Source organism: Mesoflavibacter sp. CH_XMU1422-2, from assembly GCF_037029245.1.
In the GTDB taxonomy this organism is placed as follows: domain Bacteria; phylum Bacteroidota; class Bacteroidia; order Flavobacteriales; family Flavobacteriaceae; genus Mesoflavibacter; species Mesoflavibacter zeaxanthinifaciens.
This window is the reverse complement of record NZ_JAYMEE010000034.1, coordinates 1,726-59,396: the sequence shown is the minus strand read 5'-3', so window position 1 is coordinate 59,396 and position 57,671 is coordinate 1,726. Positions and strand designations below refer to the sequence as shown.

Sequence of the window (57,671 nt, the reverse complement as noted above, 5' to 3'; positions counted from 1 at the left end):
CATTACAAAATAGATATAAACCTTAATGGCATTAATCATATTAATCAAGCAGTAATAGGTAAAGTTAATGTGCTTAACTGCTGGAAAGAAAATGTTAACATATCCTTTGGTAAAGAAGATAAAACCATAGGAGAATATGCTATAAAATCTTTACAAAAAGCTACTAAAGCTTTAAAAAGTGACGAAATAGATGTGCTTGTAACAGCACCAATAAATAAAAGTAGTATACAATCAGATACTTTTAAATTTCCTGGACATACAGACTATCTTAATCAAGAGTTAGAAGGTAAAAGTCTTATGTTTATGGTCAATGGAGGATTAAGAGTAGGATTGTTAACAGATCATGTACCTGTAAAGGATGTATCTAAGCATATAACAACAAAACTAATTGAAGAAAAAATAAATACAGTACACGATTCTTTAATTAAGGATTTTAAAATTAATAAACCAAAAATTGCCGTATTAGGTATAAATCCACATACAGGAGATAATGGAGTTATAGGTAATGAAGATGATAAAATTTTACGACCAGCATTAAAGAAAATTAAAGAAAAAGGTAAATTAGTCTTTGGACCATATGCTGCAGATAGCTTTTTTGGTTCCAATAATTACCAAAATTTTGATGCAATAATAGCATCATATCATGATCAAGGTTTGATACCATTTAAAACACTCTCGTTTGGTCAAGGTGTTAATTACACAGCAGGATTAAACAAGGTAAGGACATCTCCAGATCATGGAACTGCTTTTGAAATAGCAGAAAAAGGACAAGCAGATATAGGGTCTTTTAAAGAAGCTATTTTTACGGCAATAAAAATTTTTAATAACAGAAATGAGTACGCAGAAATAAGTAAAAATCCTCTACCTTTCTCTAAAAAAAAGATATAAACAAAAAAATGTTTATAAGTCTTTATAAATAAGAAGATTTTTGTATATTTGCAGGCTCAAAATAGATGTGAGAATGAAGCAATTAAAAGAATTTACAATACAGTTTGTAGGTTTAAAAGAAGGAAAACATCATTTTGATTATAAAATAGACCAAACGTTCTTTGATCATTTTGACTATGATGAGTTTAACTCTAGTAATATAAATGTAGATGTTACTTTAAATAAAAAATCTACTTTATTAGAATTTCATTTTGAAGTTTCAGGAGATGTAAACGTTAACTGTGATGTTACTAACGAACCTTATGACCAACAAATATCAAACACATTTGATTTAGTTGTAAAGTTTGGAGAAGAATATAACGATGAAAACATTGATATATTAATAGTACCACATGGTGAGTATGAAGTAAACATACAACAATACATTTACGAAACTATTGTGCTAGCAATACCAAGTAAACTAGTACATCCAGGAGTAGAAGACGGAACATTAGACTCAGAAATACTCAAAAAGTTAGAAGAATTAAGTCCAAAATTAAAAGATAAAAAAGAAAAAGAAGACGAGATTGATCCTCGTTGGAATACATTAAAAAAACTATTAACGGATAAATAATAATATAAAATGGCACATCCTAAGAGAAAAATCTCGAAAACTAGAAGAGATAAGAGAAGAACGCATTACAAAGCAACTGCGCCACAAATTGCAACTTGCCCAACAACAGGTGAAGCTCACTTATATCACAGAGCTCACTGGAGTGAAGGAAAATTATATTACAGAGGTCAAGTATTAATAGACAACTCAGTAGAAGAAAACGTAGCATAATTTATTATGCACGCATATAAGAAACGCTCACTTGTGAGCGTTTTTTTTATGAAACGCTTTTCTTTACGTTAAAAACGTTTACTTTGTGTCAAATTAGTTCAAAAATGACTAATTTAGCTTAATTTATGTCATTTTTGTCCCGTTTTGGGTCTTTTAATGACCAAATTATATAAAAATATGAGCAAGATTACTGCTGCAATAACTGCTGTTGGTGCTTATGTACCAGAGTTTGTATTATCAAACAAAGTCTTAGAGACTATGGTAGATACAAACGACGAATGGATTACCACAAGAACAGGAATTAAAGAACGTAGAATTCTTAAAAAAGAAGGCGAAGGTACCTCTTACCTTGCAATAAAAGCTGCACAAGACTTACTAGAAAAAAGAAATTTAGACCCAAAAGAAATAGATTTAGTTATCGTAGCAACAGCTACACCAGATATGCCAGTTGCATCTACAGCAGTATATACTGCCACACAAATAGGCGCAACAAATGCTTTTGCATACGATTTGCAAGCAGCATGCTCTAGTTTTCTTTATGGTTTATCTACAGCAACAAGTTACATAGAGTCAGGACGATATAAAAAAGTATTATTAATAGGAGCAGATAAAATGTCTTCTATAATAGATTATACAGATCGTGCTACATGTATCATTTTTGGAGATGGAGCAGGAGCTGTTCTATTAGAACCAAACGAAGAAGGTCTAGGGTTTCAAGATGAATACCTTAGAAGTGATGGTACAGGTAGAGAATTTTTAAAAATTGAAGCAGGAGGATCTATATTACCTACCTCTCAAGAAACAGTAGATAACAAACAACATTTTGTACACCAAGAAGGACGTACAGTATTTAAATTTGCTGTAGCAAATATGGCAGACGTTTGCGAAAAAATTATGCAGCGTAATAACCTATCTCATGAAGATGTCTCATGGTTAGTACCACATCAAGCTAACTTACGTATTATTGATGCAACAGCAAATAGAATGAATCTTGATGAAAGCAAAGTGCTAAAAAACATCTACAGATACGGTAACACTACATCAGCAACATTACCATTATTACTATACGACTTTGAAAAAAAGTTAAAAAAAGGAGATAACTTAATTTTTGCTGCTTTTGGAGGCGGATTTACATGGGGCTCAATTTATTTAAAATGGGCTTATAACTCTTAAACTAACTAAAACTTAAATTAATAACTTAATAATTATGGATTTAAAAGACATTCAAAACTTAATTAAATTTGTAGCAAAATCTGGCGCAAGTGAGGTTAAATTAGAAACAGATGATGTTAAAATAACAATCAAAACTGGATCAGATACAGAAACTACAATTGTACAACAAGTGCCAATGCAAGCACAAATGCCTGTACAGCCAATGCAACCAGCACCAGCTGCAGCACCTGCACCAGTTGCTACAGAAGCACCAGCTGCACCAGCCGAAGACTCAAAATATATCACAATAAAATCTCCTATTATAGGAACATTCTACAGAAAACCATCTCCAGACAAACCATTATTTGTTGAGGTAGGTCAATCTATCGCAGAAGGAGATGTGTTATGTATCATTGAAGCAATGAAATTATTTAACGAGATAGAATCTGAAGTATCAGGTAAAATCGTTAAAGTATTAGTTGATGATGCTTCTCCAGTAGAATTTGATCAGCCACTTTTCTTAGTAGACCCATCTTAATTTAGATTATTAGATCTGTCCGAATTTTATCTTAAAAATTCGAACTATCAATAATCCTATTGTCTAATTATCTAATTCAATAAAGATGTTTAAAAAAATATTAGTTGCCAATAGAGGTGAAATAGCACTACGTGTTATTAGAACCTGTAAAGAAATGGGCATAAAAACTGTTGCTGTATATTCTAAAGCAGATGAAGATAGCTTACATGTTAAGTTTGCTGACGAAGCTGTTTGTATAGGACCAGCACCAAGTAGTGAGTCTTATCTTAAAATGTCAAATATTATAGCTGCTGCAGAAATTACAAATGCAGACGCTATACATCCAGGATACGGTTTCCTATCAGAAAACGCAAAATTTTCTAAAATTTGTGAAGAACACGATATTAAATTTATTGGTGCTTCTGAAGAAATGATTAATAAAATGGGAGACAAAGCTTCTGCAAAAGCGACAATGAAAGCAGCAGGAGTACCTTGTGTACCAGGAAGTGATGGTATCATCGAAAGCTTTGAAGAATGTAAAAAAATAGCAAAAGAAACAGGTTACCCTGTTATGCTAAAAGCTTCTGCAGGTGGAGGAGGAAAAGGTATGCGTGCCGTTTGGAAAGAAGAAAACCTAAAAGATGCTTGGGACTCAGCAAGACAAGAATCTAAAGCTGCATTTGGAAATGACGATATGTATATAGAAAAGCTTATCGAAGAGCCAAGACATATTGAGATACAAGTTGTAGGAGATAGCACAGGTAAAGCGTGTCACTTATCAGAAAGAGATTGCTCTGTACAGCGTCGTCACCAAAAGTTAACAGAAGAAGTACCTTCTCCTTTTATGACAGACGCTTTACGTAAAAAAATGGGTGATGCAGCAGTAAAAGCAGCAGAATATATTAAATATGAAGGCGCAGGAACAGTAGAGTTTCTTGTAGACAAGCACAGAAACTTCTACTTTATGGAGATGAATACGCGTATACAAGTAGAACACCCAATTACAGAACAAGTAATAGATTTTGACTTAATACGTGAGCAAATATTAGTCGCAGCAGGAGTGCCAATTTCTGGTAAAAACTATACACCTAATTTACATTCTATTGAGTGTCGTATTAATGCAGAAGATCCTTATAATGATTTTAGACCTTCACCGGGAAAAATCACTACACTTCATGCACCAGGAGGACATGGTGTACGTTTAGACACACATGTATATGCTGGTTATAGTATTCCGCCAAATTACGACTCTATGATAGCAAAGTTAATTACTACTGCACAAACACGTGAAGAGGCAATTAATAAAATGAAACGTGCATTAGATGAGTTTGTAATAGAAGGAATTAAAACAACTATACCATTCCATAGACAATTAATGGATCACCCAGATTATTTATCGGGTAATTATACCACTAAATTTATGGAAGACTTCAAAATGGAAAAACCAAAAGAAGATTAAAAAAAAAGCGACTTATTTAAGTCGCTTTTTTTATAAGTTAAAAGTTTCACTAAAAAACGTTATTACTTGTGGGACTTCGTTTATTTTAAAACTAAAATCAATTTTATAAGTGTTTTTTGAAACCTTTTTAATACTTAAATTTCCTTCTTGAATAGGGAAGTAACCAGAACTTCCTCTGCAAAAACACAATCGTCCAAAAACTGCATTTACGGTTAATAATTCTTTGTTTTTTAGAGAGATATTTTTTTCAATATCTTTTATTTCAATAAAAACAACTTCTTCGTAGTTACTATCAGCTGTATCCTCAATAGGATGTTTTTTATAGCTAAATTTTAATAAATTTGTTTTAGAACTTTCCTCTAAGTCTATATAAGATTTACCAAACTCATCCTTTTTTAATTTTATTAGTTTGTTGTTTAAAATCTCAACAGAACATATCCCTTCTTTAGGGCATTCAAAAAAGTCTTTTTTATCTGATTGATTATTTTCTAAAGTAGTATTATTTACTTTACAAGAAAATACAAATAAAAAAATTAAAAAAAATTTATACATTTTGAAATCATAATATTTAACGTTCTTTTCTTGGATTAAAAGAAAGATACTCATAATTTTAACAAATTAATAAATTAACTAAAAAAAATATGAGAAAAAACTACTTTAAAAACATCTTAATTGCTGTTTTAATGATATTTACATTAAATATCTTTGCTCAAGAAGGTCGTTCCTTTTGGACTGAGTCCTCTAAAGAAAATGCTTCTCGTAAGCAATTAAACTTTAGAAAAACAGAACCAACCAAAGCTCAATTTTATAATTTAAATTTAGAGGCTTTAAAAACATATTTAGCAGACGCACCAAATAGAAAGAGTGGTGTTTTTGGTATATCAGAAAAATTAGTTTCTTTTCCTACTTCAGATAATACATTCGAAACTTACAGCGTAATGGAGGCTTCTGTAATGGAAGAAACACTTCAGCAAAAATATTCTAATATTAGAACATATGTAGGTAAAAGTATAGATAACCCTACTAACACAATGAGGTTTAGTATAACACCTCAAGGACTTCATACGATGTCATTTGTGTCTGGTAAAGGTTTAGAGTTTATAGACCCGTATACTAAAGATGCAGGTCAATATATAGTTTATTCTAAAAAAGATTTACCAAGATTAGATACTACTTGGACTTGTGATTTTGAAGATGATGAAGTTAGTATTGAGGCAAAAAACACTTCTGTTAATACTACGTTCAATGCTAACGATGGTATTATGAGAGAGTTTAGATTAGCTTTAGCTTGTACAATTGAATATGCTCAATTTCATTGGTCGGCAGCAGGTTTGACGGCAGGAGATAGTGTTGCTGCAAGAAAAGCAGCTGTATTAGCAGCTATGGTTGTTACTATTAATCGTAATAATTTTATTTATGAAAGAGACTTATCTGTGACAATGACTCTGGTTGCTAATAATGAGAATATTATTTTTATAAATTCAGATAGCTTTTCTAATGATAATGCAGGTGCATTAATTAATGAAAGTCAAACAGTAATAGATTTGAATATTGGTTTTTCTAATTATGATATTGGTCATACATTTTCTACAGGTGGTGGAGGTTTAGCGCAATTAAATTCTCCATGTACTAATAATAAAGCTAGAGGTATTACTGGTTCAGCTGCACCAATAGGAGATCCTTATGATGTAGATTATGTTGCTCACGAAATGGGACATCAATATGGAGCAACTCATACTTTTAATGGTAGTACAGGTAATTGTTCTGGATCAAACCGAACAGCATCAAGTGCATATGAGCCTGGAAGCGGAACAACAATTATGGCATATGCGGGTATTTGTGCTCCTCAAAATGTACAATCAAATAGTGATGCATATTTTCATCAAAAAAGCTTAGAAATGATGTGGGCAAATATCACTACAGGAAATAGTACCTGTGCATCACAAACAGCAACAGGTAATTCTGCTCCTACAGCAAACGCAGGAGCAAATTATACAATTCCTGCATTAACACCTTATAAACTTACAGGTAGTTCAACGGATATTGATGGAACAAGTTCACATACGTATACTTGGGAGCAATATGATTTAGGAGCAGCAGGACTTCCTGAAGAAAATAACTTTTCAGGTCCATTAGTTAGATCTTTTGAAGGAACAAACAATCCAACAAGGTACATCCCAAGACTAGAAGAAGTAGTTGCTTTTGGAGGTGTATCTACTACTTGGGAAAAATTATCTTCAATTAATCGTAATATTAACTTTAGATTAACGGTTAGAGACAATGATCCAAACGGAGGTCAAACTGCAGTAGATGCAATGACGGCAACTGTAAATGCATCTGCAGGTCCTTTTGTTGTAACATCACAAAACACGCAAGGTGTAACTTGGTTAACAGGAGAAACTCAAACAATTACTTGGGATGTTGCAGGAACAACAGCTAATGGCATTAATACAGCAAATGTTAATATTTTATTATCTACTGATGGCGGACAAAACTTTGATACCGTTTTAGCTTCAAATGTTCCTAATGATGGTTCTCATGATATTATAGTACCAAATGTTTTCGGTCCGTACTCAAGAGTAATGGTTGAAGGTGCTGGAAATATATTTTTTAATATAAACTCTGAGGACTTTCAAGTCAATGCTTCGATAAATACAACATGTGTAACTTATAGTTCTGGAAACGTTAACATACCTATTCCTGATGGTCCCGCAGCAAACACTCAAGGAACTCCTATTTTCAATACAATTAATATTCCTGACCCAGGCAATGTAGATGAAATTTTAGTGTCTGTTGATGTAACACACTCATGGGTTGGAGACTTATTAATTCAGGTTTCAGATCCAAACGGAACGGAATTTACTAATGTTTGGGCTAGATCTTGTAATGATGCCCAGTATGGTAATATTGATGTTACCTTTGATGATAATGCTAACCCTATAAACTGTGCAACACCAACACAAGGAACATACGCTCCTGCAGCACCACTGAGTGTTTTTAATGGTCTTGATCAATTAGGAGATTGGCAAATTGCTATGGCTGATTTTTACAATGGTGATACAGGTACTCTTAATAGTTGGTCGATAGATTTATGTTCAACTACAATAACAAACTTAAGCACTGAAGAATTTAGTCTTTCAGGATTAAGTATTTTCCCTAACCCTAATAATGGACAATTTACTGTCAAATTTAACAATGCAAAAGATGTTAAGTTAGAAGTTTATGATGTTAGAGGAAGAGCTGTTTTAAGTCAAGACTACAATGTTTCTGGACAATTTAATGAGACAATTAACTTAGGAAGTGTACAATCAGGAATGTACTTGTTAAAAGTTAATAACGGAGGTAAAACAATCACTAAAAAAATTATTGTTGAATAAATAATAATTTTCAAATAATAACAAAACTCCGAAAGCAATTTCGGAGTTTTTCTTTTATATTAGTTTTTAAATGAACTTTAGCTATTGGGAAATAAAATCATGGTTAACCAACGTAGATTTCACTATTGTTGGCAGTGGTATTGTTGGCTTAAATTGCGCTTTGTATTTAAAAGAAATCTATCCAAACGCTAATATTCTAATTTTAGAAAAAGGACTGTTGCCTCAAGGAGCGAGTACTAAAAACGCAGGATTTGCATGCTTTGGTAGCTTAAGCGAAATTTTAGACGATTTAAATACACATACTGAAGCAGAAGTTTTACAATTAATAAACAAACGCATAAAAGGCTTAAAATTATTACGACAAACCTTAGGAGATCAAACCATAAATTATCAAGCTTTTGGTGGTTACGAGCTATTTACAGAAAATGACAATCTATTTGAAAATTGCCTATCAAAAAAAGATTATATCAATAAGCTGCTAAAGCCAATATTTAATGCAGAAGTGTTTAGCTTAAAAGACAATATATTCAATTTTAAGAACATAAAAAAGCAGTATATTTTTAATGCTTTTGAAGGTCAAATAGACACCGGAAAAATGATGTCTGCTTTACTACAAAAAGTACAATCTAAAGACATAAAAATTTTAAATAATATAACAGTTCAAAGCTTTTCAGAAAATCAAGATTCAGTTAAAGTAAAGACCAATCAATTCGAGTTTTTAACCTCAAAATTATTGATAGCTACCAACGGTTTTGCATCGCAATTAAATATTCAAAATGTAAAACCAGCACGAGCGCAAGTCCTTATTACAAAACCGATAAAAGATTTACACATAAAAGGCACATTTCATTTAGATCAAGGCTATTATTATTTTAGAAATATTGATAATCGCATCCTTTTTGGAGGTGGAAGAAATCTTGATTTTAAAACAGAAGAAACCACCGAATTTGCTCAAACCAAGCTCATTCAAAATAAATTAGAAACACTTTTAAAAACCACGATTTTACCCGAAACTAACTTTGAAATTGATCACCGTTGGTCTGGTATTATGGGTATTGGTAAACAAAAAAATACTATAGTAAAACAGGTTTCTAATAATGTGTTTTGTGGTGTTAGACTTGGCGGAATGGGCATAGCAATTGGAAGTTTAATAGGAAAAGAATTAGCAGATTTAACTCAAAATTAAGCAATGAAAAGAGTCTTTCGGTTTTTACTAAAATGTTGTGTTTGGTTTGTGATTTTAACTGTGTTATGGGTTGTAATTTATCGTTACGTACCAGTATATTACACGCCATTAATGGCAATTCGTTCTTTTGAAAATACCGAGAAAAATTCAACAGTTAAACATGATTGGGTTAATATTGAAGATATTTCTATTCACCTTCAAAAAGCTGTGATTTGCAGTGAAGATCAAAAGTTTTTAATCCATAATGGTTTTGATATTGAAGCGATTGAAAAAGCTTACGAAAACAATAAAAAATCAAAACGTATTAAAGGCGCAAGTACCATAAGTCAACAAACCGCAAAAAATGTATTTTTATGGCCAAACAGAAGTTGGTTACGCAAAGGTCTAGAAACTTATTTTACGTTTTTAATAGAAAAACTATGGTCTAAAGAGCGCATTTTGGAAGTGTATCTTAACAGCATCGAAATGGGTAATGGCGTTTACGGTGCTGAAGCAGCATCACAACATTGGTTTGGGACTTCGGCAAAAAGATTAAACATTAATCAATCGGCTGCAATAGCTGCAATTTTGCCAAACCCAAGACGTTATAAAGCACAACCTGCAACTAGTTATATTTCGGCAAGAAAACAATGGATTATAAAACAAATGGGTTTTTACGGACCATTAACATTTCCTAAGAAAGACGATGAAAACTCAAAACATTAAAACCCAATTATTACAGCTTTGTACTACAAGTTTGGACACGCGTTTACAAAGTGTTTTGGCGGTTATTGAAGATATAAAACAAAGTCTGCAAAGCGAAACCAAAAGTAGTGCAGGAGATAAGCACGAAACAGGACGTGCCATGTTGCAATTAGAACGCGAAAAAGCAGGACACCAATTAGCTGAAATTGAAAAAACGAAACAAATTCTGTCTAAAATTAATACCGAATCAACCTATAAAAATATTGGTTTAGGCAGTGTCGTTTATACTACAACATCCAATTATTTTATTAGTATAAGCGCTGGTGAACTTAAAGTTGAAGATGATACGTTTTACGCTATTTCTGCAAACACACCAATAGGTCAATTACTTCTTGGAAAATCGGTTGGTGATGTTATTAATTTTAGAAATCTAGAGTTTAAAATCACTAAGGTTTTGTAATTGATAAATAAAGATTAGAGTTTTTTTCTATCAAAGTTTTATATTCAAAAAACACTTTATCACCATTTAAATTGGCTTCAATTAAATAATGATTGCCTTTAAAATAACTGGTAATTATAGTTGCTTTTAGATTAGATTTTTTAACGACTTTTAATTGATTTGCGTAAACAATTCTGTCATCAATCACATTAAATTCGCCAAAAAAAGAAGCAATTAATGGTGTTTTAGGATTGTTATATAATTGTTCTGGTTTACCCTGTTCTAAGATTTTTTTATCCTCCAAAACAATCATATTATCGGCAAACCCTAATACATCTTCTTTGTCATGTGTTGCTACTATACAAGTAATATTTTTATCTTTTAAATACTTAAACACATTACGTCTTAAACTTTGTTTTTTAAAATTATCAATGTGGCTAAAAGGTTCATCCAATAAGATAATTTCTGGTTGCTTTGCTAAAGCTCTTGCTAGTGCCACACGTTGTTTTTGCCCGCCAGATAGTGTTTTTACTTTTACATTAGCAAATGCTTTAAGTTCTACAACGTTTAGTAGTTCTCCGGTACGCTCTTCTCGTTCTTCTGGATAAAATCTTGACAGATGTTTTGCAATATTTTCGGCAACGGTTATGTATGGCATTAAATCGAATTCTTGATGCACATATTTCATAAACTCATAACCAACCACTAAGTTGTATTTTGGACCTAAAATTTCGGTGTCTTTCCAAAAAATGTGTCCTTGATTTAAATCAAATTCGCCATAAATAAGATTTAATAACGTACTTTTTCCTGAGCCACTTTCGCCAATAATAGCAAGGTTTTCACCAGTTTCAACTTTAAAAGAAATATCTTTTAAAACAGGTGTATTTTTATATGAAAATGTTAGGTTTTGTACGTTTAGCATAGTTGCAAAAATAGTGTAAAAAAAACCGCTCAAAATAATTTTTAAGCGGTTTGATGTATTTTTATCTTTATTCTTAATTTTTAAAATCTTCAATTTTTTCTGGTAGTACATCAAAACCCATATTGAATAATGTAAACCCGTAAATATCTGCATATTGTTCTATGGTTTTACTTACCGGTGTACCAGCACCGTGACCAGCATCGGTTTCTATTCTAATTAATACTGGATTGTCTCCTTTTTGTTTTGCTTGTAGTTCTGCCGCAAATTTAAAGCTATGTGCAGGTACAACTCTATCATCATGATCACCAGTTGTAACCATTGTTGCAGGATATTGTACACCTTCTTTTACATTGTGTACAGGCGAGTATCCTTTTAAGTATTCAAACATTTCCTTGTTATCTTCAGCCGTACCGTAATCGTATGCCCAACCAGCACCAGCAGTAAATGTATGGTAGCGTAACATATCTAAAACACCAACAGCAGGTAAAGCAACCTTCATTAAATCTGGACGTTGCGTCATGGTTGCTCCAACTAATAATCCTCCGTTTGATCCACCTCTAATAGCTAAGTAGTCTGATGAAGTATATTTGTTTTCTATAAGGTATTCTGCTGCAGTAATAAAATCGTCAAAAACGTTTTGCTTTTTTTGTTGTGTTCCTGCATCATGCCAAGCTTTTCCGTATTCTCCACCACCACGTAAATTTGGTACAGCATAAATACCTCCTTGCTCCATCCAAACCGCATTTGCTATACTAAAACTTGGTGTTAAGCTAATATTGAAACCTCCATATCCGTAAAGAATTGTTGGGTTTTTTCCGTTAAGTTCGATACCTTTTTTATGTGTAATTATCATAGGTACTTTGGTGCCGTCTTTTGAGGTATAAAATACTTGTTTACTTTCGTAATTTTCAGGATTAAAATCGATATCTGGTTTACGGTATAATTCTGAAGTTCCGTTTTCGATATCGTACTTATAGATGCTTCCTGGTGTTACATAGTTTGTAAACGAGTAGTAAAGCTCTTTTTCTTCTTTTTTAGCACCAAATCCGCCAGCACTTCCAACACCAGGTAATTCTACCTCGCGCACTAGTTTACCAGAATAATCATATTGTAACACTTTTGATACAGCATCTACCATATATTCTGCAAAAAAGTATCCACCAGCTTTTGATGCGCTTAGTACATTTTTAGTTTCAGGAATGATATCTTTCCAGTTTTCTGGAGCTGGATTTGAGGCATTAACAGTTACTAATCTTTGGTTAGGTGCATTAAGATTTGTTACTATAAATAGCTGATCGCCTTCGTTTTCTAAAATGTATGTGTCACTATCTGTGTGATCTAAAATGGTTACAAAATCACTATTTGGCTTTGTTAAATCTTTAATTAATAATTTATTTCCTGAGGTTGATACACGAGGAGAAAGAATTAAAAATCTATCGTCTCTAGTAACATTTCCATTGATATAACGGTGTTTTTCGGCTTCTGTACCACCATAAATTAACTGGTCTTCGCTTTGTGATGTTCCTAATTTATGATAGTAGACTTTGTGTTGGTCTGTTTTTGCAGATAACTCGCTTCCTTTAGGCTTATCATAGCTTGAGTAATAAAAACCTTCGTTTTTGTACCAAGACATCCCACTAAATTTAATATCGACTAAAGTATCTTCTATAATTTCTTTAGTTTCTACATCCATAATTAAAATTTTACGCCAATCGCTTCCTCCTTCAGAAATGGCATAGGCTAAAATCTTTCCGTTTTTAGAAAAACTAGTTCCTCCAAGAGAGATTGTTCCGTCTTCTTTAAATGTATTTGGATCTAAAAAAACTTCGGCTGTTTTTGGGTCTTCACCTGTTTTGTAACGATAAATGACGTATTGGTTTTGTAGACCATCATTTTTATAGAAATAAGTATAGTCACCTTCTTTAAAAGGAGATCCTATTTTTTCGTAATTCCATAATTTAGATAGACGTTCTTTTAATTGCTCTCTGTAAGGTATGTTTGCTAAGTAACCTTGTGTTACTTTATTTTCTGCTTTAACCCAAGCTTCAGTTTCTTCACTTCTATCGTCTTCTAACCATCTGTAAGGGTCTTTTACTGTTTCACCAAAATAAGTATCTACAGTATCTACTTGTTTTGTTTCTGGGTAGGTAAGTTTAATTGTTTCTTTTTGCTTCATTTCTTCTTTACAAGACATTATGGTGATTAGGGAAAAAAGACCAATAGCTAATTTTTTCATTTTTAAGTGAATTTGTATTTAATAGCTTTAAAAATACGCAAAAAAGCGTTTGTAAACTTGTTACAAACGCTTTTTTAAGATTTTTTTAAATAGATAAAAAACTTATATAAGTTTGTTTTCTATTAGGTATTCTGCAATTTGAACAGTATTTGTTGCTGCTCCTTTACGTAAATTATCTGCAACAATCCACATATTTAATGTGTTTGGTTGGGTTTCGTCACGTCTTATGCGTCCAACAAAAACGTCGTCTTTATCATGCGCATAAATTGGCATTGGATAAGTGTTTGTATCTGTATTGTCTTGCACAGTAACACCAGGTGTTTGACTTAATAAAGACCTAACCTCGTCAAGGTTAAAGTCGTTTTCAAACTCTACATTTACAGACTCGCTATGTCCGCCTGCAGTTGGTATTCTTACCGCTGTTGCAGAAACAGAAAACGTACGATCATCAAGTATTTTTTGAGGTTCGCGTGCTAATTTCATTTCTTCTTTAGTGTAACCGTTAGCTTCAAAAACGTCACAATGCGGTAATGCGTTTTTGCCTATTGGATATGGGTAAGCCATTTCGCCTTCAATACCAGCAATTTCATTTTCTAATTGTCTAACTGCTTTTACACCAGTACCAGAAACAGATTGATAGGTAGAAACAACAACACGTTTCATTTTATATTTTTGATGAAGTGGTGCCAAGCACATCACTAACTGTATCGTTGAACAGTTTGGATTAGCTATAATTTTATCTTCTTTAGTCAATTGCGATGCGTTAATTTCAGGAACGACTAACTTTTTAGTCTCGTCCATACGCCACGCAGAAGAGTTATCTACTACTGTTGTGCCAGCATCGGCAAATTTTGGAGCCCATTCTAAAGAAGTAGGTCCTCCAGCAGAAAATAAAGCAATGTCTGGACGCATAGAAACTGCTGTTTCTAAACCAACAACTTTATAATCTTTGTCTTTGTAGGTTATTGTTTTTCCTACAGATCTTTCTGAAGCTACAGGTATTAATTCTGTTATTGGAAAATTACGTTCTGCTAATACTTTTAACATGACTTCGCCAACCATTCCTGTGGCACCAACAATTGCTAATTTCATCATTTTTGATTTAAAAAATTTGCACGTAAAATTAGAGTATTTATAGTATTAGAACGCCAATAATTTCTTAAAAAAAGACCAAAAAAAATCAGGAACTATTAATAATTCCTGATTTAGTATAAAATTTTATCTAGATTACTTCTTTAAAGCGTCTCTAATTTCTTTTAATAAGTCAATCTCTGATGGTCCTGCAGGAGCTGCTGGAGCTTCTTCTTTTGGCTTTTTAGTTTTGTTGTATGCTTTTACAATCATAAATAATACAAATCCTACAGTAATTAAATTAATGATAGCATTAATCCATTTACCATATAAAATTGCATTTTCTGGTGTTGTTACGGTTCCTTCTGCATCTACTACAGCTGGAGATAATACTACTTTAAGGTCTTCAAAGTTCATTCCACCAGCAAAATGACCAACAATTGGCATCATAATGTCAGATACAAATCCATTTACAACCATTCCTACTGCACCAGCAAGAATTACAGCTACTGCTAAATCTATGACATTTCCTGTCATGATAAAATTCTTAAATTCTTTAAGCATAATCTTAAAATTTTACGTTAGTTAATTTTTAATATGAGATTCAAATTACTTAAAATTTTAACACAAACCGATTTTTAGTAGTATTAAAAAAGAGTTTTTATCGATAAAAAACACGTTTTATACGTTGAGAGATAGCTGTGATTAATTCGTAAGAAATAGATTGCACAGTTTCTGCTAAATCTTCTGCAGTGTTATGCGCATCAAAAATTATGACTTCGTCTCCTTCTTTACAGTTTATATTAGTAACGTCTACCATAATCATATCCATACAAACATTACCTAAAATAGGTGCTTTTTGGTTATGTATTACTATATAACCTTTACCTTTACCATACTGTCTTTTTATACCATCTGCATGTCCAATAGGTATTGTTGCAGTTGTTGTATCTTGTTTAGCAATATAACCTCTGTTGTAGCCTAAACTGTCTCCTTTTTTAAGATGGTGAATTTGAGAGATAATACTTTTTAAATTAGCTATTGGCTTTAAATCTTTTTTGTGTTTAGCATCGTTACCAAAGCCATATAGTCCTATACCACTTCTTACCATATCAAAATGTGCTTCGGGATAATTTAATATTCCTGATGTGTTACACATATGTAAGAAAGTTTTGTAACCTAAACCAGAATTAAAAGTTTTTGCAATGTTTTTAAAACTTTCAATTTGATTTAAAGTAAATTCTCTTTCATTTAAATCTTCGCTTGCTGCTAAGTGTGAAAATATAGAACGGACTTTGATACTTTTAGTTGTTTTTAAACAACTTAAAACAGTTTTAATATCATGTTCTGAAAAGCCAATTCGGTTTAATCCTGTATTAAATTTTATATGAACAGGATAATTGGTTTGTTTATGTTTTTCCGCGCAAGCGATAAATGTTTCTAGAATACGTTTAGAGTACATGCTGGGTTCTAAACAGCGTTTGATTATAGTATCAAAATTTACAGGTTGTGGATGCAGTACCAATATGGGTTTTGTAACACCAGCATCGCGTAATGCAACACCTTCGTAGCTATACGCAACAGCAAAATAATCTACGTCTAAGTCTTGTAAATATTTGGCAATTTCTACAGCATCACTACCATATGCAAATGCTTTTACTACTGCTAAAAATTTGGTGTTTGCAGTGGTTTTTGATTTTAAAAACGTAAAATTTTGTTTTAGTGTTTTTAAATCAATTTCAAGAATAGTTTCTTGTGCCTTATCCATTTTTTGCTTCTGGATTAGTATCTAATGGTTTAGCGTCGGTTACTTTTATGTTTTTAATTTTTTCTCGCATGGTTGCCTTGTAATATGCTGCGCGACTTAAAGGTTCATACTCTTCTGTTTCTCCTAAAAGTACTAAGTTGTCGTTTTGAGATTTACGGTAACTGTATTGTGCTAGGTTACCTGTTCTTGTGCATACAGCGTGTACTTTAGTAACATACTCTGCAGTTGCCATTAAAAAAGGCATTGGTCCAAAAGGATTACCTTTAAAGTCCATATCTAAACCAGCAACAATAACTCTAACACCTTTATTTGCTAGGTCATTACATACTTTTACAATTTCGTCATCAAAAAATTGAGCTTCGTCAATACCTACAACATCACAATTATCTGCTAAAATAGGAATATTTGCAGCAGCCGGTACAGGAGTTGATCGAATAGAGTTTGAGTCGTGAGATACAACTTCTTCTTCGTCATATCTTACGTCTATAGCCGGTTTAAAAATTTCGACTTTTTGCTTTGCAAATTGGGCGCGTTTTAGTCTTCTTATTAGCTCTTCGGTTTTACCGGAAAACATTGATCCACAGATGACTTCAATCCATCCAAATTGTTCTTTTTGATTTACTGTATTTTCAAGAAACATTTTGTAATTTTAACACTAGAATAAGAATGGTACTTGTTTTCTATAAAGGTGGCCCAAATTTATTAAAAAACAAAAGGCTATCTTGTATTAAATTTTAAAAATTATAAAAAAGACAAATCATGAAGAAGAAATTAGAGTCAGAATTAATAAGCATTGCGCACAGGATTCTAAAGTTAGGTGGTAAAGAAGATGTTAATAAAATGCATGCAGAAGTTGCTGCGCTTTATGAGAAGTTAACAGTTTTAAAATTTGCTAATGAAAATTTTGAGGACGATAAACCTACTATAGGTGATGATTCTTCTTTTTTTGGGATGCTAGATACAGCATTTAACAATAGAATTAGTGATAATATTGAAGTTGATAATAAAACATATATCAATTTAGATGATACAGAAAATGAAGAAATCACAGAGCCTTTAATGGAAAAAATTAAAGACATGGTAGCGCAAATGCCTGAAGAAACTCAAAAAGTTGATGAGTTATTAGAAGAGGTTATCCCAAAAAAGAACTACCATAAAAATGATTTTGAAGATATTACTGCTGGTTTTGAAGAAATGCCCGTTTTTGAACCTGTGACTAATCAAATCAATCCAGAAAAGAAAAGCCTTAACGATAGATTTAAATCTAGTTTAAACATTGGTTTAAACGACAAGCTGGCTTTTATAAAACATCTTTTTGATGGTAGTGCAGAAGATTATAACCGTGTGCTTTCTCAATTAAATACTACTTCAGACCTTACAGAAGCTACACATCTAATACGCAATGTTGTAAAACCAGACTACAACAATTGGGAAGGGAAAGAAGACTATGAAACTAGATTTATGCAAATTATAGAAGCTAGATTTAATTAATAATTTAAATATACATAGCCAGTAAAAACATTAGATATTCCTTCTATCTTAAAAGTGTAAAAATACGTGCCAACAGGTAACACTTTATTTTGGTTAAGTGGTCCTGTGTTAGGTTTTCCGTCCCATTGATTTATGTAATTGTCTTTATGATAAATTAAGGTACCATAACGGTTATAAATGTCTAAACTGTTAATTGGATAATCTTCTACGCAAGGAATTACGAAAGTATCATTTAAGGTGTCTTCATTTGGCGAAAAACCTTCAGGTATTTGTAAACAGTTATTTACTAATACTTCTGCAAAATCTTCGTTATTAGTCAAATCTCTATCAACTTCGTTTACGTTACTTAAGGCAGCAACATTTAATAAGTTTTGTGCTGAAATTACCTGAACAGTTAATAACAGATTCTCTGATTGGTTAGGAGTAAGGTTAGGCATATTCCATGTAAAAGAACTTTCATCATAAGTTCCAAAACTAGTTAAGGCATTTATAAATAAATATCCTTCTGGTAAATTTTCTATAATTTTGATATTAGTTGCTTCAGTTGTTCCAATATTAGTTGCGGTTATTGTAAAAACAACTTCGGTACCAATTGCTGTTTCTTCAGGGTTTACTGTTTTTAAAACTTCAATGTCGACATTAGTTGTGTCTTCTGTAACTAATAATGTTGCACTTGCCTGAGAACTATCTATATTATTTAAATTACTAAAATTAGAGCTGTTGTTAACATATTCGCCTGGTGTATTTGAAGTTACTATTACAGAAAAGCTACAAGTACCTACACCTTCAGGAAAGGTTAAATCAGTAACCGAAATTGCTGTATCTCCTATTTCACCAGAAAATGTGGCTGTACAATTATTAGCATCTTCCCAAACAATTGGACCAGCTATTGTTAAACCCGTTGGTAAATTGTCTGTAAATGATATGTTGTTTTGAGCAGGATTTCCTGATAAATTTTGAAGTGTAAATAGTAACGTACTAGTTTGACCTTGCATAATTTGATCTGGAGAAAAAACTTTTTCTACCAAAGGAGCAATAACTTGAGCGTTGCTAATTGAAATATTTGTTTCTGGAGTTAACTCTTCATTGTCCTCTCCGTTAGGTATGGCTTCTGCTGTATTTGTAAATGCGCCGCCATAGTTAGGCGCTGTAACGGGTATTATAATTTGAATATTTGCAGCAGGATCCATATTTGATATATTTCCTGTAATAGTATTACCATTTATATTGAAACTTGAAATACAAGTGGCATTTCCTGAAACAACATTACAAGTTGGTGTCCCGTTTATCGTAAACTGAGCACCTAACGTGTCTGTAAAATCAATATTTATGGCATTTGAGCTAGTATTACTATTGGTAATATCTACAATCCAATTGAAGTTATTATTTACACCTACAGAGGTAAATTCTGGATAAGTTTGTACAACTAAATCTACACAAGGAGCAAAATAAATAATAGAAGATGCTGTATTGTTACTTTCGTTATTATCTAAAACACCATCTAAATTTTCGATAGAGACATTATTTGTAGCTCTAACAAAATTAGCATCACAACCAGGAAACCAATCTACAATAACCTCATAAGTTATAGAGCTTTGCGCTGGAAGTATTAAGTTATCTTCGGGTAAAATTTCCCAAAAAACATCTGGTTGTCCATCTTGTGGTAAACCATCGTAGACAATGCCTACATTTTGATTTGTAACATCAAAGCACGTTGCTGTTCCTGTTGTACCAACACAGTTTACAGATATTAAGCTTGCATCTGTATTAGTGTTTTCTCCTAAAGGCATATAGTCTTGTACAGCTACAGTAGCATCTTGATCACTATTATTAGATATAACAATTTCATAGGTTACTGCTCCCCAAGATGTAGTGTTATTAGGAGAGTTTCCTATTGGTAATACTGGATCAATTTGTGTTTTTGTAACACTTAAGTCTACATAGTCTTCTGGCTCACAAACAGGTAAAGGTGGTAATAAAACAAAATCACTTTCTGCATTATTATTAATGTTAGGATCTAAAATAAAAGAGTCTAAGTTGTTTACACCACTTCTTACATGTCCAAGCGTGTTATCTTCTTGTTCAGCAGCACAATCGTCAGATTCTAAAAAGACAACAACAGTAGTTACTTGGATAGTTGTATTAGGTTGTAGTACAAAATTATTACTTTGCCAGTATTGATCTAAATCTGTAAGTGTAAAGTCGCTACAATCTACTGGACCTGTTGTAAAATCGCAAGTTATAGAAATAATATCCCAGTCTACACCTACTGTTAAATTCTGTAAAAAGAAACGCATTAGAGTAGCATCAGGACCACTATTACAAACGGTGGTTTGAAAGGTAACTTGTTCTCCCCAAGCAACATCTTGGGAAGCATCAGGATTTATTTGAGTGGTTTGTACGCATAAATCTGCTTCTGGACATGCTTCTGCAAGTAATAATGGCGTAATAACATTATTTGAGCTATCAGAAGATTCATTTGTATGTTCAACAAGGATTTGTGCGAAGCTAGACACAGACATTTGCTGTATGTCTATACCACATAATGGATCCAAAAATCTTATATTAATTTCAAAAGTTAAAGAAGCGCCTGCAGGAAAATTAATAGTTTGATCAATGGTTAAAATTGTAGATATAGAAGATATAGTTTGAATACTATTATCCTGTACATTTAAAGAGCTAGGACAATTTATACCGTTTGTACCACCAATACAGTTTATAGATTCCAATTCAATTCTTGGTCTACCATTTAATATACTAGAATCAAGATTAAATTTTTGAGAAAAGCTTTCAAGCGGAAACTCGATAGTACTATTATTAGTTATTGTAACTTGATAAGTCACGACCTCATTCCAAGCACTTATACCTGTCCCTAAACTAGGGTTTGTTTGGGTATAATCTACTGTAAAATCTATTGGGATATCAAAAACATCAATTGATATTACAGATTGATTATTGGATGTATTAGTATCTGTGACCGTATCCGGAGCAGATACAGTTGCACTACTAGCAATACCACCAAGGTTTAAAGGAGCTTTTACTAATACCTCTAACGCTACACTTGCATTTGACGGCATATTAGCAATAGTACCAGTTATAACACTACCAGTTATATTTATTGGGTCTATACTACTAGCGCCACCAGTTTGGTTTTGACTTTGAGCGCTTAAAATGATTAAATTAGTATTTAAAGTTTGAGAAAACGAAGCATTATTTACAGCATTTCCTCCATTTAAAATGGTAACTATGTATTTAAATTCTTGATTAATTCCTATTTGAGAAATAGGATTTCCTGATAAATCTTGAGCTTCAACAACAATAGATAAGTCTGTTGTTTGAGCATTTAAAATGTAAGACACAACAGAAAATAAGAAGATAAATAGCGATTTTTTCATTAAAGGTTGGTTTATTAATAGATGACTAAAATAGCAAAAGGTTGCTTCATAATATATTAAAAGATTGTAAATTTGAATAATATTTCAAAGTAAAATGAGTAAACTCTACATTGTACCAACACCAATAGGAAACTTAAAAGACATCACTTTTAGAGCGATTGAAGTTTTAAAAGAAGCTGATATAATTTTAGCTGAAGATACTCGTACATCAGGTAAATTATTAAAGCATTTTGAAATTAGTACACCAATGCAAAGTCACCATATGCATAACGAGCATAAAACGGTTGAAAGTTTAGTGCAAAAATTAAAAGCAGGAACAACTATTGCATTGATTAGTGATGCAGGTACACCAGCAATTTCAGATCCAGGATTTTTACTAACTAGAGCGTGTATTGAAAATAATATTGAAGTAGAATGTTTACCAGGCGCAACAGCATTTGTCCCAGCATTAGTTAATAGTGGTTTACCTAACGACAAGTTTGTTTTTGAAGGGTTTTTACCAGTAAAAAAAGGAAGACAAACCCGACTTTTATTTTTAGCTGAAGAAACCAGAACCATCATATTTTATGAAAGTCCGCATAAACTAATAAAAACATTAACCAATTTTTGCGAGTATTTTGGAGAAGACAGACCAGTTTCAGTTTCTAGAGAACTTACCAAATTGTATGAAGAAACCATACGCGGTACAGCCAAAGAAGTTTTAGAATACTACACCAATAAGCCACCAAAAGGCGAAATTGTAATTTGTGTTGGAGGGAAAAAGTAAAACCTTATTATTATACTTACTGCTTACTGCTTACTGCTACTGAAAACCGTCAACTAGTTAAACATGCTTCCCAACCTCAAAACCATGTTTCCCTAAATGTTGTTTTCCGCTATCAATAGCATCATGTTCTAAGGTTGTTGCCATGCTGTCATTCCAACGGTTTAGATAACCAAATAGGCTAATTACGCCAAGCATTTCTACAATTTCACCTTCATTCCAATATTTGTATAATTCGGTTTTAATAGTCTCATCAACTGCATTTGGTATTTGACTTGCGGCTAAACTAAAATCTAACGCAGCACGTTCGGCAGCACTAAAAGCAGGATGCGTTTTATAATCCCAAATATTATCTAATTGTTCTTGTTCTGCGCCATAACGTTCTGCAGCTCTAATGGCATGAGCTTGACAATATCTACAACCTGTTGCGTTACTGCTAACCCAAGCAATCATTCGTTTTAAAGCAGAAGTCACTTTACCTTCATTAGCCATTACTGCTTTATTCAAATTAATAAACGCTTTACTTATTGCAGGTCTGTGTTGCATAGTTAAAACCGAGTTTGGGCAAAAGCCAAGTGTCTCATTAAAAAAGTCTGCAAGTGCTTTGGTTTCTAAATCGTGATCTGCGTGTAAAGGGTTTACTAAAGGCATGGGTTTTCTAAATTTTATGATGTATTTTTGATACATTCAATAAACAAAAAAATTCTTAAAAATGACACATAAAATCACAACTAGTTGGAAAGGCGGAATGCTATTCGATTCTGATAACCCAAGTAATCATCATGTTTTAATGGATACCGATGTAGAAGGACAGAAGCGTCAAGGTCTATCACCAAAAGCAATGATGCTTTCTTCTTTAGCAGGTTGTTCAGGCTTAGATGTTGTTTCAATTTTAGAAAAAATGAAAGTTGAGGTTGACGATTTTAAAATGGAAGTTGAAGGCGAGCTTACCGAAGAACATCCAAAATACTATAAAACCGTTTGGCTTACTTACCACTTTACAGGTACAGATTTAAACGAAGAAAGAATTAACAGAGCAGTACAACTATCTGTCGAAAAATATTGCGGCGTAATGGAAATGTTTAGGCAATTTGCCGATGTAAAAACAGACATTAAATTTCATAACAAATAATCATTTTCAACTTTAGACACTTTAAATATTTAAGACACTTTTCACTTCCACTATGCGCTGGACATTAAAGCCAAAACCAAACCCAGAAATTGTCAAACAACTGCAACAATCTTTAAATGTAGATGAAGCAATTGCAACGCTTTTAGTACAACGCGGTATAGAAACGTTTGAAGACGCCAAGCACTTTTTAAGACCTAGTTTAGAGCATCTTCACGACCCATATTTAATGAAAGATATGGACAAAGCAGTGACTAGAATTTTGCAAGCAATTAAAGACGACGAAAATATATTGGTATATGGCGATTATGACGTTGACGGAACAACATCAGTAGCGTTAATGTCTTCCTATTTAAAGACCAAAACTGCAAATGTCGCAACTTATATTCCGGATAGGTATGATGAAGGTTATGGCGTCTCTTACAAAGGAATTGATTTTGCAGACGATAATGATTTCAGTTTAATCGTCGCATTAGACTGCGGTATTAAAGCACTAGATAAAATAGACTATGCTAAAGAAAAAGGTATCGATTTTATTATTTGCGATCACCATAGACCAGGTAATCAAGTACCAAATGCTGTAGCGGTTTTAGACCCAAAACAAGAAGATTGTACATATCCTTACAAAGAACTTTGTGGTTGTGGCGTAGGTTTTAAATTAATACAAGCTATAGCTAACAAATTTGACGAAACTTTAAACGATTTAATCCCATATTTAGATTTAGTTGCCACAGCAATTGGTGCAGATATTGTCCCAATTACAGGCGAAAACAGAGTGTTAGCTTACTTTGGTTTACAGGTTATAAATGCGCAACCTCGTGCAGGTTTTAAAGCCATAATTAATCAGATAAAAAAAGATGAGCTAACCATTACCGACGTTGTTTTTATCATCGCGCCACGTATTAATGCTGCCGGAAGGATGAAACATGGGCAATACGCTGTAGATCTTTTAACCGAAAATAATTTACAAACAGCCATACAATATGCTGAAGAAATAGAAGCATTTAACACCGATAGGAGAGAAGCCGACCAAAGTATAACCCAAGAAGCATTAGAGTTAATAAAGTCTGAAAATGAAGAAAACCGTTTAACAACCGTAGTGTATCAAGAACATTGGCACAAAGGTGTGATTGGTATTGTGGCATCTCGGTTAATCGAAACCTATTACAGACCAACCTTAGTATTTACAAAAAGTGGCGATAAGTTAGCTGCTTCTGCTAGATCGGTTTCTGGATTTGATGTGTATAATGCGTTACAAGGTTGCGCCGAACATATCGAGCAATTTGGCGGACATAAATACGCTGCAGGATTAACCCTTAAAGAAGAAAACTACGAAGCGTTTAAACAAGCTTTTGAAGATGAGGTTTCTAAAACCATAGATAAAAATCTACTAATACCAGAAATAAAAGTAGATATGCAAATTGATTTAGCTAAAATTGATGATAAATTTTGGCGAATAATTAAGCAATTTGCACCATTTGGACCAGGAAATATGACACCAATTTTTATGACCGATAACCTAAAAGATACAGGTTATGGTAAATGTGTTGGCGAAGATAAAACGCACTTAAGGTTTACAGCAACGCAATCGGGTAAACAATTTGTATGCATAGGTTTTAATTTAGGTGAAAAACTTAATCTTATTAAAGACAAGCAACCGTTTAGCGCTGTATATTCTGTAGACGAAAACCATTGGCAAGGTAACGTATCGCTTCAACTTAAAATTAGAGATATAAAAGGATAGAATGCAAAAAAACGATCCTTACGCGGCACTTCGTATTAAAGAATTCAACACCTTTTTATTGTTAAGATTTGCCTTAGTTTTTGGTTGGTCTATGCAATTTATTGTGATAGAATGGGAAGTATATTCTTTAACAAAAGATCCGTTATACTTAGGTCTTATCGGACTTATGGAGATTATTCCAGCCTTTACTATGGCATTATTTGCAGGACATATTGTAGATCAAAAAGAAAAACGAAACTTACTAGCTATTTGTATTGCTGCGTTTTCATTGATAAGTTTAGGCTTGTTTTTATTGACTTGGGATAAAGTGGTTGGCGATTGGAAAACCCAAAACATTTTATACTGTATTTATGCTTTGGTGTTTTTTGGCGGATTTTTACGCTCGTTTTTTGGACCAACCATTTTTTCATTAATTGCGCTTATTGTTCCCAAAAAAATCTACCCAAATGCAGCAACTTGGAGTAGCAGTACATGGAAAGCAGCTACCGTAACCGGCGCATTATTTGCAGGATTTTCAATAGATTGGATTGGTGTTGATAAAACACTTTGTATTGTTTTTGCTCTAGTTACCTTTGCATTACTAATTACTTTCAAGATTAAAAAGAAACCTATTTTAAACCCAAATATTGGCGAGTCTGTTGGGAAAAGTTTAAAGGTTGGTTTACAGTTTGTGTTTAGTAATAAAGCCATTTTAGGCGCACTAACATTAGACATGATTGCAGTTTTATTTGGCGGTACAGTAGCACTGTTATCGGTTTTTGCGCAAGATATTTTAGAAGTCGGTTCTAAAGGATTTGGTGTGCTTAACGCATCTATTTCTGTAGGAAGTATTTTAACCATGTTTATTACTACCTATTTACCAGTTAATAAAAATGCAGGTAAAAAATTATTAATTTCAATTTTTGGTTTTGGTATTTGTATTATCGTATTTGGAGCTTCAAAATTATTTTGGTTAAGTGTGTTAGCGCTATTCTTTTCTGGAGTAACAGATGGCGTTTCTATGGTAATTAGACAAACCATTTTGCAGTTAAAAACACCAGATCATATGCGTGGTCGTGTGGCGTCTGTAAATAGTATGTTTGTTGGATCGTCTAACGAGCTTGGTGCTTTTGAAAGCGGTTTGGCTGCAAAAATTTTAGGTCCTTCTGTCGCTGTTATTTTTGGCGGAATAATGACTTTAGTTACTGTTGTTGCTATTGGAGCCAAAAATAAAACACTAAGAGAATTAGATCTTACTGAAGATATTGAAGCACACGATAATGAAGAAGTGTAAATCTTGTATCTTTGAATTTTAAAGTTTAATCTTTTTTTAAATGAAAAAGCTACTCATTGTTTTAATCACGGTCATTGTATTGATTTTTGCCTATAATCAATATAAAGAATATCAACGTTTTCATCCAGATAACTTTAATTATAAATCAAGTGAAAATATTGATTTAGAATATTTTAACCAAGATGTAGTTTATAATTATTTTGAAGCTGTACAAGCTTTAAATGGCTTTGCAGCAATGCAATGGAATGTAAATGAAATTAATGTAAAATCTCCAGAAGATGACGATGAATCTACAACATTTGTAGTTAACGAATATCGAAAAAAGTTAGCTAAAGTTAAGTATTACGAAGCTAAACTAGAAGCTTCAAAACAGCTAAAAGATGAAGGTTTAACTAATGCACAAATTAAAGCAAAACTAGAAGGAAATACAGCGCCTAAAAATTCAGAAGTAGCAGAATTTAACGCTAAAATAAAAGGTATGTTTAATCCTTCATCAAAGATTAGATTAGGAGAAAAAAGTGCTTTTATTTATGAAATTCAGAAGTTGTTAGTTAAAAAAGGCTATGATATTCCTTTAGATGGCGTTTATAAAAACATCACACAAGATGCGATTTATAAATTTGAAGAAAAAAATAATCTATTCCCAGATGGGAATTTAGATGTACTGACCTTAGATGCGTTATTGGATTAGTTTTTTGAGGTTAAGATGAATACAGAAGATAATATTGATATCAGATTTAAAGATCATTATAAGTTAATGATTTCTTTAAAGGATAAGTTATTTTTTGAATCTGAATTATATAAAAATGAAATAAAATATCATGTTGAAAATGAATATTTTGGTGATAAAATAAGATTCTTTTTTCTAGATTCTGACCATAAAAAAGTTGATAATATTATCGTAAAAAATGAAATTGTTGCGACAGTAGAATCAAATCTGGTTTCAGATTTTAATGATCAAAGTAAAAAGGTGAAACTATACTTAATTATAGCTTTTGTTTTTATAGCTATTATAATCCTTACAGCTCAGTTAATTAATACTTTTGTTACTTAAACTCTTTCAATTCAAGCTTTTCTCCATCAAAAACGCCATAAGTATAATATTGTATCCAATCGCCAAGATTGATGTATTTAGAGTTTTGGGTCAGGTCAATATTTAAAGGCAAATGTCTGTGACCAAACACAAAATAATCGCGGTGTTTGTCTTCTAGTTTTCTTTTGCAATATTGTACTAGCCATTCATTGTCTTCACCTAAAAACTTAGCATCATCATCACCAGAAATAAGCTTGTTTTTTACCGATAAATAATTACCTAAACGCATTGCAAAGTCCGGATGCAACAATCTTTTAAACATCCATTTTGAAATAGGATTGGTAAACAACTTTTTCATGCGTTTATACCCTTTATCACCAGGTCCTAATCCGTCGCCATGACCTATAAAAAAGGTACTTCGACTACGCTCAGCAACCATTTCAAAAGTAAATTCTTGTGGTTTATGGTAAACAGGTATATTTAATTCTTCTTCAAAATAGCCATTCATCCATAAATCATGATTACCAACAAAGAAGTAAACAAGTATTCCAGAATCTGTAATTTCGGCTAATTTACCTAACGTTCTTGTAAAACCTTTTGGTACAACATTGCGGTATTCTACCCAAAAATCAAACAAATCGCCTAATAAAAAAATAGCAGCTGCATCTTGCTTTACTTCATCCAACCAAGCTACAAATTTTTTCTCACGTGGTAAAGACGCCGCTTTTGTTGGTGCACCTAGATGATTGTCTGATGCAAAGTATATTTTCTTTCCGTTAGGAACGTGTATGTTAATAGGCTTATTCATTATCACTTGCATACCATTGTGCGTAACTGGTTGCAGTTTCAGAAAGTTTTAAAGAATGTAATTTGATAGTATTTGGTAGTCTGTCTTTAATTTTTTTGGCAAAATCTATAACCATCATTTCGCTTGTTGGTTGATAATCTACAAGTAAAACATCATGACCTCTATCTTTAAGTTCTTTTGCTAATTCTACATGAGGCGTATTTTTATTAAATACAGTCGCATGGTCAAAAACGTCTACAATTTCTTCTTTTACAATTTTTTTAAGGTCACCAAAATCTATGACCATACCAAACTTTACATTATTGGTATCTGTAATAGGTTGTCCTATCACGGTTACGTCTAGTTTGTAGCTGTGACCATGAACATTTTTACATTTACCGTCGTAGCCATAAAGCGCATGACCAGTTTCAAAAGAGAATTGTTTTGTTATTCTGATGTTTGACATACATTAATTTTATGCTACAAAGATATTGATTTTGTAAAACCAATTAGTTTTTAGTTTACATTTGCGCACTTTTTTTAAAATAATTGGCTAATGAGTCAGCTTTTCGAAGCTATTGATTTTGTCGAAGTTCCTTTATATGAAAGGATTATAGACGATATTGCACATCAAAAATATTGTATAATTGACCATTTTTTTGATGACACTGAAGTAGATATTTTAAGAACATCTTTACTAGAAAAATATGAAGAAGATGCGTTTAAAAAAGCTGCTATTGGTAATAAGTTTGATGAGGTAATTGCTAAATCCATAAGAGGCGATGTAATTTTATGGATGGATGAAGCAAGAGCTAATCCTTCTGAAAGCTTATTTTTTAATAAGATTAATCACTTAGTTAATTATTTAAATAAGACTTGTTTTATGGGTATTTTGCATAAAGAATTTCATTATGCTATTTATCCTAAAGGTACGTTTTATAAGCGTCATTTAGATACATTTAAAAACGACGATAGGCGTAAATTGTCTTTTGTGTGTTATCTAAATCACGAAGATTGGCAACCAGAAAATGGTGGTGAATTGGTGTTGTATCTAGATGAAAACAATCCTGAAAATGATAAAATAATTTATCCTTTACCAGGACGAGTTGTTATTTTTGAAAGCCAAATTATAGAGCACGAAGTTAAACCTGTAAACACAAAACGTTTAAGTATTACAGGTTGGCTTAAGACCCGTTAGTAGCGTCTGCGTTTATTGTAAAAATAAACGATTATAAGTACGATAGCTAGTAGTAAAAATATTCTATTCATAACTAATTGTTGTTTCTGTTTTTATTGTATCTGTAAAGAAAGTATGCTAATAATACTAAAACAATTAGAGGTAAGAAAGAACCAATAAAGACACCAATTTCATAACTGTTATCTGGAGCATTTTTAATTTTTTCTTCAATATCAACTTGTTGTAATAAACCTATAAGCATAATCTAAAACTAATTGTGTTGTAAAGTTAGTTGTTTTGTGTTAGCGGTAAAAATTGTTTTCTAAAAATTAATATTAATGGTAAACCACGAGCAATAATCCAAAAGGTAAATGCAATAAAGATACCATGTAATTTTAAGTCAAAATAATCTACAATAAAAAGTATAGGAATAAAGACTAAAAATGTTGACAGAAGTAATACATTTCGTAAAGCTTTCATCTTACCTAAACCTTTAAATATTCCATCAAAAATGAAGGCTAAAGCACATAAAGGTTGCATTGCTAGAACAATCCAAAAGACGCTGTAAAACTGGTTTAAAACATTACTTTCATCAGTAAAAATTCTTCCAATAGGATAGTATAAAATACTACCAATTACAGCAACAGTTATTCCAAGATAAATACCATACTTAATTAATTTGTTACTTAGTTTGATTAGTTGATTGTAATTTTTTTGACCAAATAGTTTTCCTGATAAAATATTACCAGCACTAGCATAGCCGTCAATAATAAAAGCACCTAAAAACCATAAATTGATTGCTATAGTATAAGCGGCAATGTAGTTTTTGCCATATCCTGTAGCATATTTTGTAGCAAGGTAAAGCGTAATGTTTAGTGCTAATGTGCGTATAAACAGATTTAAAATCATAAGTGCAAAATTTTTAATCTGCGGATTTAAAGGAAAGCTAAATCGCAAAGGAATACTTGTTTTTGTAAGCAGTAAATATGCCGAAAATAAAGCCATAAACACTTGAGCAATTAAACTTGCATAAGCAGCACCTTTAATGTGTTGACCAGTAATTACACCATCTATTCCATATACTAAAATGAAGTCTAAAATTACGTTTAATGCAGCTCCAGAAATAGCTATAACCATTGGGTAATACGTGTTTTGTAATCCTCTAAATGTTCCAAAAACAGCAATAACAAAAAGTGTAAACGGAAATCCTAATACGCGTATCCTATAATACTCTACACTGTAATCTAAAATTAAGTTTTCAGCATTATAAAGTTTAAAAATAGGAGCAGCTAGAGGATAGGTTATGGCAATAATTAATATACTTAAAGATGTAATCAAAAAAATTGCTTGTGCAGGTAATTGTCTTACTTGATCTAAAGCATTTGCACCAAGATGTTGAGAAATTATTGAAGATATAGCACTACGTGTTTGACCTAAAACCCAAATAAGCATAGAGATAAACGTTGTAACAATACCAATAGCAGCTAAAGATTCGGTAGCATTTAGGTCTACATTACCAACTACAGCTGCGTCTGTAAGTGATAATATAGGCTCTGATATGCCAGCAATTAATGCAGGAATTGCTAACTTGTTAATGTGTTTTATGCTAATATTAGTTTTCACTTTGATAAAAATTAATGCCAAAGGTCGTAAAACTTTATTTAAATTTAAGTGAATAAAAAATCTGTACTTTTGTAACCTAAACCATTTATTTATGAAATCTATTTTAGTACCTGTTGGTTCTTCAAAAAATGCACAAAGTCATTTACAATATGCAGTAGATTTTGCTCAAGCTTTTGGCGCAAAATTGTATGTAGTACAAGTTTACAACGTCTATACAAAAGCTGGTACAATGACTAAAGTAGATCATATTTTAGAAAGAGAAAGCATGGAGTTTTTAGAAAATCATGTATCTAAAGTGAATACAAAAAACGTTGAAGTTGTTATTAAAACGTTTAAAGGAAAATTAATTGACACTATTGAATTAGTTTGTAAGTCTTTAGACATCGATTTAATTTTATTAGAGCCAAGAACCAATTCTATTAAAGATGAAGTTTACTTAGGGAAAACATCTGGGAAAATAATAAAGCAAACTAATATACCAGCTTTAATTGTACCAGAAGGTTATAAATACAGACCAATCATTTATATTTTAATGGCTTTAAAATCTGCTACTATCAAAAAAGAAGGCGTTTTAAAACCATTACAAGATATTAAAGCACAATATAAATCTATTGTAAATCTACTTTTAGTAAAAACACCTTTTTATAATGAAGGCGATTTTGATGTAAATGAAGAACTAAGTAACATGATTACAAAAACTACAAAATCTGAAAATGCCACAACGTTTCAAGGTGTGCTAGAGCATTATAAAGATAATGATCCTGATTTGTTATGTGTGGTTAGACGTAAGCGTGGATTTTTTGCTAAACTGTGGGAGAAAAATTCGATTTTAAAGAAAGATTTTCACTCTTCAACATTACCTGTTTTAGTATTAAGCGGAATAAAATAATTTAAAATTTTATATAAAATTTTTATTTAAAAGGTCGAGCTAAGTTGCTCGACTTTTGCTTTTTAACGAATATATTTAGTCTTAAACTATTTTTTTAAGCAGTTAAACGTTTTATAGGTTTATTTATAAAACTTACAAAACCCCATTTTCGTAAGTAACCTAAACTTAACCTAATATGAAAAAACTAACCTGGCTGTTATTAGCTTTGTTTTGTGCGGTAACTTTTGCGCAAGATAAAATTGTATTCAACCCAAATACCTCTAAAGGAAAACTTTACCAATACGCTAGTTTTGTAAATGTAGAAGATAACACGTTGTCAATTGAAGATGTTGTTGCTTCTAAAAATCTTGATTTTAAACCTATACCATCAGATAATCTAAGTTTAGGTTTTACGTCTTCAAATTATTGGGTTTCATTTAGTTTAGAAAACACATCATCTAGTAAAAGCACCTATTATTTAGAAACAGCAAGACCAGTAACAGATTTAGCTAATTTATATATGCTAAATAAAGGTAATATTACAAAGTATCAAAGTGGTGATCAAATCCCTTTTAATAAACGTCAAGTAGCACATAGATCAACAGTTTTTAAACTCCAATTAGAGCCAAATACTGTAAAAGATTTTTATTTAGAATTAAGTAGTGATGGCGAAACTATAAATGTACCTTTAAACCTTTATACCGAAAGCGAATTTTTAATAGCAAATTACAAACAGCAATTGTTTTTAGGTTTGTTTTACGGTATTTTGTTTTTAGCAGGTATTGTTTATTTGTTTTTTTATAGCAGTTTATCTAACAAAACCTTCTTATATTATAGTTGCTATGTATTATCTATTGCACTTATGCAAGGAGCTTTAGATGGATTTATTTATCAATATATCTTTACTAATGCAGGGTTTTTTAACAGCAAGGCAGTTTTAGTTTCAGCATTACTATCTAACTTTTTTCTTTTAAAGTATTGCGAACATTTTTTAAAAATTGATAAACGTTTAAAAGTTCTAAAAAACATTTTTAATGGTATTTATATTGCTATTGCTGTACTTTTTATAATGACAGTAATTTCGCCTATAACTATGGAAGCTGTTTATCCTTTAAGTAATTTAAATGGCCTAATAAGTTTATTGTTAATATTAACATCTTTAACTATTTTAAAAGTTAAAAAGGTAAAAATTGATCCTTTCTTTTCAGTAGGGATATTCTTTTTAGTAATAGGTCTTTTAGGTTTTGTAATGAATAACTTAAGCTTGCTGCCTAATAATTTTTATACTTTAAATAGCGCAAAGTTTGGATCAGGATTAGAGGTTATTTTCTTATCGCTTTCTATGACAAATTTGATTAAAAAATTAAGATTAGAAAACGAATCTTCTCAAGAGTTAGCGCTTATAAGAACAAAAGAAATAAGTGAGTTAAAGTCCTATTTTATGTCTAATATGAGTCATGAGCTTAGGACACCAATTAATGCTATTTTAGGTATTGTACAATCAAATTTAGACACTAATGATCCAGAAGTAAAAGAACAATATCAAACTATTAAAAACGCATCCTTAAGTCTTCTAAGCAATGTAAACGATATTTTAGATTTTGAGAAGATAGAGTCTAACCAACTTAGATTAAACACTAATAAGTTTAAACCAAAACAGTTAATTACAGATATAAGTGATAACTGGAAAGTAGAAGCAAATAAAAAAGGACTAAACTATATATTTGAAATTGATTCTGAAATACCAGAAACTGTAGAAGGAGATGCAGAGCGATTTATTCAAATTATAAATAATGTATTAAGTAATGCAGTAAAATTTACTTTAGAAGGCACCATAGTTTTTAAATTAAAATGTTCAAGCCAACCCAATGGTTTTAACCGATTTTCTATACAGATTTCTGACACAGGAATTGGTATGACAGAAGAAGTTAAAAACAATGTGTTTAACAGTTTTAACCAAATGCGCAATAATCATAAACGTCAATTTGGAGGTATTGGTTTAGGTTTAAATATAGTAGAAAATCTAGTAAACTTGTTTGAAGGTACTATTTCTATAGAAAGTAAGTTAAATAAGGGTACAAATGTTTATATAGATATACCGTTACAAGTTGTTCAAGAAGAAGCACAAGTACAAAAAGAACAACAGCCTAGTCAAGAAAAAAGTATACAAATCTTAGTTGTAGAAGATAACCGACTAAACCAAATGGTAATGAAAAAGCTATTAAGCGCTAACCTAAGTTTTAATTTTACTATTGTTGAAAACGGTAAAGAAGCTTTAGACGAATTAAATAATAATACATATGATCTAGTTTTAATGGATTTACAAATGCCAATTATGGATGGTTATGAAGCCACAAAAGCCATTAGAGAAGGAAAAATAAGTACATTAAATAAAGATATTGCAATAATTGCAGTAACTGCAGATGCTATGCCTAAAACTAAAGACCGTGTGTTAGAAATTGGGATGAATGATTATATGACTAAACCAATTGACAAAAACGAGTTGTTTGATAAAATAAACCAATTTAGTATAAAGCCAAAACTTAAGATAGCTTAACGCTTAATAAAAGCTATTGTTTTATTAATTACTTTTTCTAAATTATTAGGCATATCCTTTTCTTTCCAAGGATGTTTTGCATCAAAAACATGATTACTGTTATCTATTGTAAACAGTTCACTTTTTGGATTCCAATTGTTTAAGTTTATTGCTTCTTGGTATAAAACCGAGGGATCATCTTTTGCATGAATGATTAAGTGAGGCACAGTAATATTTTTTACAGCATTTTCAATATTTAAGCGTTGCTCATTAGCTTTAAAATCCAGATAAAATTGAAAATTATGAGGCATTTTTTGGTTTGTTCTTCCGTTTAAAACGTATTTAACTCCATCCTTTTTCCATTGTTCTAAATTACCTGTAGTAGATGTACGTTTGCCAAAGCTGCTTACACTAGCCCAAGTAATTAGCTTTTTAATACGTTGGTCTTCTTTAGTTTTTAAAATCGAAATTCCGCCACCACGAGAATGTCCAATAACAGAAATATTATTAATATCAATTTGATCTAAAAATTTATTTTCTTTAGAAGTTAAAAACGTAATCATATCATCCAAATCCTCAATTTCTTTAGAGTAGTTATTTTCTGCAAATGCTTCTAAATCCGGAAAATCTATAGGTTGTTCAACCGTTCCTCCGTTATGAGAAAAATTAAACTTTACAAAAAATACATTGGCTTTCATGAAGGCTTCTGCAACCAAATTCCATGCGCCCCAATCTTTAAAACCTTTATAGCCATGACAAAAAATAACTAGTGGTTTTTTGTTGTTATCATTGTTAAAAAAGGCGTCCCAAACAATTGGTTTGTTATTTTTTCTTTTTAGAACTAGGTTTTTATTGATCATTTTTAGACTTCTTTTTCGGTAAACGGTATGTTTAAATTACAGATTTCTGTAATTAATTTTTTTAGCTCGACCTCAAAATCTGATAACGTGTCTTCGGTAATATTTGTATCTTTTTTCCCTCTGCTACTTTCTCTTTTTGCAAATTTTATAAAACCTTCACTTAAATTTTTAAATGAAATAATTCCAGCTTCCACAGGAAATTTAAGAGCTGTTTTTTTAGACAGCATATATGCATACATCAATACTTGAAATGACTTGCTGTATTTTTTGTAGTCTGTTGGTAAATCTTCCCAATTTACAACTGTTACGTTGGTTTGCTCTACTTTACCCGTCTTATAGTCTATGATTCTTGTCATACCATTGCAGGTGTCAATTCTATCAACAGTTCCTTTTAAATGTATGTCAAAATTTAAACTTTCAATGTTGATTTTTATGCCTTCAATTTTTTCTTCTAAAGCTATGATTTTTATCTCGTTACCAGATTTTATAGCATCAATTTCAAAGTTTAAAAAGTTTAAAACGTATCGTTTAGCAATTTCAAAAACAATTAGATTTTTTCCTTTGGTTATATCGCCTTCTTTGTATTCGTCTTTAAAAAATTTAGTGATGTATTTTTCAATTTTTGGGATAAGATTTTTAATATCATCTACTGTTAATATTCTTCCCATTAATGGTAAATACAAAGCTTCTAATGTATTGTGAACAACTGTCCCTAATGTGTTTGCTGCAACATTTTCTTCGGCTTCTTCAACATCTTTTACGCCTAGTATTTTTTGGTTATAAAAATCTATCGGATTACGAATGTAGCTGGTTAAAGATGAAGGTGAAAATCCGCTATTTGCTAACCTTTTTATCTGATCTATTAATGCTTCGGATTTTTTAACTTCTAATAGTTGAGGTTGATAATTTGGTACTTCTGGCGAAATAATTTGATGATTAATTTGATGAATACCTTCAAGCTCTAATTGGCTAATAAACCTACTTTTTTCGCAACCTAAAAGCGAGTCTATTTCTGTATTATAAAGTATATATACATTTTTTGCACGTTGTAGTAAATGGTAAAAATGATAGGTATAGACTGCGTCTTTTTCTTTGTATGTCGGAAGCTTTTTTTCAACTTTTACATCAAAAGGTATAAAAGAGTTATTTGTTTTTCCTGATGGTAAAACGCCTTCATTAACATTTGTTATTATAACGGTTTCAAAATCTAAAACCCTAGATTCTAACATTCCCATTATTTGCAAGCCTTGTAATGGCTCTCCTTGAAAATCTAAAGTCTCGCTACTTAATAGTTCTTTATAAATATTATATAGGCTTCTAATGTTTGTTAGTGTGTTATATTTGCTATTTAGCCTGTCAATCTCATTAAAAAGTACATTAAATCTATATAAATACTCTAAACTAAGTTGGTTAGATTTTCTGTCTTCAATAAGTTTATTTTTTATTAGCTGGATTAGCTTAAAACTATTTTGAATAGCTAGTGTTGGATTATTATTCCAATTACTAAAAATGAGATTAATAATATTGTTTTCTTCATTGTTAATTGATAAGGATAGCAGTTTTTCTTTGCTTAGATATATTATATTATTTGTGTTTATAATATCGACTATCTTTTGAGTGTAATTGTTATTAAATACAGTACTTAAGTATTGATCTTTTAGTATGTCAATAACATCTTTATGGTAATAATTTTTTGTATTATTTATTTGTACGCTAAAAATTTTCTCAAATAATGCTGCTAACGGGATTGACTTTAAAGGAAATCCCATAGTTACATTTATTGCATTAATATGTTTTGGTATAGAATTTAACGTTGGTAATAATAAGTTTTCGTCACCTAAAACAACAGCTGTATTTTTTATGTCTTTTTCTGATAAACTATTTAGTATATTTCCTATAGTTTTAGCTTGACCTATTGCTTTAGGTACACCAAATATGTTTATATTTTTTAAAGTTGAATAATTACTCTCTTTCCAGTTAAACGAGTTTTTCTGAAAATACTTCCAGTTTTCTTTATGTTTTCTTGTAAATAAACCTGCATCATGATATGAGCTATCTATAAATATTTTATCTATATCCCAATATATAGCTGCTAGATCATTTTGTAATAATTCTTGGATAATGGTTTCCTCTGCTGTATTTAGTGCATTAAAACCAGTAAAAATATGTCTTTTAGAACAGCTTTGAATATAAGTTTCAAGGTTTTCTACTGCTTCCCTGTAAATCAAACCTTGATATCCTTTTTTCTGATTTATTAAGCTTTTACTAAAGTGTTTGTAAAACGGATAGAGTTTATTCCAAAATTTTATATAATTGTTTACTACATCAGTTGGATTTGGATTTAAAGACCAATGATCTAAATCTTTTATAGCAGATAAATACTCAAATATATTTTTTTGAGGTATTAGATGTCTATCTATTTCATTAAAATCTTGAAGTAAGATTTGACCCCATTTTGAAAAGACATCAAAAGGTTCTTGCTCTTCTTTTGGTGTTAATTCTATATAGCTATTATAAAGCTGAAATAGAAGTTCTGTGTTTGTTAAGGTTTTAAGTTGAGACAGCTCTTCAACAAAAGACTCTATACTAATTATGGTTGGAGAGAAAGATGTTTTGTTAATAATATTACTTAATTCTTTTCTCAAAAAAACACCTGCTCTTCTACTAGGAAGGACAAATGTTATATCACTAAAATTTACGTTTTGTTTTTGTAAATCAAGTAGTACTTTGGTTATAAAACTTATCATAACATAAAAATAAAAAACGCTTCGGTTATCCGAAGCGTTTTCTAATAAATTATATTATTTGTTGATTAAAACTTAGTCTTTTTTAAGTTTTACTTCAACACGTCTGTTGTTTCTTCTACCTGCAGCAGTTGCGTTAGTGTCGATTGGGTAATCTTCACCAAATCCAAAAGCTCTTAATCTTTCAGTGTCAATTCCGTTTTCAATTAAGTAAGCCATTACAGCGTTAGCTCTAGCATCAGATAACTTTTGGTTTAAAGTTTTGCTACCAACACTATCAGTATGACCTTCAATTGTAAAGTTAGACTCTGGATATTCTTTTAAGATTGCAGTAATAGATTGTAATACAGAGTAAGATTGTTTTTTGAAACTAGCTTTACCAGTATCAAATAAGATAGTTTTAGCGTAGCTGTTTAATTGCTCCATAACTTCTTGAGTTGGCTCAACTATTTCTGGACAACCATCGTTAGCAACAGTACCAGCTTCGTTAGGACATTTGTCTACGTTATCTGTTACACCATCACCATCAGTATCAGGCCAAGGACATCCGTTGTTAGCTTTAGGACCAGCTTCATTAGGACATTTATCATCAGCATCTGTTACACCGTCACCATCAGCATCTGGACAACCACCTAAAGATTTTAAACCTGCAACTTCTGGACAGTTATCTTTATTGTCAGCAATACCATCACCGTCAGTGTCAGGACATCCGTTAAACTCAGCTAAACCAGCTTCGTTAGGACAAGCGTCTTTAGAATCTTCGATTCCGTCACCATCAGCATCTGGACAACCGTTGAATGCTTCTAATCCAAATACTTCTGGACAAGCATCATCTTTGTCATATACACCGTCACCATCAGTATCAGTTCCACCAAATCTTACAGCAACACCTGCAGAGTGTTGGAAGTGCTTAGTTAAATAGTCTTCAAAAGAGTGCTTGTATTTAGACTCTACGAATAAACCAATGTTTTCTGAGAACCAGTAAGTTAAACCTAAAGAAGCATTAACTGTACCAGCACCTACTGTATTGTTAGTACCAGCAGCTGTAGAGAAAGTGTTGTATGGACCTTCTTCAATCCAAGTGTAACCACCACCAATACCAATTGCTGGGTCAATTTTCTTTGAATTAATTAAATTAGCAAAGTGATATCTTACGTTACCATCTACAGCATAGTATGCTAAATCGTCTACTTCTAAACTAGGAGAAGTAGCATCTTGTCCCCACTTTTTAATTTGGTTTACAGAACCTCCAACTTGAACAGAGAAGTTATCTCCTACATATTTAGATACAGAGATTGTTGATAATGATGGTAAAATACTCCAGTGGTCACCAACATTAAAAAATTCGTCAAAATAACCTCCTTGTGGAGCGTCTTCACCTACAGGAAACACATCAACTGCGTTAACACCGAAGTTGATAGCCCAAGGATTGTTTTGGTCTTGTGCCATAACATTACCCATAGTAGTTACAAGTAACATTGTGAACATTAATCTGCTAAGATTTTTCATATTCAAAAATTTAATTTTTAAGTGTTAATTAGAAGCAAAAATAAGCTGTTAAATATTATTAACAAAGACAAATATATAAAAATATTGATTATTTAAGGTTTTTATTAAGGTTTAAACAGTTGTTTATTAAATGATTTCTAAAGTTTTGCCAACCTTTTTAAAGGCGTTAATAGCTTTGTCTAAATGCTCTTTTGTATGCGCAGCTGAAAGCTGAACTCTTATTCTTGCTTTTTCTTTTGGGACAACAGGATAGAAAAATCCTATTACATATATACCTTCTTCTAACAATCTATTTGCCATTATTTGTGATAGCTTAGCATCATATAACATAACCGGAACTATTGCAGAATCACCATCTACTATATCAAATCCTGCTGCCTTCATTTCTTTTTTGAAATACTTTGTGTTTTCTTCTAGTTGATCTCTTAAAGAGTGGTCATTAGCTAGCATATCAAAGACTTTTATTGATGCTCCTACAATTGCTGGTGCTAGAGAGTTAGAAAACAAATATGGTCTTGATCTTTGACGTAGCATTTCTATGATTTCTTTTTTTCCTGTGGTGTATCCACCCATTGCTCCGCCTAATGCTTTTCCTAAGGTTCCTGTAATGATATCTATTCTGTCCATTACGCCTTTTTCTTCTAAAGTACCACGACCGGTTTCGCCAATAAAGCCAGTAGCATGACACTCATCTATCATAACTAAAGCATCATATTTATCTGCTAAGTCACAAATTTTATCTAATGGAGCTACTAAACCATCCATAGAAAAGACACCATCTGTAACAATAATTTTAAAACGACTTCCAGCTTCGTTAGCTGCTATAAGTTGTTTTTCTAAATCTTCCATGTTATTATTTTGGTATCTATATCTTGCTGCTTTACATAATCTAACACCATCTATAATTGATGCATGATTTAATGAGTCTGATATAATTGCGTCTTCTGGACCTAATAATGGCTCAAAAACACCACCGTTTGCATCAAAAGCTGCTGCATATAATATTGTGTCTTCTGTACCATAAAAATCTGCTATTTTTTGTTCTAAAGTTTTGTGTATGTCTTGTGTACCACAAATAAATCTAACAGAAGACATTCCAAAACCATGAGTGTCCATTGTGTCTTTTGCTGCTTGGATAACTTCTGGGTGAGATGATAAACCTAGGTAATTATTTGCGCAAAAGTTTAAAACCTTTTCTCCTGTATTTAATGTAATCTCTGCACCTTGAGCAGAAGTTATTATACGCTCTTCTTTAAAAAGTCCACTGTCTTTTATGTCTTGTAATTCTTTATTTAAATGATCTTTAATTTTAGTGTACATAATTTAAGGGTTGTTTTTTTACAAATTTAGCAATGTTTTTGCGTTAGTGATAGAAACGACATCCTTTTTTGTTTTAAAAACAAAAAAGATATAGTGGATAGCACGACCCTTTGTAGTCTATACGAAAAAGGGTAACGCCTTAATTGTAATTTTTAGTTTGAATATTCTCGTTGATAAAAACCAAAATTTTATTTGAAATTTGATATCCCATTTCTTTTAAATGCGTAGCATAGATTTCTAATTGCTGTTCGTATTTTGGATTTGGTAACCCTGTTTTGTAATCAATAATTGTAGCTTGATTGTCCCTTATAACTAAACGGTCTGGTCTAATCATTTGTCCTGTGCTGGTTAAAATATCACGCTCGTTGTAAATTGTATATTGATCTGTAAAAAACTCTTTAAGGTCTTTTTGGTTTACAATATCATTTATGTTTTTTGTGATGCCTTCTACTTGGTCATCATTGATAAATCCATTGTCTAAAGCTAAATTTATTGCAAAATCGATATCGTCTTTTGTATAGATTTTTGACATTATATCGTGTATAATGTTTCCTTTTTCTATAGCATGCTGTTGATTAGTGTCCCATAAATATCCAGACTTAGTAATTATTTTAATGTTGTGTTCCTTTTTGTTAACACTTATAATGTTTTTGTTAGATGAAGTTTCTAAAGATTTTTCTACAGGAATAATTTCTCTTTTTGAATTGCCAAATTCGTAAAAGGTTTGATTGTCACTCCATAATTGTTCTGTTTGTAAATAAGATTGGAATAGTTTAGAGTAACTATTTAATTCATTTAAATTATTATCTATTTTACCAATAACATGTAATTGCTCTACAGGTCTTGTTAAAGCAACATAAAGTAAATTTATATTGTCTAGTTCTTGTTCTGCCTTATGTTTGGTGTAAATGTTTTGACCAATTTCTCCAAAATTTTCGACATCACTGTTAAAGTTTATTAGTGTTTTTGAAAAACCGTTAAAAAGGGTTTTATCTATTGGAAACCATTCTTGAGGGTCTATCTCTCGATAAATATCTAAATCGGCAAAAGGAAAAATTACCACAGGAAACTCTAATCCTTTTGATTTATGTATGGTCATTATTTGTACTGCATTTTGGTTGTTAGGGGACACAATACTTAAGCTGTCTTTTTTATTGTCGTAGTAATCTAAAAACCCAGAAATACCAGTTATATGTTTTTGAGAAAACTCTAAAACTAAGTCTAAATAAAACTGTACAAATGCATCTGAAGTTTGTAGTAAATTAAACTGTCTTGCAATATCTTCTACACTATCGTATAGCGAAAGTTGTGCAATTTCTGTAGTATTAAAATCGATGCCAAATTGTTTAAAACTTCCAAAAAAAGCATCAATATTTAATTTTAGATTTTGATTAAAAAATGTGTGTTTATCTTCAACGCTGAAAGTACTTGCTAAATAATGAAGTACATTAATTCTAACTTCAAAATTATTAGGATTGATTAATAATCTTAAGATGTTATTGATTAGCTGAACGGATTCGGAATTATCGATCAGCATTGTTTCAGAAGACATTATTTTAATATCGTTTTCACTTAAATAATTTGCTACAGCAATACCTTCTTTTTTCTTGCGTACTAAAACACAGATATCTTTTAAATCATAACCATTATCTAAGCATTTTTTTAAGGTATTGTATGTTTCTTTAGCATAAAGGGTTTCTTTATCGTCTTCGCTTTCCTTTAAATCTAAAAATTGAAAGCTTACATAACCTTCTTCTTTTATAGTAGGATTTTGATTAGCTTTTTTATACAAATTAGCATAATGCTCATTTCTAAAACTTGTGTTTGAAATGTATTGAAAAAAAGAATTATTAAAGGTGACAATATTTTTGTGACTACGGTAATTTTCTTCAAGCTCAATAAGCTTTTTATCTACAGGAAAAGGGTTTTTATCTTCGGTTAAGTCTATAAATTGTTCTGCTTTACCACCACGCCAACGGTAAATAGCTTGTTTAGCATCACCAACAATCATAGCGCTTCCTTTTTCGCCTTTTAAATTTTCGGCGGTAAGCGAGTTTTCTATTAATGGGATTAGGTTATTCCATTGCATTTCGGAAGTGTCTTGGAATTCATCAATAAAATAGTGTCTAAATTTTTCGCCAATACGCTCGTAAATAAATGGTGTTGGTTGGTCTTTTAATTGATTTGAAATTAGTGTGTTAAATTCTGAAATTAATAATTTATTCTCATTGTCTTTTATAAGTTGAAGTTCGGAATTAATAGCATTTAATACAGAAAGCGGTGTAACGTTTTTATATATGGCTTTTAAGAAATTTAAATTAGAAACAGCTGCTTTTATGGTTTTATAGGTTAAACCAATCTCTGGTAGTAAACTATCTATAATATCTTTTTTATTAGCATCTAGCTTTGTAGTGTATACTTTGTTTTCTTCTATATTACTTTCTAATTGATTATTATATAATCCATTTGTTTGTAATAATGAAGCTTTTTCAAAATGATTAAAAAGCGTTCCTCTAGAAAAGTCTGCTTTAGTTAAACCGTTATTTTCAAATGTTGTTAAAATGCTTTTAGCATTATCTATAATTTGGTTTTCTGTAGATTTAATTTGTTTGATTAAGCTGGTTTTTAAGCTTTCAAAATCGTCCAAAGTTTTGTTCTTTAAAGCTTCTTTTAAATGTGGTATGTCGTTTTCGTTGGTAAGTTTTTTTGCAATTTTATTTAAGTCGTTAGAGATGTCCCAGCTTTTATCGTCATCAGCTTTTTCAATAGCAAAATCAATTAAGATTTTAGTAAGTTTTTTGTCGGTTCCTGCTTTTGCTATTAGGCTATCTACAGCTTCATTTAATAGGGCTTCGGTATCTAGCTCGACTTCAAAATTGATGGGTAATTTTAAATCGTAAGCAAATGTTCTGATTAATCTATGATTAAAACCATCTATCGTACTAATATCAAAAGCAGCATAATTATGCATTATGGTACTTAATAATGTTTTGGCTTTTTTGTTAACGTATTCTGGTTGTAAATTTAGTTCTAAACAAAGAGCATTAAACATAGCGTCGTTACCATCTAAAACGGTTTCTTCAGAAAAATCTTTTAATTTTTTAAGAATACGCTCTTTCATTTCACCAACAGCTTTGTTGGTAAATGTCATTGCTAAAATGTTTCTAAACCCAAAAATATTTTCGGTTTTAAAAAGTAATTTTAAGTAAGATTTTACAAGGTTAAAGGTTTTTCCGCTTCCAGCAGAAGCGTTAAATACTTTAAAAGGAGCAATATTATTCATCAAAAAACTAATTTGTTACAAGATAAGGACAATCAATCTTAAAATAGTTATAAATTATTAGCATTATTGGAGAAAAAAGCTAAATTATTTTTAAGTTTGATACAAACAAAAATTAATAACCACAAAAAAATATATTATGGCTTTTGAATTACCAGAATTAGGTTATGCATATGATGCATTAGAACCACATATAGATGCAAGAACTATGGAAATACACCATAGTAAACATCACAACGGATATACTACAAAATTAAATGGTGCTATTGAAGGTACTGACTTAGAAGGAAAATCTATTGAAGACATTTTAACTAATCTAGATATGTCTAATAGCGCTGTTAGAAATAATGGAGGTGGATTTTATAATCACTCTTTATTTTGGACGGTAATGAATCCTGAAGGAAAAGGACGCTTGTCTGGAGAATTAAAAGATGCTATCGAAGCAGAATTTGGTTCTTTTGAAGATTTTAAAGATGCATTTAGTAAAGCAGCAGCAACACAGTTTGGATCTGGTTGGGCTTGGCTTTGTGTGCACAAAGGAGGTAAAGTAGAAGTTTGTTCTACACCAAACCAAGATAATCCTTTAATGCCAGGTGTTTCTTGTGAAGGTACTCCAATCTTAGGATTAGATGTTTGGGAGCACGCTTATTATTTAAACTATCAAAATAGACGTCCAGATTATATTGAAGCATTTTTTAATGTAATTAACTGGAATGAAGTAGAAAGAAGATACGCTGAAGCTAAGTAGTTATCTATTGAAATATAAATAAAAAGGCAGACTAATTAGTCTGCCTTTTTATATTGTAAAACATTGAGAATTAATTGTTTGTTTCAATAAAAAAGCCGGACGAGAGTCCGGCTTTTTTGCCCCAAATCTACCATGAACTTAACCTACTTATGTTATGGTAAGCTCAAATATAACGAAGATTAATTTCAATAATTGTAATTAATAGTCAAAACGTAAAAAAAATCGCTTAACGGACTTTTAGGTAAGAAAACCCTTCAAATTAGTTAATAAGCTCTTTCTTTGTTGCCTTCATAAAAATTAATAAAAGCTCTGTTAACCACACGGTTACCTCCAGCTGTTGGGTAATTACCTGTAAAATACCAGTCGCCTAAATGTTCTGGGCAAGCTTTATGTAAATTGTCTACAGATTGAAAAATAATTTCTACATCAGCATTAACAGAACTGTCTGTTAGTAACTCTGATATTTTAGCAGAAATTTGTTCTGGAGTAAATTGATCATAAATTTCTTTTACAAAATTTTGTACGTCTTTATCTGCAAGATCTACTTGTGCTTTACATTTTTTGTAAACCTCTTCAACTAAATTGTAATTGTTATTTTCTTTTAATAACTCTAAAGCAGCATTAAAAGCAACTAAAGATTCTAAGTTAGCCATGTCTATACCATAGCAATCAGGATAGCGTATTTGTGGAGCAGAAGAGACAACTATTATTTTTTTAGGATGTAATCTATCCATCATTTTAATAATACTTTTCTTTAAAGTTGTACCACGTACAATACTATCGTCAATGATTACTAAGTTATCGGTTGGTTTTATAACGCCGTAAGTTACATCGTAAACGTGTGCTACTAAATCGTCACGACTACTGTCTTCAGTAATAAACGTTCTTAGTTTTACGTCTTTAATGGCTATTTTTTCAATACGAGGTGTTTCTTCTAAGATAGATATAACTTGCTCTTTAGATAAATTACCATTACCTTTTAAAATGTCTTGTGTTTTTCTTTCGTTTAGATGTTCTTCTACAGTATCAATTAATCCATAAAAAGATGTTTCTGCTGTGTTAGGTATATAAGAAAAAACAGTATTTTTTGTGTCGTTATCTATTGCTTTTAGTACTTGAGGCATCAACAATTTACCTAATGTTTTACGTTCTTGGTAGATTTCGGCATCACTTCCTCTAGAAAAATAGATGCGTTCAAAACTACAAGATTTACGCTCTAAAGGTTGTAAAATTTGTTTTATAGATACATCTCCAGAAGTTTTTGTAATTATAGCGTGACCTGGCTCTAGTTCTTTTACATCATCAAATTCTACATTAAATACGGTTTGTATTACTGGACGCTCTGATGCTACAACTACAACTTCATCATCTTTATAATAAAAAGCTGGTCTAATTCCTGCTGGGTCGCGTAAGACAAAAGAGTCTCCATGACCTAAAAGTCCAGCCATAGCGTAGCCACCATCCCAATTTTTAGCAGCGCGTTTTAATATTTTGTGTACTTTTAAACGTTCTGCAATTAATGGCGAACACTCATGTTTGCTGTATCCTTCTTTTTTTAGGTCTTTATAGACTTTACTTACTGCATCATCTAAAAAATGACCTATTTTTTCCATTATAGTAATGGTGTCTGTATATTCTTTTGGATGTTGTCCTAAATCTACTAGGTTTTGGAATAACTCTTTAACATTGGTCATGTTAAAGTTTCCTGCAAGAATCAGGTTACGGTGCATCCAATTATTTTGTCTTAAAAATGGATGTACACTTTCTACACTGTTTTTACCAAATGTACCGTAACGTACATGTCCTAAAAGTACTTCGCCAATGTAAGGAACGTGTTTTTTTTGTAGAGCAACATCATCTTGATATTCTGGATGTTCTGTTAGTACTTGATTAATACGACTATTAATTTGACCAAAAATATCTTGAATAGGTTGTTGTTGTATTGATCTTACACGACTTATGTATCGCTCTCCAGGATTTGTATCTAATTTTATACTCGCAAATCCAGCACCATCTTGACCGCGATTGTGCTGTTTTTCCATCATTAAATACATTTTATTAACACCATAAAAGGCACTACCGTATTTTTCTTTGTAGAATTCTAATGGTTTTAATAATCTAATATGCGCTATTCCGCATTCGTGTTTTAAAGCATCACTCATCTTAGTTGTGTTGTGTGTTGTTTTTTAAGAATGATAAATTTTTATGTCCTTAATTTAAAACAAGTTAATAAAAAATGCGCTCAAAAAAATTAGAGCGCATAGGTTTTATAATTCGATTTCAAATTGTGTTAAATTTTTAAATTGTTGCAGTCGTTTGTTTACTTCGTCTTGTGTTAGTGTAAGCATACGCTCGGTTCCAAATTTTTCTACACAAAATGAGGCTAAAGTAGAACCGTAAATGACTGCGTTTTTCATATTCTCGAAAGATACATCGCCTGTACTTGCTAAATAACCTGCAAATCCACCAGCAAAAGTATCTCCTGCTCCTGTTGGGTCAAAGACTTCTTCTAAAGGTAATGCTGGAGCATAGAATACATTGTCATCATGAAATAGTAACGCGCCATGTTCTCCTTTTTTAATCACTACGTATTTAGGACCCATTTCGTGTATTTTTCTTGCTGCAACAACCAAGCTGTATTCTCCGGTTAGTTGTCTTGCTTCTTCATCATTAATTGTAATGACGTCTACGCGTTTTATAACTTCGTGTAATTGGTCTAAAGCTGTATCCATCCAAAAATTCATAGTATCTAAAACTACTAATTTTGGTTTTTTTGTCATTTGATCTAAAACACCAATTTGTACGATAGGATGTAAGTTACCTAGCATTACAACATCAGAATCTTTGTAATTGTCTGGTACGATAGGATTAAAATCTGCTAATACGTTCAGCTCTGTTGCTAAAGTATCACGAGAGTTCATGTCGTTATGGTATTTACCGCTCCAGAAAAAGGTTTTACCTTCTTGGACTATTTCTATTCCTTCAATATTAATATTTCTATCTTTTAAAAGGTCTAGATATTCTTGAGGAAAATCTCCACCAACTACAGAAACTGCAGCTGCATCTAACTGAAAATTTGAAGCAGATAAACCTATGTAAGTTGCTGCTCCGCCAAGTATTTTGTCTGTTTTTCCAAAAGGTGTTTCAATAGCATCAAAAGCTACAGTACCTACTATTACTAATTTGCTCATAAGGGCGATTTAAATTAAGGCGCAAATATACGATTTTTACTGAGTATTTAAATGAAAGAAGATTTAACTTATTTTCTGCCAAAATCTGCAGGAATTTCTCCCCAAGCTTTGGTTTCCCATTTAACGATTGTAGTAGTATACGTGTTTTCTTTTAGCCATTTTACAGCACGGTCTACCAAATCAAAAACTGGTTTGTTTTTATCGTTACGTTTTAATTTACTGTTGCAGTTTTTCTTTTTAACCCAACTTATTGCGGTTTTAGAGTCGGTATAAATAATACGGTCACTATTATGTTGCTTTAAAAATGCTAAACCGTGGACAATAGCTAAAAATTCGCCTATATTATTGGTGCCTTCTTCAAAAGGACCTTGAATAAATAATTGTTTTTTGGTTTTGGTGTCTACACCACGATACTCCATTTTGCCAGGATTGCCAGACGAAGCGGCATCAACCGAAATGGAATTGTAATTAGGTTGACCTATTTTTTTTAGTTGTTCGGTAGAGAGTTCGCTTTTAAATGTTTTATTTTTTCCAACGTAGTCAAAATAGTTTCCTTTTAAAGCTTTTTTTGCAGCATCAAATGTTGTGAAAGATTTGTATTGCGCGCCTTCAAAATCTTTAATTTGAGCTTTACAATCGTCCCAAGATTCAAACACACCGGTGTTGTGGCCTTTCCAAACGGTATAATATTTTTTCTTTTTTTTTGACACTGTTTTATCAAATTTTGTCATTCATAAGGAGAAACGACTGAAGAATCTTTATATACAAAATTAATAAAGATTCATCGCTTTGCTCTGAATGACAATTAATTTTTCAAAAGATCATCAACCACTTTAGGAAAATGTTCCATTTCTAATTTATGAATTTTTGTTGCAACATCTTCAGCGCTGTCTGAAGCTTCAACCTTACATTTTGCTTGAAATATGATAGCGCCTTCATCGTAATTTTCGTTTACATAATGTATTGTAATACCAGTTTCTGTTTCTTTATTTTCAACTACAGCTTTGTGTACATTCATTCCGTACATGCCTTTACCGCCAAATTTTGGCAATAACGCAGGATGAATATTTATCACTTTATTTGGGAAATTTTTTAAGATATTTTCTGGAAATTTCCATAAAAATCCTGCAAGAATAATCAAATCTGGATTAGAAGATTTTAAAATATTAAGTACATCTTCTGTTTGTGTAAAAGCAATTCTGTTAAATGATAAAGCGCTAACTTTTAATCTTTTACATCTATCTAAGACTTTGGCATGAGGATTGTTAGTCAATACCTGAACAACAGAAGCATTGTCACTATTGTGAAAAAACTTTATTAAATTTTCAGCATTACTTCCGCTACCGGACGCAAAAATTACTACACGTTTCATTTATATAGTTTCAGTGTTAAATTCTTCAAACAAAAAAAGTAATAATTATTAACAATTACGGGCAAAACCGATTTAATTATTTAATTTAGTAGCACATTTTTCAACTAAAAGTGTGTTTTAAATTAAAGTTTTTTATTTTTGCCACTTAATTAAAACTAAAAAATTAAAATTATGTCAGACATTGCATCAAGAGTAAAAGCGATTATCGTAGACAAATTAGGTGTTGATGAGAACGAAGTAGTAAACGAAGCAAGCTTCACAAACGATTTAGGAGCAGATTCTTTAGACACTGTAGAATTAATTATGGAATTCGAAAAAGAATTTGATATTCAAATTCCAGATGACCAAGCAGAAAATATTGCAACAGTAGGTCAAGCTGTATCTTATATTGAAGCTGCAAAATAAGCACAATATTTATGGAACTTAAGCGAGTAGTAGTTACAGGTTTAGGTGCGCTAACACCAATAGGAAACACTAAAGACGAGTACTGGAATGGACTTGTTAATGGAAAAAGTGGTGCAGCGCCTATAACATATTTTGATACCGAAAAATTCAAAACTAACTTTGCTTGCGAGTTAAAAAACTTCGTGGCAACAGATTTTCTTGATAGAAAAGAAGCCCGAAAAATGGATAGGTTTACACAGTACGCAATGGTCGCGTCAGACGAGGCTATTGCGGACTCAAACCTTGATTTAGACAAGGTCAACAAACTTAGAGTTGGCGTTGTTTGGGGAGCAGGAATTGGTGGACTAGAAACGTTTCAGAACGAAGTTTTAAACTACGCAGCAGGAGACGGTACACCAAGATTTAATCCTTTCTTTATCCCAAAAATGATTGCAGATATCGCACCAGGAAACATATCTATTAAAAATGGATTTATGGGTCCTAACTACACAACTGTATCTGCATGTGCATCTTCAGCAAATGCATTAATTGATGCCTTAAACTATATACGTTTAGGACACTGTGATGTTATCGTTACTGGTGGTAGCGAAGCAGCAGTAACTATAGCAGGAATGGGCGGATTTAATTCTATGCATGCTTTGTCTACAAGAAACGATAGTCCAGAAACAGCGTCAAGACCGTTTGATGCTACACGAGATGGATTTGTTTTAGGTGAAGGAGCAGGCGCATTAATATTAGAAGAATATGAACACGCTAAAGCTAGAGGTGCAAAAATTTACGCCGAAGTTGTTGGTGGAGGATTATCTTCTGATGCATATCACATGACAGCACCACATCCAGATGGAATAGGAGTAATAGCTGTTATGAAAAACTGTCTAGAAAATGCAGGTTTAAAACCTGAAGAAGTAGATCATATTAATACACACGGAACATCTACACCATTAGGTGATGTTGCTGAATTAAAAGCTATTAAAGCAGTTTTTGGTGATCATGCTAAAAACATTAATATTAATTCGACAAAATCTATGACAGGTCACTTATTAGGTGCAGCAGGAGCTATAGAAGCTATTGCATCTATTTTGGCTATGGAAAATGGTACGGTTCCTCCGACAATTAATCATACAACTGTCGATGAAAATATCGATCCAGAACTAAACTTAACATTAAACCAACCTCAAAAAAGAGACATTAAAGTAGCTATGAGCAATACTTTTGGATTTGGAGGTCATAATGCTTGCGTGCTGTTTAAGAAAATAGATTAGTTCATAAATTTACATGAAACGTATTAAAAACATATTTAATTCCCAGTCTAAGGACAAAGGGGAATTTTTTATGTCTATTTCTAAAATTGTAAACTTTAAACCTAAAAACATAAATCATTACAAAACTGCCTTTACACATCGTTCTATGAACATAAAAGATAGTAAAGGGCATATTGTAAATTATGAACGTTTAGAATTTTTAGGAGACGCAATGCTTAGCGCTGTCATAGCTCATTATCTATATACCGAAGTACCAAGTGGTGACGAAGGCTATCTAACAAAAATGCGTTCTAAAGTTGTAAGTAGAGAGCATTTAAATGAATTAGGTAAAGATTTAGGCTTAACTAAATTAGTTGAAAGTAAAATACCTAAAGGACAATTCGGAGATAATATTCATGGTAATCTTTTTGAAGCTTTAGTAGGAGCCATTTATTTAGATAAGGGTTATAAAGCTTGCGAAAAATTTATTGAAGACAGAATTATTGAACCTTATGTAGATATTGAAACGCTTGAAGGTAAGGTGATTAGCTATAAGAGTTTATTGATAGAATGGTGCCAAAAAGAGAAAAAGCATTTTGACTACAATGTCTATGAAGACACAGGTAATAGTGATGTTAAACACTTTGCAGTAAAACTATCTATAGATCACAAGGTGGTTTCAAAAGCACGAGCAACTTCAAAGAAAAAAGCAGAAGAAAAAGCCTCTAAAAGAGCCTTTTTTGCTTTCCAAAAGCAGATAACAAAAGCTGCTATTTTATAAAAAATTCATCTTTAAAAATAGGTAAAACACTATAACGTTTTCGTATTTTTTCATGTTAAGAATACGTAAAACATGCTTAAAATAAGTGTGTAAACACTATATTTACGGTTAGTTAAGTAATAAGATGGCTGTAAAAAAATTATTGTTAGACGATTTTTTTGAAGAAGAACAGTTTAGTCTAATAGGGATTCATTGTACAATTGAAGATTTTAGATTAGCCTTTTTAATCAATCAAGTTTTAGATATACGTCTTAAACGAAATAAGGATGATGTTCATTTTTCTAAAGACAATTCTGATTTTGCGTTATTCGATTTTGATGAAAAACAACAGCATATATCTTATCATCTGGTAGCAAATATTTGTAAAGTAAAGCATGATCAAAACCAGCAACTTAACTCACTTTTTGGAGACGAAAATTTTGGCTCAACCACACATTTTTTGCTTCCGGAATACAAAAAAGTAAATTATCTGCTTAAGATAGAAACAGATCTTACTTTTAACAAAGAAAAATTGATACTAAACAAACTATTAAAAATACCACAAGTAGTTACAGCTTACAGTATAGATGTAAATACTTTAAAAACTAAAAACAACTTAATATTCAACTAATGCCAAAAAGAAAAAAGACCAAAATAGTTGCAACCTTAGGACCAGCAACAAGTAGTAAAGAGGTATTAAAAGGAATGTTAGACGAAGGTGCTAACGTATTTAGAATTAACTTCTCTCACGCAGATTATAAAGACGTAGAAGAGCGAGTTAAAATGATAAGAGAGCTTAATGAAGAATTTGGTTATAATGCTTCTATTTTAGCAGATTTACAAGGTCCAAAATTACGCGTTGGTGTAATGAAAGAAGAGGTAATTGTAAATCCGGGTGACGAAATTATTTTTGCAACAGGAGAAAGATTTGAAGGCACAAAAGAGCGTGTTTACATGACTTATGACAACTTTCCGCAAGATGCAAAACCAGGAGAAAGAATTCTTTTAGATGATGGTAAACTTATCTTTGAAGTTGTTTCTACAGATAAGAAAAAAGAAGTTGTTGCTAAAGTAATACAAGGTGGACCATTAAAATCTAAAAAAGGAGTTAACCTACCTAATACTAATATATCTCAACCTGCTTTAACAGAAAAAGATGTAGAAGATGCAATATTTGCATGTAAGCTAGGTGTAGATTGGATCGCGCTTTCTTTTGTAAGACATGCAGAAGATTTAATGGAGCTTGAAGAATTAATAAAGAAAAATAGCGAACACAAAATCCCTATCATTGCTAAAATTGAAAAGCCAGAAGGTGTAGCTAACATAGATAAAATTGTTGCTTACTGTGATGGTATAATGGTAGCACGTGGTGATTTAGGTGTAGAAATTCCTGCAGAAGAAGTTCCTTTAGTACAAAAGCAATTAGTCTTACGCGCAAAAAGAGCAAGAATACCTGTAATTATTGCTACACAAATGATGGAAACTATGATTAATAGTTTAACACCAACACGTGCAGAAGTAAATGACGTAGGTAACTCGGTAATGGATGGAGCAGATGCGGTAATGTTATCTGGTGAGACTAGTGTAGGGCAATATCCTATTCAGGTAATTCGTCAAATGTCTAACATTATTAAAAGTGTTGAAGACTCAGATTTAATTAAAGTACCACAATCGCCACCACATATTCGCACTAAGCGTTACATAACTAAATCTATATGTTATCACGCAGCAAATATGGCTAATGAGATTGATGCAAAAGCCATTTCAACATTAACAAATAGTGGTTACACAGCGTTTCAAATTTCAGCTTGGCGACCAAGCGCACATATTTTAGTATTTACTTCTAACCGTCGTATCTTAACCCAATTAAGTTTACTTTGGGGCGTAACTGCATTTTATTATGATAAATATGTAAGTACAGATGAGACTATTGAAGATGTTAATGCAATAGCTTGTAAAAAAGGCTTTTTAGAAGAAGGAGACATGTTAATAAGTCTTGCTGCAATGCCAATACAAGATAAAGGAATGGTAAATACATTAAGAGTAACAGAAATAGAAAGTTGTAATTTTTAAGTTTTAGGGCATTACCCTATCAAATCACGCTTTTTGTAGTTGCTATTAAAGAGCAGCTAACAATAGTATAAATATTAAAAACCAGTTTCTTACTAAGAAGCTGGTTTTTTTATTAAAATTTAAATTTTAATTGTACGCTAACGCTTTTCTTTTCTTCTGTCTTTTTAGTGTTTTGTTCTGTATTTAAGTTTGATAAAGAAATACCTAATAATCGCACAGAATTATTTAATTTTTCTTGATATAATAAATCTTTAGCAGTTTCTAAAATTACAGACTTATCTGCAAAAAAATAGGGTAGAGTCTTACTTCTAGTTTGCAAAGTAAAATCGCTGTATTTAATTTTTAATGTTACTGTTTTTCCTGCAACACTGTTTTTTCCTAACCTTTTAGATACTTCTTCGGCAATATGCTCTAATTTTTCAAGCATAAATATTTCAGAAGATAAATTTTTACTAAATGTACGCTCTGCAGCAAGGCTTTTTCTAATTCTATTTGGTTTAACTTGACTGTTATGTACACCTCTTACAATATGATAATAATAGGCGCCAGATTTACCAAAATTTCGCTCTAAATATTCTAAAGTTTTTGACTTTAAATCTTTACCAGTAAAGATACCTTTTTGGTACATTTTTTCGGCAGTAACTTTACCGATACCATAAAACTTCCTTATATCTAAAGCTTCTAAAAAACCTAAAACCTCTTCAGGATTAACTGTTTTTTGTCCGTTAGGTTTGTTGTAATCGCTAGCAACTTTAGCAACAAATTTATTAATACTAATTCCTGCAGATGCTGTTAAGCCAACCTCATTGTAAATTCGATTTCTAATTTCTTCAGCAATTAAAGATGCGCTAGGATTTCCTTTTTTGTTTTGTGTTACATCTAAGTAGGCTTCATCTAGAGATAAAGGTTCAACTAAGTCGGTATAATCAAAAAAAATAGCTCTAATTTTATTAGAGATTTCTTTATAACGCCTAAAATCTGACTTTACAAAAATTAGTTCAGGACATAGCTTTTTTGCTAATTGGCCAGACATAGCACTTTTAACACCAAATTTTCTAGCTTCATAACTGGCAGCGCTTATAACACCGCGCGTGCCGCCACCACCAACAGCAATTGGTTTACCTTTTAGATCTGGATTATCCATTTGTGCTACAGATGCGTAAAATGCATCCATATCTACATGAATAATTTTTCTTATTGGTAAATCACTTGACATGATGTAAATTTATAAATTACAATGTATAATTATGAAAAAATCCACCTACCTTTTAATAACTTTTATTGTTGCATTAACCGCTATTTTCACCTCATTTTTTAAGTTTATTAATTGGTTTTATATTTTAAAACCTTTGACAACGGTTTTGATTTTACTTTTACCTGTAATTTTCATTAAACTTAAATTAAGTAAATACGCTTTAATAATAGTTCTTGGTTTGTGTTTCTGTTTAATAGGCGATGTTTTATTAATGTTTGAGCATTTATTTATATATGGTTTAGCTTCATTTTTATTAGGTCATATACTTTTTACTTATGCCTTTACAACTGTAAATGGATTTTTATATAATTTTAAACCATTAGTGTTTTTAATACTCTTTGCAATAGCAATGTTTTTTGTATTAAAAGATAATTTAGGGCAATTATTAATACCAGTTATTTTGTATATAATTTGTATTGTTATTATGGCTTGGCAAGCATTAAATTTATATTTTTTAAACAATAATAAAATTTATAGACTAATAGTTATAGGAGCTATTTTATTTTTAATTTCTGATGCCGTTTTATCTTATAATATGTTTGTTATTAAGTTTTCTTTTTCAGAATTAATTATATTATCTACTTATTGGGCTGCAATATGTTTTATAGCACTGTCCGCATTATATATACCAATCAATAAATAATATGTCATCTACAATAGAAATAGAAAGAAAATTTTTAGTTAAATCTCAGGTATTTAAAGACGAAGCTTTTAATAAAACACATATCAAACAAGGTTTTTTAAGTACAGATAAAGAAAGAACCGTTAGAGTTAGGCTTAAAGGAAATAAGGGTTTTTTAACAATAAAAGGAGCCTCTTCAAATGATGGATTATCAAGGTTTGAGTGGGAAAAAGAAATTAAAAAAGAAGATGCAGAACAGCTTTTTAAGCTATGTAAAAAAGGAATTATTGATAAGATGCGTTACGAAGTAAAACTAGGAAATCATATTTTTGAAATTGATGAATTTTTTGGAGACAATAAGGGTTTAGTTTTAGCAGAAGTAGAGCTTAATAATGAAAACGAAATATTTGAAAAACCTAATTGGTTAGGAGAAGAAGTAACAGGAGATATTAAATATTATAACTCTCAGTTAAGTAATCAACCTTTTAAAACATGGAAATAATGAAACGATTTTTAATTTTAGCTTCTTTATCAGTTTTAGCATGTAAAACAGAAAATAAGAATGTAGATATACAAGACAAGCAGGTAGTAAAAGAGTCCAATAAACTATCTATTAAAGAGCAAGATTCTTTATTAAAAGCAAAAGGATTTAAAACTTTCTATTATGTAGAAGAAAAGACTAAAGACACCTTTTTAATGCAAGAATATTACATAGCTTTTTTAAAAGCAGGATCTATAAGAAGTCAAAACGAAGAAGAAGCTAAACAACTCCAAGATCAGCATTTAGCTCATTTAGGAAAAATGTACGAAATGGGTTTTGCAGACATATCTGGCCCATTTGGTGATGATGGAGATATTAGAGGCATCACAATTTACAATGTACCTAACCAACAGTTAGCAGACAGTTTAGCTAATTCAGACCCTATGGTTAAAGCAGGTAGACTTCAGGTCGAAATTCATCCATGGTGGGCAGCAAAAGGTTTTAAATTACGATAACCCAAAGCCTTGCTAATTAATTAGTGAGGCTTTTTTTATTGTAAAGATTTGGGCGTTTTAACAGGCTGTTCGTTATATCTTTTTTTGCCTTATATGGAAGCAAAAAAAGGATGCCACTACCATCCTTAACGCAAAAAAGCGGTAATTTGAATGGTTCAAATTACCGCTTTTTTAGTATTAATAAAGCTGATTATTTCAGCATAAAATTTAGATTACTGCTTCACAATTAAGAACTGACTTCTTCTGTTAAGTTGGTGTTGTTCTTTACTACAAGGGTTACAATCTACAGCAGGCTCAGTTTCACCTTTACCAGTTGCAGATATTCTGCTAGCATCAATACCTTTAGAGATAATGTACTGTCTTGTAGTTTGTGCACGTCTTTCTGATAAACCTTGGTTGTAGCTATCAGAACCTCTAAAGTCTGTGTGAGACGTTGCTTCTATAACCATATCTGGGTATTTATTCATCACTTGTACTAAGTTGTCTAATTCAAACGCTGCTTTTGCAGTGATGTTTGATTTATCAAACTCAAAGTAAATTGGGTTTAATACTACTTCTACAGGTGTTACAATTTCTTCTATTGGTGTTAATGCTACGCTTACTGCTACTTCTTCTTCGTTAGTACCATCTACGCTTACTTTGTTACTTTCGTAACCTTCCATAGTGACTTGTAACTCTGTATCTGTTTCACATTCTACAATATACTCTACAACGCCTTCTGCACTAGTGGTTTTTGTAGCTAAAATGTTGCCATTAGCATCTGCTAAGCTTGTTGTTGCTCCTGCTAATACCTCTCCTGTTTTCTCATCTACTACAGTTCCTGTAATTAATACATCACATAATGGTTGTAGTTTCTTAATAGCATAGATATCATCACTTCCTTTTCCACCTTCACGGTTAGACGATACAAATCCTTCTCCTGTCTCTTCATTCATTCTAAAAGCAAAGTCATCG

At 31.6% G+C, this 57,671-nt stretch carries 53 protein-coding genes (1 of these 53 running past the window's edge); 29 read left to right on the top strand and 24 right to left on the bottom strand.

From position 1 onward, the window contains the following. The 6 genes from pdxA to accC form a co-directional block, all read left to right on the top strand. Positions 1-888, top strand: the 3' portion of a protein-coding gene (gene pdxA, locus WA340_RS04350; RefSeq protein WP_336127477.1) for a 4-hydroxythreonine-4-phosphate dehydrogenase PdxA. 159 nt of this gene lie to the left of the window's left edge; only the last 888 of its 1,047 coding nucleotides appear in the window; the start codon falls outside the window, past its left edge; it ends in the stop codon at positions 886-888. 73 nt (positions 889-961) lie between these two features. Then, positions 962-1,501: a YceD family protein gene (locus WA340_RS04345; protein ID WP_336127475.1), complete on the top strand. Its 540-nt coding sequence runs from the start codon at positions 962-964 to the stop codon at positions 1,499-1,501. 9 nt (positions 1,502-1,510) lie between these two features. After that, positions 1,511-1,711 carry a 50S ribosomal protein L32 gene (rpmF, locus tag WA340_RS04340; protein WP_027879374.1) on the top strand — a complete coding sequence of 67 codons (201 nt, stop codon included), beginning with the start codon at positions 1,511-1,513 and terminating at the stop codon, positions 1,709-1,711. A 177-nt stretch (positions 1,712-1,888) separates the two neighbouring features. Further along, positions 1,889-2,884 carry a beta-ketoacyl-ACP synthase III gene (locus WA340_RS04335; RefSeq protein WP_336127473.1) on the top strand — a complete coding sequence of 332 codons (996 nt, stop codon included), beginning with the start codon at positions 1,889-1,891 and terminating at the stop codon, positions 2,882-2,884. A 34-nt stretch (positions 2,885-2,918) separates the two neighbouring features. Continuing rightward, positions 2,919-3,401, top strand: a complete 483-nt coding sequence (accB, locus tag WA340_RS04330; protein ID WP_336127472.1) for an acetyl-CoA carboxylase biotin carboxyl carrier protein — start codon at positions 2,919-2,921, stop codon at positions 3,399-3,401. An 85-nt stretch (positions 3,402-3,486) separates the two neighbouring features. Continuing rightward, positions 3,487-4,839, top strand: coding sequence for an acetyl-CoA carboxylase biotin carboxylase subunit (gene accC / locus WA340_RS04325; RefSeq protein ID WP_336127470.1), 1,353 nt, complete (start codon positions 3,487-3,489; stop codon positions 4,837-4,839). A gap of 30 nt (positions 4,840-4,869) precedes the next feature. Here the strand turns inward: accC and WA340_RS04320 are convergent, their stop codons facing one another. Beyond that, positions 4,870-5,391: a hypothetical protein gene (locus WA340_RS04320; RefSeq protein ID WP_336127468.1), complete on the bottom strand. Its 522-nt coding sequence runs from the start codon at positions 5,389-5,391 to the stop codon at positions 4,870-4,872. An 89-nt stretch (positions 5,392-5,480) separates the two neighbouring features. Between WA340_RS04320 and WA340_RS04315 the strand changes: the two genes are divergently transcribed. The 4 genes from WA340_RS04315 to WA340_RS04300 all read left to right on the top strand — a co-directional run bounded on the left by WA340_RS04315 (position 5,481) and on the right by WA340_RS04300 (position 10,546). Continuing rightward, positions 5,481-8,216: a reprolysin-like metallopeptidase gene (locus tag WA340_RS04315; protein WP_336127467.1), complete on the top strand. Its 2,736-nt coding sequence runs from the start codon at positions 5,481-5,483 to the stop codon at positions 8,214-8,216. 70 nt (positions 8,217-8,286) lie between these two features. Then, positions 8,287-9,402, top strand: a complete 1,116-nt coding sequence (locus WA340_RS04310; RefSeq protein ID WP_336127465.1) for an NAD(P)/FAD-dependent oxidoreductase — start codon at positions 8,287-8,289, stop codon at positions 9,400-9,402. A 3-nt stretch (positions 9,403-9,405) separates the two neighbouring features. Beyond that, complete coding sequence (gene mtgA, locus WA340_RS04305; RefSeq protein WP_336127463.1) at positions 9,406-10,107, top strand: monofunctional biosynthetic peptidoglycan transglycosylase; 702 nt, start codon at positions 9,406-9,408, stop codon at positions 10,105-10,107. Further along, positions 10,088-10,546, top strand: a complete 459-nt coding sequence (locus WA340_RS04300) for a 3-oxoacyl-ACP synthase (protein ID WP_336127461.1) — start codon at positions 10,088-10,090, stop codon at positions 10,544-10,546. The genes mtgA and WA340_RS04300 overlap by 20 nt, the downstream gene beginning before the upstream one ends. On the opposite strand, the gene WA340_RS04295 is transcribed toward WA340_RS04300, so the two are convergent. The 6 genes from WA340_RS04295 to WA340_RS04270 all read right to left on the bottom strand — a co-directional run bounded on the left by WA340_RS04295 (position 10,533) and on the right by WA340_RS04270 (position 17,162). Then, positions 10,533-11,447, bottom strand: a complete 915-nt coding sequence (locus tag WA340_RS04295) for an ABC transporter ATP-binding protein (protein WP_336127460.1) — start codon at positions 11,445-11,447, stop codon at positions 10,533-10,535. The two genes, WA340_RS04300 and WA340_RS04295, sit on opposite strands and share 14 nt — an antisense overlap. A 73-nt stretch (positions 11,448-11,520) precedes the next feature. Continuing rightward, on the bottom strand, positions 11,521-13,683 hold the full coding sequence (locus WA340_RS04290) for a prolyl oligopeptidase family serine peptidase (RefSeq protein ID WP_336127459.1): 2,163 nt from the start codon (positions 13,681-13,683) through the stop codon (positions 11,521-11,523). 102 nt (positions 13,684-13,785) lie between these two features. After that, complete coding sequence (locus WA340_RS04285) at positions 13,786-14,775, bottom strand: aspartate-semialdehyde dehydrogenase (RefSeq protein ID WP_336127457.1); 990 nt, start codon at positions 14,773-14,775, stop codon at positions 13,786-13,788. 135 nt (positions 14,776-14,910) lie between these two features. Next, positions 14,911-15,318 carry a large conductance mechanosensitive channel protein MscL gene (mscL, locus tag WA340_RS04280; RefSeq protein WP_027879388.1) on the bottom strand — a complete coding sequence of 136 codons (408 nt, stop codon included), beginning with the start codon at positions 15,316-15,318 and terminating at the stop codon, positions 14,911-14,913. Between the two features lie 97 nt (positions 15,319-15,415). After that, entirely contained in the window at positions 15,416-16,522 is a 1,107-nt protein-coding gene (gene alr, locus WA340_RS04275) for an alanine racemase (RefSeq protein ID WP_336127456.1), read from the bottom strand. Then, positions 16,515-17,162 carry a thymidine kinase gene (locus tag WA340_RS04270; protein WP_336127455.1) on the bottom strand — a complete coding sequence of 216 codons (648 nt, stop codon included), beginning with the start codon at positions 17,160-17,162 and terminating at the stop codon, positions 16,515-16,517. Before WA340_RS04270 ends, alr begins: the two co-directional genes overlap by 8 nt. A 119-nt stretch (positions 17,163-17,281) precedes the next feature. On the opposite strand from WA340_RS04270, the gene WA340_RS04265 reads away from it, so the two are divergent. Continuing rightward, entirely contained in the window at positions 17,282-18,013 is a 732-nt protein-coding gene (locus WA340_RS04265) for a hypothetical protein (RefSeq protein ID WP_336127454.1), read from the top strand. Here WA340_RS04265 and WA340_RS04260 read toward each other — a convergent pair. Next, a complete protein-coding gene (locus WA340_RS04260) occupies positions 18,010-21,408 on the bottom strand; it encodes a DUF7933 domain-containing protein (RefSeq protein WP_336127453.1) in 3,399 nt (1,132 codons plus the stop codon). The genes WA340_RS04265 and WA340_RS04260 overlap by 4 nt on opposite strands. Before the next feature lie 94 nt (positions 21,409-21,502). Here WA340_RS04260 and rsmI point away from each other — a divergent pair, with 94 nt between their 5' ends. After that, entirely contained in the window at positions 21,503-22,174 is a 672-nt protein-coding gene (gene rsmI, locus WA340_RS04255) for a 16S rRNA (cytidine(1402)-2'-O)-methyltransferase (RefSeq protein ID WP_336127451.1), read from the top strand. A 57-nt stretch (positions 22,175-22,231) separates the two neighbouring features. On the opposite strand, the gene WA340_RS04250 is transcribed toward rsmI, so the two are convergent. Further along, complete coding sequence (locus WA340_RS04250) at positions 22,232-22,822, bottom strand: carboxymuconolactone decarboxylase family protein (RefSeq protein ID WP_106680963.1); 591 nt, start codon at positions 22,820-22,822, stop codon at positions 22,232-22,234. A gap of 61 nt (positions 22,823-22,883) precedes the next feature. Here WA340_RS04250 and WA340_RS04245 point away from each other — a divergent pair, with 61 nt between their 5' ends. From WA340_RS04245 to WA340_RS04225, 5 genes are read left to right on the top strand one after another with little or no spacing between them, the layout of a single operon-like run. Beyond that, positions 22,884-23,303 (top strand): OsmC family protein, encoded by a 420-nt coding sequence (locus WA340_RS04245; RefSeq protein ID WP_336127450.1) that lies wholly within the window; start codon positions 22,884-22,886, stop codon positions 23,301-23,303. 52 nt (positions 23,304-23,355) lie between these two features. Beyond that, on the top strand, positions 23,356-25,044 hold the full coding sequence (gene recJ, locus WA340_RS04240) for a single-stranded-DNA-specific exonuclease RecJ (RefSeq protein ID WP_336127448.1): 1,689 nt from the start codon (positions 23,356-23,358) through the stop codon (positions 25,042-25,044). A 1-nt stretch (position 25,045) separates the two neighbouring features. Further along, positions 25,046-26,317, top strand: coding sequence for an MFS transporter (locus tag WA340_RS04235; protein WP_336127447.1), 1,272 nt, complete (start codon positions 25,046-25,048; stop codon positions 26,315-26,317). 40 nt (positions 26,318-26,357) lie between these two features. Beyond that, a complete protein-coding gene (locus WA340_RS04230; protein WP_336127446.1) occupies positions 26,358-27,008 on the top strand; it encodes a peptidoglycan-binding domain-containing protein in 651 nt (216 codons plus the stop codon). Between the two features lie 15 nt (positions 27,009-27,023). Beyond that, positions 27,024-27,371 (top strand): hypothetical protein, encoded by a 348-nt coding sequence (locus WA340_RS04225; RefSeq protein WP_336127445.1) that lies wholly within the window; start codon positions 27,024-27,026, stop codon positions 27,369-27,371. Here the strand turns inward: WA340_RS04225 and WA340_RS04220 are convergent. Both WA340_RS04220 and WA340_RS04215 read right to left on the bottom strand, forming a co-directional pair. Then, complete coding sequence (locus WA340_RS04220) at positions 27,364-28,140, bottom strand: UDP-2,3-diacylglucosamine diphosphatase (RefSeq protein WP_336127767.1); 777 nt, start codon at positions 28,138-28,140, stop codon at positions 27,364-27,366. The two genes, WA340_RS04225 and WA340_RS04220, sit on opposite strands and share 8 nt — an antisense overlap. A 10-nt stretch (positions 28,141-28,150) precedes the next feature. Beyond that, positions 28,151-28,603 (bottom strand): 6-pyruvoyl trahydropterin synthase family protein, encoded by a 453-nt coding sequence (locus WA340_RS04215; RefSeq protein WP_336127444.1) that lies wholly within the window; start codon positions 28,601-28,603, stop codon positions 28,151-28,153. A 90-nt stretch (positions 28,604-28,693) separates the two neighbouring features. Between WA340_RS04215 and WA340_RS04210 the strand changes: the two genes are divergently transcribed. Further along, a complete protein-coding gene (locus WA340_RS04210; RefSeq protein WP_336127443.1) occupies positions 28,694-29,335 on the top strand; it encodes a 2OG-Fe(II) oxygenase in 642 nt (213 codons plus the stop codon). A 73-nt stretch (positions 29,336-29,408) separates the two neighbouring features. Here the strand turns inward: WA340_RS04210 and WA340_RS04205 are convergent, their stop codons facing one another. Both WA340_RS04205 and WA340_RS04200 read right to left on the bottom strand, forming a co-directional pair. Beyond that, positions 29,409-29,576, bottom strand: a complete 168-nt coding sequence (locus WA340_RS04205; RefSeq protein WP_169558269.1) for a hypothetical protein — start codon at positions 29,574-29,576, stop codon at positions 29,409-29,411. A 26-nt stretch (positions 29,577-29,602) separates the two neighbouring features. After that, on the bottom strand, positions 29,603-30,937 hold the full coding sequence (locus WA340_RS04200; RefSeq protein WP_336127439.1) for an MATE family efflux transporter: 1,335 nt from the start codon (positions 30,935-30,937) through the stop codon (positions 29,603-29,605). A 91-nt stretch (positions 30,938-31,028) separates the two neighbouring features. Between WA340_RS04200 and WA340_RS04195 the strand changes: the two genes are divergently transcribed. After that, on the top strand, positions 31,029-31,826 hold the full coding sequence (locus WA340_RS04195) for a universal stress protein (protein WP_336127437.1): 798 nt from the start codon (positions 31,029-31,031) through the stop codon (positions 31,824-31,826). A gap of 175 nt (positions 31,827-32,001) precedes the next feature. Continuing rightward, positions 32,002-34,362 carry a hybrid sensor histidine kinase/response regulator gene (locus tag WA340_RS04190; RefSeq protein ID WP_336127436.1) on the top strand — a complete coding sequence of 787 codons (2,361 nt, stop codon included), beginning with the start codon at positions 32,002-32,004 and terminating at the stop codon, positions 34,360-34,362. Here WA340_RS04190 and WA340_RS04185 read toward each other — a convergent pair. From WA340_RS04185 to WA340_RS04165, 5 genes are all read right to left on the bottom strand, one after another. After that, complete coding sequence (locus WA340_RS04185; RefSeq protein WP_336127435.1) at positions 34,359-35,201, bottom strand: alpha/beta hydrolase family protein; 843 nt, start codon at positions 35,199-35,201, stop codon at positions 34,359-34,361. The genes WA340_RS04190 and WA340_RS04185 overlap by 4 nt on opposite strands. A 2-nt stretch (positions 35,202-35,203) precedes the next feature. Continuing rightward, a complete protein-coding gene (locus WA340_RS04180; RefSeq protein WP_336127434.1) occupies positions 35,204-37,948 on the bottom strand; it encodes a PD-(D/E)XK nuclease family protein in 2,745 nt (914 codons plus the stop codon). A 72-nt stretch (positions 37,949-38,020) separates the two neighbouring features. Beyond that, on the bottom strand, positions 38,021-39,454 hold the full coding sequence (locus WA340_RS04175) for an OmpA family protein (protein ID WP_027879406.1): 1,434 nt from the start codon (positions 39,452-39,454) through the stop codon (positions 38,021-38,023). A gap of 126 nt (positions 39,455-39,580) precedes the next feature. After that, a complete protein-coding gene (kbl, locus tag WA340_RS04170) occupies positions 39,581-40,774 on the bottom strand; it encodes a glycine C-acetyltransferase (RefSeq protein WP_336127432.1) in 1,194 nt (397 codons plus the stop codon). A gap of 139 nt (positions 40,775-40,913) precedes the next feature. Then, positions 40,914-44,057 (bottom strand): UvrD-helicase domain-containing protein, encoded by a 3,144-nt coding sequence (locus WA340_RS04165; RefSeq protein WP_336127430.1) that lies wholly within the window; start codon positions 44,055-44,057, stop codon positions 40,914-40,916. A 136-nt stretch (positions 44,058-44,193) separates the two neighbouring features. Here WA340_RS04165 and WA340_RS04160 point away from each other — a divergent pair, with 136 nt between their 5' ends. Further along, on the top strand, positions 44,194-44,802 hold the full coding sequence (locus WA340_RS04160; RefSeq protein ID WP_027879409.1) for a superoxide dismutase: 609 nt from the start codon (positions 44,194-44,196) through the stop codon (positions 44,800-44,802). Positions 44,803-45,065: 263 nt separating this feature from the next. Here the strand turns inward: WA340_RS04160 and WA340_RS04155 are convergent, their stop codons facing one another. From WA340_RS04155 to purN, 4 genes are all read right to left on the bottom strand, one after another. Beyond that, positions 45,066-46,964 carry an amidophosphoribosyltransferase gene (locus WA340_RS04155; RefSeq protein ID WP_336127428.1) on the bottom strand — a complete coding sequence of 633 codons (1,899 nt, stop codon included), beginning with the start codon at positions 46,962-46,964 and terminating at the stop codon, positions 45,066-45,068. A gap of 105 nt (positions 46,965-47,069) precedes the next feature. Then, complete coding sequence (locus tag WA340_RS04150; protein ID WP_336127427.1) at positions 47,070-47,993, bottom strand: PfkB family carbohydrate kinase; 924 nt, start codon at positions 47,991-47,993, stop codon at positions 47,070-47,072. 68 nt (positions 47,994-48,061) lie between these two features. Continuing rightward, a complete protein-coding gene (locus WA340_RS04145; protein WP_336127426.1) occupies positions 48,062-48,703 on the bottom strand; it encodes a ribonuclease H family protein in 642 nt (213 codons plus the stop codon). Positions 48,704-48,798: 95 nt separating this feature from the next. Further along, positions 48,799-49,365, bottom strand: coding sequence for a phosphoribosylglycinamide formyltransferase (gene purN / locus WA340_RS04140; RefSeq protein ID WP_336127425.1), 567 nt, complete (start codon positions 49,363-49,365; stop codon positions 48,799-48,801). Between the two features lie 171 nt (positions 49,366-49,536). Here purN and WA340_RS04135 point away from each other — a divergent pair, with 171 nt between their 5' ends. From WA340_RS04135 to pyk, 5 genes are all read left to right on the top strand, one after another. Then, entirely contained in the window at positions 49,537-49,770 is a 234-nt protein-coding gene (locus tag WA340_RS04135; protein WP_027879414.1) for an acyl carrier protein, read from the top strand. A gap of 11 nt (positions 49,771-49,781) precedes the next feature. Beyond that, positions 49,782-51,032, top strand: a complete 1,251-nt coding sequence (gene fabF / locus WA340_RS04130) for a beta-ketoacyl-ACP synthase II (protein WP_336127424.1) — start codon at positions 49,782-49,784, stop codon at positions 51,030-51,032. A 13-nt stretch (positions 51,033-51,045) separates the two neighbouring features. After that, positions 51,046-51,792: a ribonuclease III gene (gene rnc, locus WA340_RS04125; RefSeq protein ID WP_336127422.1), complete on the top strand. Its 747-nt coding sequence runs from the start codon at positions 51,046-51,048 to the stop codon at positions 51,790-51,792. A gap of 124 nt (positions 51,793-51,916) precedes the next feature. Further along, entirely contained in the window at positions 51,917-52,402 is a 486-nt protein-coding gene (locus WA340_RS04120; protein ID WP_336127420.1) for an IPExxxVDY family protein, read from the top strand. After that, positions 52,402-53,844 (top strand): pyruvate kinase, encoded by a 1,443-nt coding sequence (pyk, locus tag WA340_RS04115; RefSeq protein WP_336127419.1) that lies wholly within the window; start codon positions 52,402-52,404, stop codon positions 53,842-53,844. The genes WA340_RS04120 and pyk overlap by 1 nt, the downstream gene beginning before the upstream one ends. A 112-nt stretch (positions 53,845-53,956) precedes the next feature. Here the strand turns inward: pyk and dinB are convergent, their stop codons facing one another. After that, a complete protein-coding gene (gene dinB, locus WA340_RS04110; RefSeq protein ID WP_336127417.1) occupies positions 53,957-55,060 on the bottom strand; it encodes a DNA polymerase IV in 1,104 nt (367 codons plus the stop codon). A 31-nt stretch (positions 55,061-55,091) separates the two neighbouring features. Here dinB and WA340_RS04105 point away from each other — a divergent pair, with 31 nt between their 5' ends. The 3 genes from WA340_RS04105 to WA340_RS04095 are packed head-to-tail and all read left to right on the top strand — an operon-like array spanning position 55,092 to position 56,717. Next, positions 55,092-55,742: a lysoplasmalogenase gene (locus WA340_RS04105; RefSeq protein ID WP_304142163.1), complete on the top strand. Its 651-nt coding sequence runs from the start codon at positions 55,092-55,094 to the stop codon at positions 55,740-55,742. Between the two features lies 1 nt (position 55,743). Beyond that, positions 55,744-56,223, top strand: a complete 480-nt coding sequence (locus WA340_RS04100) for a CYTH domain-containing protein (RefSeq protein ID WP_304142160.1) — start codon at positions 55,744-55,746, stop codon at positions 56,221-56,223. Beyond that, positions 56,223-56,717 (top strand): YciI family protein, encoded by a 495-nt coding sequence (locus WA340_RS04095; RefSeq protein ID WP_304142158.1) that lies wholly within the window; start codon positions 56,223-56,225, stop codon positions 56,715-56,717. Before WA340_RS04100 ends, WA340_RS04095 begins: the two co-directional genes overlap by 1 nt. A gap of 212 nt (positions 56,718-56,929) precedes the next feature. Here the strand turns inward: WA340_RS04095 and WA340_RS04090 are convergent. After that, on the bottom strand, positions 56,930-57,671 hold a 742-nt coding region (locus WA340_RS04090; RefSeq protein ID WP_336127414.1), incomplete at its 5' end, for an OmpA family protein.

Excerpts from the sequence above, each read along its gene's own strand:
- WA340_RS04345 (WP_336127475.1), top strand. The coding sequence starts at position 962 with ATGAAGCAATTAAAAGAATTTACAATACAGTTTGTAGGTTTAAAAGAA.
- rpmF (WP_027879374.1), top strand. The coding sequence starts at position 1,511 with ATGGCACATCCTAAGAGAAAAATCTCGAAAACTAGAAGAGATAAGAGA.
- WA340_RS04335 (WP_336127473.1), top strand. The coding sequence starts at position 1,889 with ATGAGCAAGATTACTGCTGCAATAACTGCTGTTGGTGCTTATGTACCA.
- accB (WP_336127472.1), top strand. The coding sequence starts at position 2,919 with ATGGATTTAAAAGACATTCAAAACTTAATTAAATTTGTAGCAAAATCT.
- accC (WP_336127470.1), top strand. The coding sequence starts at position 3,487 with ATGTTTAAAAAAATATTAGTTGCCAATAGAGGTGAAATAGCACTACGT.
- WA340_RS04320 (WP_336127468.1), bottom strand. The coding sequence starts at position 5,391 with ATGTATAAATTTTTTTTAATTTTTTTATTTGTATTTTCTTGTAAAGTA.
- WA340_RS04315 (WP_336127467.1), top strand. The coding sequence starts at position 5,481 with ATGAGAAAAAACTACTTTAAAAACATCTTAATTGCTGTTTTAATGATA.
- WA340_RS04310 (WP_336127465.1), top strand. The coding sequence starts at position 8,287 with ATGAACTTTAGCTATTGGGAAATAAAATCATGGTTAACCAACGTAGAT.
- mtgA (WP_336127463.1), top strand. The coding sequence starts at position 9,406 with ATGAAAAGAGTCTTTCGGTTTTTACTAAAATGTTGTGTTTGGTTTGTG.
- WA340_RS04300 (WP_336127461.1), top strand. The coding sequence starts at position 10,088 with ATGAAAACTCAAAACATTAAAACCCAATTATTACAGCTTTGTACTACA.
- WA340_RS04295 (WP_336127460.1), bottom strand. The coding sequence starts at position 11,447 with ATGCTAAACGTACAAAACCTAACATTTTCATATAAAAATACACCTGTT.
- WA340_RS04290 (WP_336127459.1), bottom strand. The coding sequence starts at position 13,683 with ATGAAAAAATTAGCTATTGGTCTTTTTTCCCTAATCACCATAATGTCT.
- WA340_RS04285 (WP_336127457.1), bottom strand. The coding sequence starts at position 14,775 with ATGAAATTAGCAATTGTTGGTGCCACAGGAATGGTTGGCGAAGTCATG.
- mscL (WP_027879388.1), bottom strand. The coding sequence starts at position 15,318 with ATGCTTAAAGAATTTAAGAATTTTATCATGACAGGAAATGTCATAGAT.
- alr (WP_336127456.1), bottom strand. The coding sequence starts at position 16,522 with ATGGATAAGGCACAAGAAACTATTCTTGAAATTGATTTAAAAACACTA.
- WA340_RS04270 (WP_336127455.1), bottom strand. The coding sequence starts at position 17,162 with ATGTTTCTTGAAAATACAGTAAATCAAAAAGAACAATTTGGATGGATT.
- WA340_RS04265 (WP_336127454.1), top strand. The coding sequence starts at position 17,282 with ATGAAGAAGAAATTAGAGTCAGAATTAATAAGCATTGCGCACAGGATT.
- WA340_RS04260 (WP_336127453.1), bottom strand. The coding sequence starts at position 21,408 with ATGAAAAAATCGCTATTTATCTTCTTATTTTCTGTTGTGTCTTACATT.
- rsmI (WP_336127451.1), top strand. The coding sequence starts at position 21,503 with ATGAGTAAACTCTACATTGTACCAACACCAATAGGAAACTTAAAAGAC.
- WA340_RS04250 (WP_106680963.1), bottom strand. The coding sequence starts at position 22,822 with ATGCCTTTAGTAAACCCTTTACACGCAGATCACGATTTAGAAACCAAA.
- WA340_RS04245 (WP_336127450.1), top strand. The coding sequence starts at position 22,884 with ATGACACATAAAATCACAACTAGTTGGAAAGGCGGAATGCTATTCGAT.
- recJ (WP_336127448.1), top strand. The coding sequence starts at position 23,356 with ATGCGCTGGACATTAAAGCCAAAACCAAACCCAGAAATTGTCAAACAA.
- WA340_RS04235 (WP_336127447.1), top strand. The coding sequence starts at position 25,046 with ATGCAAAAAAACGATCCTTACGCGGCACTTCGTATTAAAGAATTCAAC.
- WA340_RS04230 (WP_336127446.1), top strand. The coding sequence starts at position 26,358 with ATGAAAAAGCTACTCATTGTTTTAATCACGGTCATTGTATTGATTTTT.
- WA340_RS04225 (WP_336127445.1), top strand. The coding sequence starts at position 27,024 with ATGAATACAGAAGATAATATTGATATCAGATTTAAAGATCATTATAAG.
- WA340_RS04215 (WP_336127444.1), bottom strand. The coding sequence starts at position 28,603 with ATGTCAAACATCAGAATAACAAAACAATTCTCTTTTGAAACTGGTCAT.
- WA340_RS04210 (WP_336127443.1), top strand. The coding sequence starts at position 28,694 with ATGAGTCAGCTTTTCGAAGCTATTGATTTTGTCGAAGTTCCTTTATAT.
- WA340_RS04205 (WP_169558269.1), bottom strand. The coding sequence starts at position 29,576 with ATGCTTATAGGTTTATTACAACAAGTTGATATTGAAGAAAAAATTAAA.
- WA340_RS04195 (WP_336127437.1), top strand. The coding sequence starts at position 31,029 with ATGAAATCTATTTTAGTACCTGTTGGTTCTTCAAAAAATGCACAAAGT.
- WA340_RS04190 (WP_336127436.1), top strand. The coding sequence starts at position 32,002 with ATGAAAAAACTAACCTGGCTGTTATTAGCTTTGTTTTGTGCGGTAACT.
- WA340_RS04185 (WP_336127435.1), bottom strand. The coding sequence starts at position 35,201 with ATGATCAATAAAAACCTAGTTCTAAAAAGAAAAAATAACAAACCAATT.
- WA340_RS04180 (WP_336127434.1), bottom strand. The coding sequence starts at position 37,948 with ATGATAAGTTTTATAACCAAAGTACTACTTGATTTACAAAAACAAAAC.
- WA340_RS04175 (WP_027879406.1), bottom strand. The coding sequence starts at position 39,454 with ATGAAAAATCTTAGCAGATTAATGTTCACAATGTTACTTGTAACTACT.
- kbl (WP_336127432.1), bottom strand. The coding sequence starts at position 40,774 with ATGTACACTAAAATTAAAGATCATTTAAATAAAGAATTACAAGACATA.
- WA340_RS04165 (WP_336127430.1), bottom strand. The coding sequence starts at position 44,057 with ATGAATAATATTGCTCCTTTTAAAGTATTTAACGCTTCTGCTGGAAGC.
- WA340_RS04160 (WP_027879409.1), top strand. The coding sequence starts at position 44,194 with ATGGCTTTTGAATTACCAGAATTAGGTTATGCATATGATGCATTAGAA.
- WA340_RS04155 (WP_336127428.1), bottom strand. The coding sequence starts at position 46,964 with ATGAGTGATGCTTTAAAACACGAATGCGGAATAGCGCATATTAGATTA.
- WA340_RS04150 (WP_336127427.1), bottom strand. The coding sequence starts at position 47,993 with ATGAGCAAATTAGTAATAGTAGGTACTGTAGCTTTTGATGCTATTGAA.
- purN (WP_336127425.1), bottom strand. The coding sequence starts at position 49,365 with ATGAAACGTGTAGTAATTTTTGCGTCCGGTAGCGGAAGTAATGCTGAA.
- WA340_RS04135 (WP_027879414.1), top strand. The coding sequence starts at position 49,537 with ATGTCAGACATTGCATCAAGAGTAAAAGCGATTATCGTAGACAAATTA.
- fabF (WP_336127424.1), top strand. The coding sequence starts at position 49,782 with ATGGAACTTAAGCGAGTAGTAGTTACAGGTTTAGGTGCGCTAACACCA.
- rnc (WP_336127422.1), top strand. The coding sequence starts at position 51,046 with ATGAAACGTATTAAAAACATATTTAATTCCCAGTCTAAGGACAAAGGG.
- WA340_RS04120 (WP_336127420.1), top strand. The coding sequence starts at position 51,917 with ATGGCTGTAAAAAAATTATTGTTAGACGATTTTTTTGAAGAAGAACAG.
- pyk (WP_336127419.1), top strand. The coding sequence starts at position 52,402 with ATGCCAAAAAGAAAAAAGACCAAAATAGTTGCAACCTTAGGACCAGCA.
- dinB (WP_336127417.1), bottom strand. The coding sequence starts at position 55,060 with ATGTCAAGTGATTTACCAATAAGAAAAATTATTCATGTAGATATGGAT.
- WA340_RS04105 (WP_304142163.1), top strand. The coding sequence starts at position 55,092 with ATGAAAAAATCCACCTACCTTTTAATAACTTTTATTGTTGCATTAACC.
- WA340_RS04100 (WP_304142160.1), top strand. The coding sequence starts at position 55,744 with ATGTCATCTACAATAGAAATAGAAAGAAAATTTTTAGTTAAATCTCAG.
- WA340_RS04095 (WP_304142158.1), top strand. The coding sequence starts at position 56,223 with ATGAAACGATTTTTAATTTTAGCTTCTTTATCAGTTTTAGCATGTAAA.